At 73.9% G+C, this 55,040-nt stretch carries 58 protein-coding genes (1 of these 58 only partly in view); 21 read left to right on the top strand and 37 right to left on the bottom strand.

Annotated features, from left to right (window positions below):
- The 7 genes from AB0M79_RS03640 to pgsA all read right to left on the bottom strand — a co-directional run.
- Positions 1-544, bottom strand: partial view of a YebC/PmpR family DNA-binding transcriptional regulator gene (locus AB0M79_RS03640; RefSeq protein WP_357539946.1) — the 5' portion only. The gene continues 206 nt to the left of window position 1, outside the view; only the first 544 of its 750 coding nucleotides appear in the window; it begins with the start codon at positions 542-544; its stop codon lies beyond the left edge, outside the window.
- Positions 545-730: 186 nt separating this feature from the next.
- Positions 731-1,339 (bottom strand): pyridoxal 5'-phosphate synthase glutaminase subunit PdxT, encoded by a 609-nt coding sequence (gene pdxT, locus AB0M79_RS03635; RefSeq protein ID WP_364207423.1) that lies wholly within the window; start codon positions 1,337-1,339, stop codon positions 731-733.
- On the bottom strand, positions 1,336-2,253 hold the full coding sequence (gene pdxS, locus AB0M79_RS03630; protein WP_364207421.1) for a pyridoxal 5'-phosphate synthase lyase subunit PdxS: 918 nt from the start codon (positions 2,251-2,253) through the stop codon (positions 1,336-1,338). The genes pdxT and pdxS overlap by 4 nt, the downstream gene beginning before the upstream one ends.
- Before the next feature lie 171 nt (positions 2,254-2,424).
- Positions 2,425-2,919 carry a hypothetical protein gene (locus AB0M79_RS03625; protein WP_357539941.1) on the bottom strand — a complete coding sequence of 165 codons (495 nt, stop codon included), beginning with the start codon at positions 2,917-2,919 and terminating at the stop codon, positions 2,425-2,427.
- A gap of 54 nt (positions 2,920-2,973) precedes the next feature.
- Entirely contained in the window at positions 2,974-4,128 is a 1,155-nt protein-coding gene (locus tag AB0M79_RS03620; RefSeq protein ID WP_364207624.1) for a glycosyltransferase family 4 protein, read from the bottom strand.
- Between the two features lie 43 nt (positions 4,129-4,171).
- The gene (locus AB0M79_RS03615) at positions 4,172-5,140 is read right to left on the bottom strand and encodes a phosphatidylinositol mannoside acyltransferase (RefSeq protein WP_364207419.1); all 969 of its coding nucleotides are present in this window, start codon (positions 5,138-5,140) and stop codon (positions 4,172-4,174) included.
- On the bottom strand, positions 5,137-5,772 hold the full coding sequence (gene pgsA, locus AB0M79_RS03610; protein WP_364207417.1) for a phosphatidylinositol phosphate synthase: 636 nt from the start codon (positions 5,770-5,772) through the stop codon (positions 5,137-5,139). Before pgsA ends, AB0M79_RS03615 begins: the two co-directional genes overlap by 4 nt.
- Positions 5,773-5,914: 142 nt before the next feature.
- Between pgsA and AB0M79_RS03605 the strand changes: the two genes are divergently transcribed.
- A complete protein-coding gene (locus tag AB0M79_RS03605; protein WP_357539935.1) occupies positions 5,915-8,077 on the top strand; it encodes an elongation factor G-like protein EF-G2 in 2,163 nt (720 codons plus the stop codon).
- Between the two features lie 616 nt (positions 8,078-8,693).
- Here AB0M79_RS03605 and AB0M79_RS03600 read toward each other — a convergent pair.
- Both AB0M79_RS03600 and thrS read right to left on the bottom strand, forming a co-directional pair.
- Entirely contained in the window at positions 8,694-9,176 is a 483-nt protein-coding gene (locus tag AB0M79_RS03600; RefSeq protein WP_364207622.1) for an HIT domain-containing protein, read from the bottom strand.
- Between the two features lie 110 nt (positions 9,177-9,286).
- Entirely contained in the window at positions 9,287-11,353 is a 2,067-nt protein-coding gene (thrS, locus tag AB0M79_RS03595) for a threonine--tRNA ligase (RefSeq protein ID WP_364207415.1), read from the bottom strand.
- Between the two features lie 159 nt (positions 11,354-11,512).
- Between thrS and AB0M79_RS03590 the strand changes: the two genes are divergently transcribed.
- Positions 11,513-12,661, top strand: a complete 1,149-nt coding sequence (locus AB0M79_RS03590) for a class I SAM-dependent methyltransferase (RefSeq protein ID WP_364207413.1) — start codon at positions 11,513-11,515, stop codon at positions 12,659-12,661.
- Here AB0M79_RS03590 and AB0M79_RS03585 read toward each other — a convergent pair.
- Positions 12,658-13,578, bottom strand: a complete 921-nt coding sequence (locus tag AB0M79_RS03585; RefSeq protein WP_364207411.1) for an ADP-ribosylglycohydrolase family protein — start codon at positions 13,576-13,578, stop codon at positions 12,658-12,660. The genes AB0M79_RS03590 and AB0M79_RS03585 overlap by 4 nt on opposite strands.
- A 161-nt stretch (positions 13,579-13,739) precedes the next feature.
- Here AB0M79_RS03585 and AB0M79_RS03580 point away from each other — a divergent pair, with 161 nt between their 5' ends.
- From AB0M79_RS03580 to AB0M79_RS03570, 3 genes are all read left to right on the top strand, one after another.
- Entirely contained in the window at positions 13,740-14,429 is a 690-nt protein-coding gene (locus tag AB0M79_RS03580) for a response regulator transcription factor (RefSeq protein ID WP_357517063.1), read from the top strand.
- A 50-nt stretch (positions 14,430-14,479) separates the two neighbouring features.
- Positions 14,480-15,847, top strand: a complete 1,368-nt coding sequence (locus AB0M79_RS03575) for a HAMP domain-containing sensor histidine kinase (RefSeq protein WP_357539927.1) — start codon at positions 14,480-14,482, stop codon at positions 15,845-15,847.
- 360 nt (positions 15,848-16,207) lie between these two features.
- Entirely contained in the window at positions 16,208-16,780 is a 573-nt protein-coding gene (locus tag AB0M79_RS03570) for a hypothetical protein (protein WP_364207408.1), read from the top strand.
- Positions 16,781-16,830: 50 nt separating this feature from the next.
- Here AB0M79_RS03570 and AB0M79_RS03565 read toward each other — a convergent pair whose 3' ends face one another.
- Together AB0M79_RS03565 and AB0M79_RS03560 are read right to left on the bottom strand one after the other, a co-directional pair.
- Positions 16,831-17,850, bottom strand: coding sequence for an adenosine deaminase (locus tag AB0M79_RS03565; RefSeq protein WP_364207406.1), 1,020 nt, complete (start codon positions 17,848-17,850; stop codon positions 16,831-16,833).
- Between the two features lie 31 nt (positions 17,851-17,881).
- Positions 17,882-18,667, bottom strand: a complete 786-nt coding sequence (locus AB0M79_RS03560) for a trans-aconitate 2-methyltransferase (RefSeq protein ID WP_364207404.1) — start codon at positions 18,665-18,667, stop codon at positions 17,882-17,884.
- A gap of 125 nt (positions 18,668-18,792) precedes the next feature.
- On the opposite strand from AB0M79_RS03560, the gene AB0M79_RS03555 reads away from it, so the two are divergent.
- On the top strand, positions 18,793-18,993 hold the full coding sequence (locus tag AB0M79_RS03555) for a hypothetical protein (protein ID WP_357539919.1): 201 nt from the start codon (positions 18,793-18,795) through the stop codon (positions 18,991-18,993).
- A gap of 359 nt (positions 18,994-19,352) precedes the next feature.
- On the opposite strand, the gene AB0M79_RS03550 is transcribed toward AB0M79_RS03555, so the two are convergent.
- The 8 genes from AB0M79_RS03550 to AB0M79_RS03515 all read right to left on the bottom strand — a co-directional run bounded on the left by AB0M79_RS03550 (position 19,353) and on the right by AB0M79_RS03515 (position 24,780).
- Positions 19,353-19,556: a cold-shock protein gene (locus AB0M79_RS03550; protein WP_007075740.1), complete on the bottom strand. Its 204-nt coding sequence runs from the start codon at positions 19,554-19,556 to the stop codon at positions 19,353-19,355.
- Positions 19,557-19,853: 297 nt separating this feature from the next.
- On the bottom strand, positions 19,854-20,126 hold the full coding sequence (locus AB0M79_RS03545; RefSeq protein ID WP_357544178.1) for a DUF4235 domain-containing protein: 273 nt from the start codon (positions 20,124-20,126) through the stop codon (positions 19,854-19,856).
- Entirely contained in the window at positions 20,123-20,434 is a 312-nt protein-coding gene (locus AB0M79_RS03540; protein WP_357544177.1) for a DUF3618 domain-containing protein, read from the bottom strand. The genes AB0M79_RS03545 and AB0M79_RS03540 overlap by 4 nt, the downstream gene beginning before the upstream one ends.
- A 13-nt stretch (positions 20,435-20,447) precedes the next feature.
- A complete protein-coding gene (locus tag AB0M79_RS03535; RefSeq protein WP_364207400.1) occupies positions 20,448-20,894 on the bottom strand; it encodes a phage holin family protein in 447 nt (148 codons plus the stop codon).
- Positions 20,895-20,979: 85 nt separating this feature from the next.
- Entirely contained in the window at positions 20,980-22,068 is a 1,089-nt protein-coding gene (locus AB0M79_RS03530) for an S-(hydroxymethyl)mycothiol dehydrogenase (protein WP_364207399.1), read from the bottom strand.
- A 92-nt stretch (positions 22,069-22,160) separates the two neighbouring features.
- Positions 22,161-23,348, bottom strand: coding sequence for a mechanosensitive ion channel domain-containing protein (locus AB0M79_RS03525; protein ID WP_364207620.1), 1,188 nt, complete (start codon positions 23,346-23,348; stop codon positions 22,161-22,163).
- Between the two features lie 181 nt (positions 23,349-23,529).
- Complete coding sequence (locus AB0M79_RS03520) at positions 23,530-24,351, bottom strand: DUF1206 domain-containing protein (protein ID WP_364207397.1); 822 nt, start codon at positions 24,349-24,351, stop codon at positions 23,530-23,532.
- Between the two features lie 78 nt (positions 24,352-24,429).
- Complete coding sequence (locus AB0M79_RS03515) at positions 24,430-24,780, bottom strand: hypothetical protein (RefSeq protein WP_364207395.1); 351 nt, start codon at positions 24,778-24,780, stop codon at positions 24,430-24,432.
- 79 nt (positions 24,781-24,859) lie between these two features.
- Here AB0M79_RS03515 and AB0M79_RS03510 point away from each other — a divergent pair, with 79 nt between their 5' ends.
- The gene (locus AB0M79_RS03510) at positions 24,860-25,156 is read left to right on the top strand and encodes a GNAT family N-acetyltransferase (protein ID WP_364207393.1); all 297 of its coding nucleotides are present in this window, start codon (positions 24,860-24,862) and stop codon (positions 25,154-25,156) included.
- A gap of 47 nt (positions 25,157-25,203) precedes the next feature.
- Complete coding sequence (locus AB0M79_RS03505) at positions 25,204-26,280, top strand: PQQ-dependent sugar dehydrogenase (protein ID WP_364207391.1); 1,077 nt, start codon at positions 25,204-25,206, stop codon at positions 26,278-26,280.
- Positions 26,281-26,692: 412 nt separating this feature from the next.
- Here AB0M79_RS03505 and AB0M79_RS03500 read toward each other — a convergent pair whose 3' ends face one another.
- Positions 26,693-27,466 (bottom strand): hypothetical protein, encoded by a 774-nt coding sequence (locus tag AB0M79_RS03500; RefSeq protein WP_364207390.1) that lies wholly within the window; start codon positions 27,464-27,466, stop codon positions 26,693-26,695.
- A gap of 64 nt (positions 27,467-27,530) precedes the next feature.
- On the bottom strand, positions 27,531-29,045 hold the full coding sequence (locus tag AB0M79_RS03495) for a glycoside hydrolase family 3 protein (RefSeq protein ID WP_357544168.1): 1,515 nt from the start codon (positions 29,043-29,045) through the stop codon (positions 27,531-27,533).
- Positions 29,046-29,261: 216 nt separating this feature from the next.
- Here AB0M79_RS03495 and AB0M79_RS03490 point away from each other — a divergent pair, with 216 nt between their 5' ends.
- The 4 genes from AB0M79_RS03490 (at position 29,262) to AB0M79_RS03475 (ending at position 32,955) form a co-directional block, all read left to right on the top strand.
- The gene (locus AB0M79_RS03490) at positions 29,262-29,390 is read left to right on the top strand and encodes a hypothetical protein (protein ID WP_364207388.1); all 129 of its coding nucleotides are present in this window, start codon (positions 29,262-29,264) and stop codon (positions 29,388-29,390) included.
- Between the two features lie 168 nt (positions 29,391-29,558).
- Positions 29,559-30,509: a TIGR03557 family F420-dependent LLM class oxidoreductase gene (locus tag AB0M79_RS03485; protein WP_364207386.1), complete on the top strand. Its 951-nt coding sequence runs from the start codon at positions 29,559-29,561 to the stop codon at positions 30,507-30,509.
- A gap of 75 nt (positions 30,510-30,584) precedes the next feature.
- Positions 30,585-32,222 (top strand): ATP-dependent DNA helicase RecQ, encoded by a 1,638-nt coding sequence (locus AB0M79_RS03480; RefSeq protein WP_364207384.1) that lies wholly within the window; start codon positions 30,585-30,587, stop codon positions 32,220-32,222.
- A 229-nt stretch (positions 32,223-32,451) separates the two neighbouring features.
- The gene (locus AB0M79_RS03475) at positions 32,452-32,955 is read left to right on the top strand and encodes a hypothetical protein (RefSeq protein ID WP_364207382.1); all 504 of its coding nucleotides are present in this window, start codon (positions 32,452-32,454) and stop codon (positions 32,953-32,955) included.
- Here AB0M79_RS03475 and AB0M79_RS03470 read toward each other — a convergent pair.
- The 8 genes from AB0M79_RS03470 to AB0M79_RS03435 are packed head-to-tail and all read right to left on the bottom strand — an operon-like array spanning position 32,945 to position 41,687.
- Positions 32,945-33,928, bottom strand: a complete 984-nt coding sequence (locus tag AB0M79_RS03470; protein ID WP_364207380.1) for a DNA topoisomerase IB — start codon at positions 33,926-33,928, stop codon at positions 32,945-32,947. The two genes, AB0M79_RS03475 and AB0M79_RS03470, sit on opposite strands and share 11 nt — an antisense overlap.
- Entirely contained in the window at positions 33,909-34,958 is a 1,050-nt protein-coding gene (locus tag AB0M79_RS03465) for a glycosyltransferase family 9 protein (protein WP_364207618.1), read from the bottom strand. The genes AB0M79_RS03470 and AB0M79_RS03465 overlap by 20 nt, the downstream gene beginning before the upstream one ends.
- Positions 34,955-35,656 carry an SDR family oxidoreductase gene (locus AB0M79_RS03460; protein WP_364207378.1) on the bottom strand — a complete coding sequence of 234 codons (702 nt, stop codon included), beginning with the start codon at positions 35,654-35,656 and terminating at the stop codon, positions 34,955-34,957. Before AB0M79_RS03460 ends, AB0M79_RS03465 begins: the two co-directional genes overlap by 4 nt.
- Positions 35,653-37,173, bottom strand: coding sequence for a PfkB family carbohydrate kinase (locus AB0M79_RS03455; RefSeq protein ID WP_364207376.1), 1,521 nt, complete (start codon positions 37,171-37,173; stop codon positions 35,653-35,655). Before AB0M79_RS03455 ends, AB0M79_RS03460 begins: the two co-directional genes overlap by 4 nt.
- Positions 37,170-37,850: an SIS domain-containing protein gene (locus AB0M79_RS03450; RefSeq protein WP_364207616.1), complete on the bottom strand. Its 681-nt coding sequence runs from the start codon at positions 37,848-37,850 to the stop codon at positions 37,170-37,172. The genes AB0M79_RS03455 and AB0M79_RS03450 overlap by 4 nt, the downstream gene beginning before the upstream one ends.
- Positions 37,847-39,064 (bottom strand): glycosyltransferase, encoded by a 1,218-nt coding sequence (locus AB0M79_RS03445; protein WP_364207374.1) that lies wholly within the window; start codon positions 39,062-39,064, stop codon positions 37,847-37,849. The genes AB0M79_RS03450 and AB0M79_RS03445 overlap by 4 nt, the downstream gene beginning before the upstream one ends.
- On the bottom strand, positions 39,049-40,023 hold the full coding sequence (locus AB0M79_RS03440; protein ID WP_364207372.1) for a glycosyltransferase: 975 nt from the start codon (positions 40,021-40,023) through the stop codon (positions 39,049-39,051). The genes AB0M79_RS03445 and AB0M79_RS03440 overlap by 16 nt, the downstream gene beginning before the upstream one ends.
- The gene (locus AB0M79_RS03435) at positions 40,020-41,687 is read right to left on the bottom strand and encodes an HAD-IIIA family hydrolase (protein WP_364207370.1); all 1,668 of its coding nucleotides are present in this window, start codon (positions 41,685-41,687) and stop codon (positions 40,020-40,022) included. Before AB0M79_RS03435 ends, AB0M79_RS03440 begins: the two co-directional genes overlap by 4 nt.
- 145 nt (positions 41,688-41,832) lie before the next feature.
- Between AB0M79_RS03435 and AB0M79_RS03430 the strand changes: the two genes are divergently transcribed.
- On the top strand, positions 41,833-42,603 hold the full coding sequence (locus AB0M79_RS03430) for a polyprenol monophosphomannose synthase (RefSeq protein ID WP_364207368.1): 771 nt from the start codon (positions 41,833-41,835) through the stop codon (positions 42,601-42,603).
- An 89-nt stretch (positions 42,604-42,692) separates the two neighbouring features.
- Here the strand turns inward: AB0M79_RS03430 and AB0M79_RS03425 are convergent, their stop codons facing one another.
- From AB0M79_RS03425 to AB0M79_RS03415, 3 genes are all read right to left on the bottom strand, one after another.
- Positions 42,693-43,406, bottom strand: coding sequence for a maleylpyruvate isomerase N-terminal domain-containing protein (locus AB0M79_RS03425; protein ID WP_364207366.1), 714 nt, complete (start codon positions 43,404-43,406; stop codon positions 42,693-42,695).
- Positions 43,407-43,511: 105 nt separating this feature from the next.
- Entirely contained in the window at positions 43,512-44,012 is a 501-nt protein-coding gene (locus AB0M79_RS03420) for a hypothetical protein (protein ID WP_364207365.1), read from the bottom strand.
- A 131-nt stretch (positions 44,013-44,143) separates the two neighbouring features.
- Entirely contained in the window at positions 44,144-45,748 is a 1,605-nt protein-coding gene (locus AB0M79_RS03415) for an NAD(P)/FAD-dependent oxidoreductase (protein ID WP_364207363.1), read from the bottom strand.
- A 141-nt stretch (positions 45,749-45,889) separates the two neighbouring features.
- On the opposite strand from AB0M79_RS03415, the gene AB0M79_RS03410 reads away from it, so the two are divergent.
- Positions 45,890-47,329, top strand: a complete 1,440-nt coding sequence (locus AB0M79_RS03410) for an aldehyde dehydrogenase family protein (protein ID WP_364207361.1) — start codon at positions 45,890-45,892, stop codon at positions 47,327-47,329.
- 49 nt (positions 47,330-47,378) lie between these two features.
- On the opposite strand, the gene AB0M79_RS03405 is transcribed toward AB0M79_RS03410, so the two are convergent.
- The gene (locus AB0M79_RS03405; protein ID WP_364207359.1) at positions 47,379-47,792 is read right to left on the bottom strand and encodes a ChaB family protein; all 414 of its coding nucleotides are present in this window, start codon (positions 47,790-47,792) and stop codon (positions 47,379-47,381) included.
- 154 nt (positions 47,793-47,946) lie between these two features.
- Between AB0M79_RS03405 and AB0M79_RS03400 the strand changes: the two genes are divergently transcribed.
- The 4 genes from AB0M79_RS03400 (at position 47,947) to AB0M79_RS03385 (ending at position 50,445) form a co-directional block, all read left to right on the top strand.
- Positions 47,947-48,960, top strand: coding sequence for a YihY/virulence factor BrkB family protein (locus AB0M79_RS03400; protein ID WP_364207357.1), 1,014 nt, complete (start codon positions 47,947-47,949; stop codon positions 48,958-48,960).
- A gap of 47 nt (positions 48,961-49,007) precedes the next feature.
- Positions 49,008-49,418 (top strand): DUF2795 domain-containing protein, encoded by a 411-nt coding sequence (locus AB0M79_RS03395; RefSeq protein ID WP_364207355.1) that lies wholly within the window; start codon positions 49,008-49,010, stop codon positions 49,416-49,418.
- 115 nt (positions 49,419-49,533) lie between these two features.
- A complete protein-coding gene (locus AB0M79_RS03390; protein WP_364207353.1) occupies positions 49,534-49,998 on the top strand; it encodes an SRPBCC family protein in 465 nt (154 codons plus the stop codon).
- A gap of 201 nt (positions 49,999-50,199) precedes the next feature.
- The gene (locus AB0M79_RS03385; protein WP_357537855.1) at positions 50,200-50,445 is read left to right on the top strand and encodes a hypothetical protein; all 246 of its coding nucleotides are present in this window, start codon (positions 50,200-50,202) and stop codon (positions 50,443-50,445) included.
- A gap of 129 nt (positions 50,446-50,574) precedes the next feature.
- On the opposite strand, the gene AB0M79_RS03380 is transcribed toward AB0M79_RS03385, so the two are convergent.
- The gene (locus AB0M79_RS03380) at positions 50,575-51,792 is read right to left on the bottom strand and encodes an MFS transporter (RefSeq protein ID WP_357537857.1); all 1,218 of its coding nucleotides are present in this window, start codon (positions 51,790-51,792) and stop codon (positions 50,575-50,577) included.
- A 155-nt stretch (positions 51,793-51,947) separates the two neighbouring features.
- Between AB0M79_RS03380 and AB0M79_RS03375 the strand changes: the two genes are divergently transcribed.
- Complete coding sequence (locus AB0M79_RS03375; protein ID WP_364207350.1) at positions 51,948-52,205, top strand: hypothetical protein; 258 nt, start codon at positions 51,948-51,950, stop codon at positions 52,203-52,205.
- A 122-nt stretch (positions 52,206-52,327) separates the two neighbouring features.
- Complete coding sequence (locus AB0M79_RS03370) at positions 52,328-52,546, top strand: hypothetical protein (RefSeq protein WP_357537860.1); 219 nt, start codon at positions 52,328-52,330, stop codon at positions 52,544-52,546.
- 6 nt (positions 52,547-52,552) lie between these two features.
- On the opposite strand, the gene AB0M79_RS03365 is transcribed toward AB0M79_RS03370, so the two are convergent.
- On the bottom strand, positions 52,553-52,993 hold the full coding sequence (locus AB0M79_RS03365; RefSeq protein WP_364207615.1) for a hypothetical protein: 441 nt from the start codon (positions 52,991-52,993) through the stop codon (positions 52,553-52,555).
- Positions 52,994-53,149: 156 nt separating this feature from the next.
- Between AB0M79_RS03365 and AB0M79_RS03360 the strand changes: the two genes are divergently transcribed.
- Entirely contained in the window at positions 53,150-53,527 is a 378-nt protein-coding gene (locus AB0M79_RS03360) for a DUF6401 family natural product biosynthesis protein (RefSeq protein WP_364207348.1), read from the top strand.
- Between the two features lie 302 nt (positions 53,528-53,829).
- Here AB0M79_RS03360 and AB0M79_RS03355 read toward each other — a convergent pair whose 3' ends face one another.
- Entirely contained in the window at positions 53,830-54,879 is a 1,050-nt protein-coding gene (locus AB0M79_RS03355; protein WP_364207346.1) for a hypothetical protein, read from the bottom strand.
- Positions 54,880-55,040: the final 161 nt, after the last annotated feature.

The following is a 55,040-nucleotide window of genomic DNA, read 5'->3' as shown; positions in this document are numbered from 1 at the left end:
CCAGGTCACCCGGCTCGGAGATCACCTCGTATGCCTCGCCGAGGTTGTTGACCTCTTCGGCACCGGCGTCGAGGACGGCCATCAGCACGTCGTCCTCGGACCGCCCCTCGCTCGGCACGATCACCACGCCCTTGCGGTTGAACAGGTAGGACACCGAGCCGGCGTCGGCGAACGAGCCGCCGTTGCGGGTCAGCGCGGTGCGGACCTCGGTGGCGGCCCGGTTGCGGTTGTCGGTCAGGCACTCGATCAGCAGGGCGACGCCGTTCGGGCCGTAGCCCTCGTACATGATGGTCTGCCAGTCGGCGCCGCCGGCCTCCAGGCCGGAGCCGCGCTTGACGGCGCGCTCGATGTTGTCGTTGGGTACGGAGTTCTTCTTGGCCTTCTGGATGGCGTCGAACAGGGTGGGGTTACCGGCCGGGTCGCCGCCGCCGGTCCGCGCCGCGACCTCGACGTTCTTGATGAGCTTGGCGAACATCTTGCCGCGCTTGGCGTCGATGACCGCCTTCTTGTGCTTGGTCGTCGCCCACTTTGAGTGACCGGACATACGTGACCTCCGTCGATACCCCAACCCACCGCGCCAGCCACCGTCGCGCGCCATCCCCGGGCGAACCGCCGCGGGCGAACCCCCTGGGGTCGGGGTCGCCAACCGCTGCGAGCGGCCTGCCGCTACCGAATCGCGCCAATCCTACCGGCGCCGCACCCGGCGGGCGTGTCACGGGGCGGCGGGCGGTCAGGCGCCGACCCGGACCAGATCGACGAAGAAGCGGTGTACGCGCAGGTCACCGGTCAGCTCGGGGTGGAACGAGGTGGCGAGCAGGGAACCCTGCCGGACCGCCACGATCCGCCCCCGCGGGCTGCCGTCGGCGACCCGGCCCAGCACCTCGACCCCGGCGCCGACCGACTCGACCCACGGAGCGCGGATGAACACCGCGTGGAACGGGCCGCCGTCGATGCCGGCGATCTCGACCGGCCCCTCGAAGGAGTCGACCTGCCGGCCGAACGCGTTGCGCCGTACGGTCATCTCGATGCCGTCGAAGCCGCGCTGGTCGGGCCGGCCGTCGAGCACCGTGGTCGCCAGCATGATCATGCCGGCGCAGGAGCCGTAGACGGGCATGCCGTCCGCGACCCGCTTGCGGACCGGGTCGAGCAGGCCGAACTCGATCGCCAGCTTGCTCATCGTGGTCGACTCGCCGCCGGGAACCACCAGCGCGTCGACCGCGTCGAGTTCATGCGGGCGGCGAACCGGGCCGGCGGTGGCGCCGGCCTCGGTCAGCGCCCGGACGTGCTCGCGTACGTCGCCCTGCAGCGCCAGTACGCCGATCCTCGGACCGCCGGTCACCAGCCGCGCTCCGCGAGCCGGTGCGGCACCGGGATGTCGTCGACGTTGATGCCGACCATCGCCTCGCCGAGCCCGCGCGACACCTTGGCGAGCACGTCGGGGTCGTCGTGGAACGTGGTGGCCTTGACGATGGCGGCGGCCCGCTGCGCCGGGTTGCCGGACTTGAAGATGCCGGAGCCGACGAAGACGCCCTCGGCGCCGAGCTGCATCATCATCGCCGCGTCGGCGGGGGTCGCGATGCCGCCCGCGGTGAACAGCACCACCGGCAGCTTGCCGGCCTCGGCGACCTCCTTGACCAGGTCGTACGGTGCCTGCAGCTCCTTGGCGGCGACGTACAGCTCGTCGGGCGACAGCGAGGTCAGCCGGCGGATCTCGCCACCGATCCCGCGCATGTGGGTGGTGGCGTTGGAGACGTCGCCGGTGCCGGCCTCACCCTTGGAGCGGATCATCGCCGCGCCCTCGGTGATCCGGCGCAGCGCCTCGCCCAGGTTGGTGGCACCGCAGACGAACGGCACGGTGAACGCCCACTTGTCGATGTGGTTGGCGTAGTCGGCCGGGGTGAGCACCTCGGACTCGTCGACGTAGTCGACGCCGAGCGCCTGCAACACCTGCGCCTCGACGAAGTGGCCGATGCGGGCCTTGGCCATCACCGGGATCGAGACGGCGTTGATGATGCCGTCGATCATGTCCGGGTCGCTCATCCGGGACACGCCGCCCTGGGCGCGGATGTCGGCCGGTACGCGCTCCAGCGCCATGACCGCGACCGCGCCGGCATCCTCGGCGATCTTCGCCTGTTCGGGGGTGACCACATCCATGATCACGCCACCCTTGAGCATCTCGGCCATGCCGCGCTTGACGCGGGCGGTGCCGGTGACTGCGGGGGCGGTGCTGGTGGGGACAGCGGACTCGGACACGGCGTTCGACTCCTCGCACGGCGGTGGCGGATTGTTACCCAAAAGTGAACTGGCTGCGATGCTACGCCGCGCGCGGGTGCCGGCCGACAGCCAATCGACCCACCGGTGGCCTGCCCTGTGGCCCGCCTCACCGTTCCAGCCCGAACACGAAGATCAGGCCGGACCGGGGGTTCAGGGCACCGGAAGGTCGGTGTGGGCGTTGATGGTCGGATCGTCGATGTCGAAGTACGCCGGCTGCGGGTGCCGCCGCGCCATCCGCAGCAACCGGACGATCGGCCGGCGGCGCGCCGCCAGCGCGTCGCGTACGAGGTCGGTGTGCACCTGGCGGGCCACCGCGAGCCGCCGGCTCGCGACGATCACGGCCTGGGCCTGCGGATCGTCGTCCGGCAGCGTCGTGGCCCGCAACTGGCGGGTCAGGTCGTTCTCGGCCACCTCACGGTCCTCGTCGGAGGCGTCCAGCGCGATCCGCGCCGCCGCGTACACCTCGAACGGGTAGCGCTCGTCGTCGAGCACCGCCGCCGCCGCGGCCCGGCGCAGCAGATGCGCCTCCAGGGCCCGGGTCGCCGCCACCACCCGCAGGTGCAGTCGCTCGACGCGGGCCGCCGTCCAGGTCAGGTAAGCCGAGACCAGCACCAGGGCGACGACGCCACCGATCACCCACCGCATCCCGGCATCGTACGACCGACCGGGTACCCGGCGACGGCCCGTCCGCCGGCAGAGTCAGCCGGCCCACTCCTCGTGCATCACCCGGCCGTCCGTCGCCTCGATCGCGGTCGCGTAGACCTCCAGCACCCGCCGCGCGACGACCGGCCAGTCGAAGGTCGCCGCGACCTGCTGCGCGCACGCCGCCAGCGCGGCCCGGCGGTCCGGGTCGTCGAGCAGTTCGGCCATCGCGTCGGCGAGCGCGTCCGCGTCACCGGTCGGGAACAGCCGCCCGGCCCGACCGCCGTCGAGCACCCGCCGGAACGCGTCCAGATCGCTGGCCACCACCGCCGCGCCGGCCGCCATCGCCTCGGTCAGGATCATGCCGAACGACTCGCCGCCGATGTTCGGCGCCACGTACAGGTCGACGCTGCGCAGCATCCGGGCCTTGTCCGGCTCGGAGACCAGCCCCAGGAAAACCACCTGGTCACGCAGGTCGGCCGGGATCTCGCCGAGCAGTTCGTCGGCGTCACCCGGGCCGGCGACCAGCAGCCGCAGGCCGGGCCGGCGGCGGGCCAGCGACACGAACGCGTCCCGCAGCACCGGGAAGCCCTTGCGGGGCTCGGTGAACCGGCCCAGGAACCCCAGGGTGCCGCCGGACCCGACGGCGCACGGGCCGGGCCAGCCGGGCAGCGGCTCCACCCCGGCGAACTTCGCCACCGCCACCCCGTTCGGGATCTCGACCGCGCCGCCGCCGAGATGCTCGACCTGGACCTTGCGGGCCAGCTCGCTGACCGCGATCCGGGCGGTGATCCGCTCCAGCACCAGTTGCAGCATCCCCTGCGCCGCGGCCAGCGCCCGGGACCGGGTCATCGCGGTGTGGAACGTCGCCACCACCGGCCCGCGCGCCGACAACACCGCCAGCAGCGACACACTCAGCACGAACGGCTCGTGCACGTGCAGGATGTCGAACTCGCCCCGGGCCAGCCAACGCCGTACCCGGGCGGTGGAAACCGGGCCGAACGTGATCCGGGCCACCGAACCGTTGTACGGGAACGGCACCGACCGGCCGGCCGGCACCACGTACGGCGGCAACGGCGAATCGTCGTCGGCCGGGGCGAGCACGCTCACCTCGTGCCCCAGCCCGATCAGCGCCTCGGCGAGGTCCATGACGTGGTTCTGCACGCCGCCCGGCACGTCGAACGAGTACGGGCAGACGATGCCGATGCGCAGCCTGCCGCCCCCGGATCCCGCCAGCCGCACGCTCCCACTCCCCTTACGGTGTCGTCGTCGCCGCGGGGCCGCTGCCACCCCTGCGACTGGCTGCGGATGACGCGTCCGTCGCCGTGGGCGCGGGTCGCGCCGGCTGGTCCAGCCACATCCTCTGGAGCATGTGCCAGTCCCGCGGATGGCGGGCGATGCCGGCCGCCAGGCGGTCGGCGACCTGCTGGGTCAGCGCCCGCACCCGCTGGTCGAGCGGTGCGCCGTCCGGGTCCGGGATCTCCAGCGGGCCGTCCAGCGCCGCCCGCGCGATCCCGTCCTCGAACCACATCGAGGCCACGTAGAGCGGCGCCCCGGTACGCAGCGCCAGCAGCGCCGGCCCGGCCGGCATCCGGGTGCGGCCGTCGAAGAAGTCGACCTCGACGCCACGCGCCGACATGTCCCGGTCGGCCAGCAGCGGCACCACGTGCCCCTGCCCGATCTTCTCCTCGAGAACGCCGAACGGCGGCTTCTGCCCGCCGGTGAGCGGGATGATCCCCATCCCGATCCCCTGCCGGAAGGCGACGAACCGCTCGAAGACCCCCTCCGGCTTCAGGCGCTCCATCACCGTCGTCATCGGCCAGCCCTTCGCCGCGACCCAGGCCCCGGCCAGATCCCAGTTGCCGGCGTGCGGCAGCGCCACCACGGCGCCCCGCCCGGCCGCCACGTCGGCGGCGAGCAGTTCCTCGCCGTCGAGCCGGAACCCGGCCAGCACCGCCTCGCGCGACAGCGAGGGCAGACGGAACATCTCCACCCAGTAGCGGGCGTAGGACCGCAGCCCGTCGCGGACCAGCTCGTCCAGTTCCGCCTCCGGCATCGCCGGGCCGACCACCCGGCGCAGGTTGGCCCTCAACCGGACCGTACCCCGCCCGCCCCTCCGGTGGGCGCGGTCCGCGCCGGCCCGGGACAGGCCGGCCGCGACCGGCGCCGGCAGCATCCGCACCAGACGCCAGGCGGCGGCGTAGCCGAACTCGACGAGGTTCACCCGGTCACGTCCGCGCCCTCGTCGGCCAGCCTCGCCTGCCGGTACACGTGGACGATCCGCTGGCCGGCGGTGAACAGCGACAGCGCGGCGAGGAACCACAGCGCCGCGGTCAGCCCCCACGGCACGACCAGCCCGCTGAGCAGGCCGCCGACACCGACGATGATCAGGCGTTCGGTGCGCTCGGCGATCCCGACGTTGGCGGTCAGGCCCAGCCCCTCGGCGCGGGCCTTGACGTACGACACCAGGCCGCCGCCGACCAGGCAGATCAGCGCCGCCACCACGCCCCAGTGGTCGCCCTGCGTCGCCAGCCAGTAGGCGACCGCGCCGAAGACCGCGCCGTCGGCGACGCGGTCCATGCTCGAGTCGAGGAACGCGCCGAACCGGGTCGACCCGCCACGCATCCGGGCCATCGTCCCGTCGAGGAGGTCGGTCAACGCGAAGACGGTCACGATCAGGGCACCGGCCACCAGGTGGCCGCGGGCCCCGAACCCGAGCGCGCCGACCAGCACGCCGGCTGTGCCGGTCACCGTCACCGCGTTCGGGGTCACCCCCCAGCGCAGCAGGGTGCGGGCGATCGGCTCGATGACACGGGTCATGCCCGCACGCGCGGTCACTTGGAAGATCTTCGCCATGGCGGTCCCACAGTAACGGTCCGCGGTTGCTCCGTGGTGCGGCCGGGGGCGTCCACTTCGCGCGTCGGGGTTGATTACACCCCGTCGCGGGTGTGGGATCAGAATGCGTCCTGCATCCACCACGTCCCTGGGAGGTGCGCCGATGGCGCAGAAGAACCACGACAAGGCAGGCACCGGCGGTGCGCCGATGGTGGACGAACCCGGCAAAATACGCAACGTGGTGCTGGTAGGCCATTCCGGAGCGGGGAAGACCACCCTGGTCGAGGCGCTGCTCGAGGCGACCGGCACGGTCGGCCGGGCCGGCAGCGTCGCCGACGGCACCACGGTCTGCGACCACGACCCCGCCGCCGTACGCCAGCAGCGCTCCGTCACCCTCGCCTGCGCCCCGCTCACCCACGACGGCGTCAAGGTGAACCTGCTCGACACGCCGGGCTACGCCGACTTCGTCGGCGAGCTGCGCGCCGGCCTGCGGGCCGCCGACGCCGCGCTGTTCGTGGTGTCCGCCGTCGACGGCATGGACGCCGCCACCGCCACCCTGTGGGAGGAGTGCGCCGCCGTCGGCATGCCCCGCGCCGTCGCCGTCACCCGCCTCGACCACGCCCGCGCCGACTTCGACGAGACCGTCGCCCTGTGCCAGCGGGTGTTCGGCGACAACGTGCTGCCGCTCCACCTGCCGATGCTCGGCGACGACGGCGTCTCCACCGTCGGGTTGATGGGCCTGATCAGCCAGCGGGTCTTCGACTACACGCAGGGCCATCCGGCGCAGGTCCGCGACCCCGACCCCGAGCACCTGCCGGCCATCGCCGAGGCCCGCGCCGAACTCATCGAGGGGATCATCGCCGAGAGCGAGGACGAAACCCTCATGGACCGCTACCTGGGCGGCGAGACGATCGAGTCCGGCATCCTCGTCGAAGACCTGGAGAAGGCGGTCGCCCGCGGCCACTTCTACCCGGTCGTACCGGTCTGCGCCCCGACCGGGGTCGGCCTCGACGTACTGCTCGAACTTCTCACCGCGGCGTTCCCGACCCCGCTCGAACACGACCTGCCGGTGGTCACCGGGATCGACGGCTCACCCCGGCCGCCGCTGACCTGCGACCCGGACGGACCGCTGGTCGCCGAGGTGGTCCGTACCGCGATCGACCGGCACGTCGGCCGGGTGTCGCTGGTCCGGGTCTTCTCCGGCACCCTGCGGCCCGAACAGACCGTGCACGTCTCCGGGCACGGCCTCGCCAGCCGCGGCCACCCCGACCACGACGCCGACGAGCGCGTCGCGCACGTCTACTCGCCGCTCGGCGCCACCCTGCGCGAGGTGCCGTACTGCGTCGCCGGCGACATCTGCGCGCTCACCAAGTCGGGCAGCGCCGAGACCGGCGACACCGTCTCCGCCCGCGAGGAACCGCTGCTGATCGCCCCCTGGGAGATGCCCGAGCCGCAGCTCCCGATCGCGGTCGTGGCCCGGTCCCGCTCCGACGAGGACGCGCTGGCCCGCAACCTGGCCCGGCTCGTCACCGGCGACCCGACGATGCGGCTGGAACGCAACCCCGAAACCCACCAGCTCGTGCTGTGGTGCATGGGCGAGGCGCACGCCGAGGTGGTCCTCGACCGGCTGCGCGCCGGCGGCGTCGAACTGGACACCGAACCGGTCCGGGTCGCGCTGCGCGAGACGTTCGCCGCCGCCTCGAAGGGCCACGGCCGGCACGTCAAGCAGTCCGGCGGCCACGGCCAGTACGCCGTCTGCGACATCGAGGTCGAGCCGCTGCCGACCGGTGCCGGCTTCGAGTTCCACGAACGCGTCGTCGGCGGCGCCGTACCGCACAACTACATCCCGTCGGTGGAGAAGGGCGTACGTGCCCAGCTCGAACGCGGCCTGCTCAGCGGCCACCCGGTCGTCGACGTACGGGTGACCCTGACCGACGGCAAGGCGCACAGCGTCGACTCGTCGGACGCGGCGTTCCAGGCGGCGGGCGCGCTGGCCCTGCGGGAGGCCGCCGAGAAGGGTCAGATCAACCTGCTGGAGCCGGTCGACGAGGTGACGGTCCGGGTGCCGGACGGCTACGTCGGCTCGGTCATGAGCGACATGTCGGGGCGGCGCGGCCGGGTGCTGGGCACCGAGCCGGACAGTGCCGGCGGCGCCACCCTGGTACGCGCCGAGGTCCCGGCGACCGAACTGGTCCGGTACGCCGTCGAGCTGCGCTCGATGACGTCGGGCGCGGGCACGTTCCGGCGCGCGTTCGCCCGCTACGAGCCCGTCCCGTCCCACCTGACCGACGGGCTACGCACCGCCCACCCCGGCCCGACGTCCTGACCCGTCCCCCACCCCGCCCCGGGGCGGTGGAGGGCACCGCGCCACGGTCCCCGGGGCCGTGGCGGGCGCCACGCCCGCCGCCCCGGCGCCGGCGTGGGCGCCCACCCGCGTGGGTGCGCGCTGATCAAGGAGAAGTTGCGCGACAAAAGCGGCAGGACGGGCACACGTACTCCATGATCGCGGCGGCAAGCCGCGCCGACACCGCCGCGCGCACCGATCTGGCGCTCGCGGAGGGCTGTCGGGGCGGCTACGGGCTTCGACGGCCGAACCGCACAGCGTGGTCGACGCCCCTCGTCGACCGACGCCCCTCTACGGCGGCGAACCGTCGCGACCGACGGCCCTCGTCGACCGACAGCCCTCCTCGACCGACGGCCCCTCCGCGGCGGCGAACCGTCGCGATCGAGGAGAAAGTCGCCCTCACCCCGCGATCGAGGAGAAGGCGTGCCCGTTCCGCGACATTTGTCGCGCAACTTCTCCTTGATCAGCGCTCCGGCGGGGGTTTGTCCTTGATCAGCGCGTCGGCATGAGCCCCGATCGGCGCGGCGGTGCGAGCGCCGATCAGCACGCTGGCGTGGGCACCAGCGCGCCCACGCGAGTCGCTTCACCCACGGCGCGGTCAGCGGGGGTTGGTGGGCCAGGCGGCGGCGAGCAGGCCGCGGGTGTCGGTCAGCAGCTGCGGCAGGACCTTGGTGCGGGCGACCACCGGCATGAAGTTGGCGTCGCCGCCCCACCTCGGCACCACGTGCTGGTGCAGGTGGGCGGCGATGCCGGCACCGGCCACGCCGCCCTGGTTCATCCCGAGGTTGAACCCGTGTGCGCTGCTCACCTGCCGGATCACCCGCATCGCCGTCTGGGTGTAGACCGCCAGTTCGCCGGTCTCGGCGGGATCCAGGTCGGTGTAGTCCGCGACGTGCCGGTAGGGGCAGACGAGCAGGTGCCCCGGGTTGTACGGGTAGAGGTTGAGGACCACGTACACCGTCTCGCCGCGGGCGACGACGAGGCTGTCGTCGCCGGTCTGCGCCGGTGCCCGGCAGAACGGGCAGCCGGACGGCTTCTCATAGCCGCCCTCCGGCCGGTCCTGGCCGGAGATGTACGTCATCCGGTGCGGGGTCCAGAGCCGGTCCAGCCCGTCCGGCGTGCCGGTGGTCGCCGGCTCGACGGGCGGGCCGGCCGGGAGGTCGGGCGGGCCGATCTCGTCGCCGGCCACGCTCACGGCGCGGCCGGCGCGGCCGGTGCGGCCGGGTCCACCGCGGCCGCCGGGACGGCGGGGGCGCTCGGACCGGTGTTCGTACGGGACCGGACCACCTCGACGACGTGGGCGACCGCCTCGGCGAGCGGTACGCCGTTGCGCTGCGACCCGTCCCGGTAGCGGAACGACACGGTGCCCCCGGCCACGTCGTCGTCGCCGGCGATGGCCATGAACGGGATCTTCTGCTGCTGCGCGGTACGGATCTTCTTCTGCATCCGGTCGGTGGAGCTGTCGACCTCGGCGCGGATGCCCTCGGCGCGCAGCGCGGCGACGAATCCGGCCAGGTATTCGGCGTGGTCGTCGCGGATCGGGATGCCGACCACCTGCACCGGGGCGAGCCAGGCCGGGAACGCGCCGGCGTAGTGCTCGGTGAGCACACCGAAGAACCGCTCGATCGACCCGAACAGCGCCCGGTGGATCATGATCGGCCGCTGCCGGCTGCCGTCACCGGCCTGGTATTCCAGGTCGAAGCGCTGCGGCAACTGGAAGTCGACCTGGATCGTCGACATCTGCCAGGTGCGACCGATGGCGTCCTTGGCCTGCACCGAGATCTTCGGCCCGTAGAAGGCGGCACCGCCCGGGTCGGGCACCAGGTCGAGGCCGGACTCCTCGGCCGCCGACCGCAACGCCTCGGTCGCCTCGGCCCAGTCCTCGTCGGAGCCGACCGACTTCTCGGGGTTGCGGGTCGACAGTTCGAGGTAGAAGTCGTCGAGGCCGTAGTCGCGCAGCAGGTCGAGGACGAACCGCAGCAGCGACTTCAGCTCGCCGCCCATCTGCTCCCGGGTGCAGTAGATGTGCGCGTCGTCCTGGGTCATGCCGCGGACCCGGGTCAGGCCGTGCACGACGCCGGACTTCTCGAAGCGGTAGACGGTGCCGAACTCGAACAGCCGCAGCGGCAGCTCGCGGTAGGACCGGCCGCGGGCCCGGTAGATCAGGTTGTGGAACGGGCAGTTCATCGGCTTGAGGTAGTAGTCGGCGCCCTCGACCTGCATGGGCGGGTACATGCCGTCGGCGTACCACTGCAGGTGGCCGGAGGTCTCGAAGAGGTGGCCCTTGGTCACGTGCGGGGTGTTGACGAACTCGTAGCCGGCCTGCTCGTGCCGCTGCCGCGAGTAGTTCTCCAGCTCGCGCCGGATGATGCCGCCCTTGGGGTGGAAGACGGCCAGTCCGGAGCCGATCTCCTCGGGGAAGCTGAACAGGTCCAGGTCGGCGCCGAGCTTGCGGTGGTCGCGGCGGGCCGCCTCCTCCAGCAGCTTCAGGTACGCCTTCAGCGCGTCCCGGGTCGGCCAGGCGGTGCCGTAGACCCGCTGGAGCTGCGGGTTCTTCTCCGAGCCGCGCCAGTAGGCGGCGGCCGAACGCATCAGCCGGAACGCGCCGATCAGCCGGGTGTTCGGCAGGTGCGGGCCCCGGCACAGGTCGGACCAGCAGACCTTGCCACTGTCGGCGTCGAGGTTGTCGTAGATGGTCAGCTCGCCGGCGCCGACCTCCATCACCTCGCCCGCGTCGTAGCCGGCGTCGCCGGCCTGGCCCTTGACGTCGACCAGTTCCAGCTTGAACGGCTCGTCGGCGAGTTCGGCGCGGGCCTCGTCGAGGCTGTCGAAGCGCCGCCGCCGGAACCGCTGCCCCGACTTGACGATCTCCTGCATCCGCTTCTCGAGCTTGGCGAGGTCGTCGGGCTGGAACGGCTTGGCGACGCTGAAGTCGTAGTAGAAGCCGTTGTCGATCGGCGGGCCGATGCCGAGCTTCGCCTCGGGGAAGATGTCCTGCACCGCCTGGGCCAGCACGTGCGCGGTCGAGTGCCGCAGCACGTTCAGGCCGTCGGGCTCGTCGATCGCGACCGGGGTGACGGTGGCGTCGGCGGGCGGGGTCCAGTCGAGGTCGCGGAGCTGGCCGTCGGCGTCGCGGACCACGACGACCGCCTTCGGGCCGGCTGTCGGCAGGCCGGCCGCGGCCACCGCGTCGGCCGCCGTCGTACCGGCCGGGACGACGACGGGGTCGGCCACGACAGGGGTACGGGATGCGGACACGGACGGCTCCTTCGGTCGTACGCGGGGCGCCGCGTCGGTGGGGCTGCGGCACGTTCGGCGTGTGCGGGTCGGCTGACCCGGTGGCCCGGGCCGACTAGATGTTATCGGTCCCGGTGTCTTCGCCCGCCGGGGACGCGGTGCCGGCGTTACATTGGCGCCGTGACACCCGCGGACGTGCTCACCGCGCTCGGGCGCAGGTACCAGACGTTCTTCGCCACGCGACCGGCGGTGCCGTTCGCCGTGGCTCCGGCCGGCGGGCCGGCGCACACCTTCGGCGCCGGCGACCCGCTCTTCACCATCGTCGTCACCGACGACCGGGGCGCGAGGGCGCTCGCCGGTCTCGACCAGTTCGGCGTCGCCGTCGCCTACCTCCAGGGCTGGCTCGACGTCGAGGGCGACCTCGCGGCGGCGCTGCGGATGCGCGCCTTCTTCAGCGACTTCCACCCGCTGGCGTATCTGTCCCGGTTCACCCCGGGGGCGCTGCTGCGCGGCCGGCGCGAGGACGACCGGCGGGCCATCTCCGCCCACTACGACGAGGACAGCGAGTTCTTCCTGACCTTCCTCGACCGCCGGCACCGCTGCTACACCGAGGGGGTCTTCGCCGCCGACGACGAGCCGCTCGAGGACGCGATGACCCGCAAGATGGACCTCGCCCTGGACGTGATCGGGGTCAAGCCCGGCGACCGGGTGCTGGAGGTCGGCGGCGGCTGGGGGGCGTTCGCCGAGCATGCCGCCCGGCACGGCGTCGACGTGACCACCACCACCCTGTCGCGCGAGTCGGAGCGCTTCCTGACCGGGTTCTTCGAGCGGGAGCGGCTGCCGGTACGGGTCGTCCGCCAGCACATCTACGCCTTCCGCGACGAGCGGCCGTACGACGCGATCGTCAACATGGGGGTCACCGAGCACCTGCCGGACTACCGGGCCACGCTGCGCAAGTACGCCGAACTGCTGCGTCCCGGCGGCCGGGTCTACCTCGACGCGCTGGCGATGCGCCGCAAGCACGTCGCGTCGACGTTCATGAAGCGCTACATCTATCCGGGCAACTCGGCGCCGCTGCTGCTGCACCAGTACCTGCGGCACGTGGCACGTTCGCCGTTCGAGCTGCTGCGGGTCGAGGACGACCGGCACAACTACTACCTGACCTGCCGGGAGTGGGGCCGGCGGCTCGACGCCGCCCGCGACGAGATCGTGGCCCGCTGGGGCGAGCCGCTCTACCGCCGGTTCCGGCTGTTCCTGTGGGGTTCGGCGGCCGGCTTCGACACCGGCATGGTGCAGGCGTACCGGTGGGTGCTGCGGCTGCCCGGCTAGCCGACCCAGTCCGGCAGCGGTTCGCGGGCGGCGAGCCAGGCGTCGGGCACCCCGCCGGGCGTACCGACCCCGGTGTGCGCGGCGACGATCCCGCCGGCGATCGCGGCCGTGGTGTCGACGTCGCCGCCGGCCTCGACGCAGGCGCGCACGGCCGCCGGATAGTCGTCGAGGTGGCGGGCCGCCACCCACACCGTGAACGGCACCGTGTCGCCGGCGGTCACCCGCGACCCGTTGCCCAGCTCGTACGCGGCCTCGGCGACCGGCCGGCCGACCAGCGTGCCGGCCCGGTCGAGGCCCTGCCGGACCGGGCTGGCCCGGTCGACGGCGGCGGCGACGGCGGCGACGAGGTCCGTGGCGGACGGCCGCCGGCCGTCCAGCCGGGCCCGCGCGGCCAGCGCCGCGGCGACCGCCACCGCGACCGCGCCGGCGATGCCGTCGGGGTGGGCGTGGGTCACCTCGGCCGACGCGGCCGCCTGGGCCGCCGTCTCGGTCACCGAGTCGGCGAAGTACGCCCCGAGCGGCGCGACCCGCATCGCGGCGCCGTTGCCGAGCGAGCCCTGCCCGTCGAAGGCGGTGGCGGCGGCGACCGGCCACGGCGTGCCGCCGCGGATCAGCCGCAGGACGGTGAACGCGCCGGGTCCGTACCCGCGGTTGGGCTCGCAGCGGTCGGCGAACGCGGCGGCCAGCGCGTCCCGGTCGACCCGGCCGGCGCGGACCAGTTCGGCGAAGACCGAGCAGGCCATCTCGGTGTCGTCGGTCCACTCCCAGACCGGATCGGGCAGCCGGCCGGCGGCGAGGTCGGCCGGCCGCCGGCCGGGTACGTAGAACTGCGCGCCCAGGGCGTCGCCGACCGACAGCCCGGCCAGGCTGTCGCGGGCCAGCGCGGTGCGGGCCTGCGCGTAGAGGGTGAATGGCATGGCCCGCGCATCATGCCGCCCGGCGACCGCCGGCGCAACGCCCTGTTTCACCGCGGCGGTAGCGTCGGCGCAACGCGCGGACCGCGCCGACTTGCCACGGGCAGCACCGTCGGCGCAACGCGCGGACCGCGCCGACTTGCCACGGGCAGTACCGTCATCTCGTGGCCACGGTCCTGCTGGTTGAAGACGACCACGTCATTCGCGGCGCGATGCTGCGCTCCCTGGCCGACCGGGGGCACGCGGTGCACGCGGTCGGCACGGCGCTCGACGCCCTGCGCCGGGTCGCCGCCGAGACCCCGGACCTGGTCGTCCTCGATCTCGGCCTGCCCGACCTGGACGGCTCCGACGCGCTGCGGATGCTGCGCGGCATCACCGACGTGCCGATCATCATCGCCACCGCCCGTGACGACGAGCAGGCGATCGTCCGGTTGCTGCGGGCCGGCGCCGACGACTACATGATCAAGCCGTTCACCGGGGCGCACCTCGACGCCCGGATCACCACCGTGCTGCGCCGGGCCGGCCGGGCCAGCCGCACGGTGCAGCCGGCCGTGCACGAGGTCGGCGGGTTGCGGGTCGACGTCGGCGAGCGCAGCGCGTCCCTCGACGGGGTGCCGCTCGCGCTCACCCGCAAGGAGTTCGACCTGCTGGCCTATCTCGCCGCCCGCCCGGGACGGGTAGTCTCCCGCCGGGAACTGTTGGAGGAGGTATGGCGGCAGCCGTCGGTCGGCGAGGACCAGACAATCGACGTTCACCTGTACTGGCTCCGTCGCAAACTGGGCGAGTCCGCGGCGAAGCCGCGTTACCTGCGCACCGTGCGGGGGGTCGGCTTCCGGCTGGTTCCACCGGACTGAGGCTGGCGCTGGCCTACCTCACGGCGGCCACCACCGGCATCGTCGCGCTGGTGTTCCTCATCCCGCTCGGGCTCACCCTGCAGGCGGAGACCCGCGACGAGGCGCTCGCCGAGGCGGCCCGGCGCAGCGCGGTGGTCGCCGGGGCGCTCGCGGTCACCACCGACCCCGACACGGTCCGGCAGGCGATCGCCTCGACCGGTGGTGACCCGGCCGACCAGCCGGTCGTGCACGGCCTCGACACCGGTGGCACCCCGCGGGCCGGCGCGCCGGACGTGGCGCGGGCCGGCGAGGGCGGGCCGGTCGTCGTCGACGTACCCGGCGGGGTGGTGCGGCTGGAGCGGGCCACCGCCGGCGACCAGATCATGGTCGTCGAGGTCTTCGTCGCGGAGTCGGCGCTCTCGGCGGGCTCGACCGGCACCTGGCTGACGCTGGCGGCGCTGGCCGTCGGGCTGGTGGTCGCCTCGGTCGTCGTCGTCGACCGGATCGCCGCCCGGGCCGTCGGGTCGGCGCGCGGCCTGGTCCAGGCCGCGCTCGCCGTCGGCGGCGGCGACCTCGGCGTACGCGTCGAGCCGAGCGGGCCGCGCGAGCTGGCCGAGGCCGGCTACGCCTTCAACCGGATGGCCGACCGGCTGGTCGCCTCCCGCACCGACGAACGCGAACTCGTCGCCGACCTGTCGCACCGGCTGCGTACGCCGCTGACCGTGCTGCGCCTGGACGCCGACGCGCTGGACTCCGACGACACCAGCGTCGGCTCGTTCAGCGACGCCGAACTCGACCGGCGGCGCACCATCCGCCGGATCCGGCAGGCGATCGTCACCCTGGAGGGCGAGATCGACGTACTGATCAACACGGCCCGCAAGACGGTGCAGCAGGAGACCGAGCCGGACCTGTGCGACATCAGCGAGGTGGTCCGCGACCGGATGGTCTTCTGGGCGGCCCTGGCCGGCGACCAGAACCGCCCGCACCGGGTCACCGGCGCGCAGTTGCGGATCCCGGTCGCGGTGCCCCGGGCCGAGTTCGCCGCGGCGCTCGACGCGGTCCTCGGCAACGTCTTCCGCTACACCCCGCAGGGGACCGCGTTCGAGGTCGCGGTGTCGCGCCGGGACGGCTACGTCGCGGTACGCGTCGACGACGCCGGCCCCGGCATCGCCGACCCGGACAAGGCGTTGCGGCGCGGCACCAGCGGGCGCGGCTCCACCGGGCTCGGCCTCGACATCGCCCGCCGGGTGGCGCAGCAGGCCGGCGGTTCGGTGAGCCTGGACCGGGCCCGGCTGGGCGGGGCCAGTGTCGTGATGCTGCTGGCCGACGCCGAGGCGAAGCCCCGGCAGGTCAACCGGTTCGGGCTGGTCGGCCGGCTGGCCCGGGAACGCGACCAGTCGGGGCGCCGGTGGCCGCGCCAGCGTCGCGGCGACGGTTGACCGGCCGGGACCGACCGCACGGCAGGCGGAACCGACGCCGGAAACCTGTCGGCCGACGCAAGTCTTCCTTAGGTCTGTTTTAACGGTGTTCCATCGTGGCCACTCCCGGTGCCAGCATCGGAGTCGATCCACTCCAGATGTTCCCCGGACCACCCCACCCGCATCCGGGTCCGTTGGAACGTCGCGCGCGGCGGGCCGGTCCCCCCAACTCCGGACCCGCCGCGCGCACACCAACTCTGGGTTGACGAGGCGGATGTCATGCCGGCAGAGCGACCGGTTCCCGGGAACCACCCCACACATCGACCGGGCGGGATACCCTCGACCTGTCCGACGTCGGCGCCACCCGTTCGAGGTGAGTCCATGCCCGACACGCGCAGCCTCTCACCGGCCCGGCTGGCCCGCTGGATCACGATCGTCACCGCCTCGATCATCGCGACGCTGGCCTGTTGGCAGGACCCCGGATATGCCCGCGACGAGCTACGGCTGACGATCGCCCATGACGGCCGGGGCACCGTACGGCTCGATGTCGCCCGGGCCGGCGGCGGCTTGCCCGACGGCGAGGTCGCCGCGACCGTACGGGCCCGCGGGTTCGCCGGCGGCACCGTCGACCCGCGGCCGATGCGGGCCACCTCGGCGGGCTCGCTGGTGCTCGACGGCACCCTGCCGCCGGGGCGGTGGACCGTCGACATCGACGTCACGGTGGACGGTGCCCCGTCCCCGGACGGCTCGTGCGCCGCCACGCTGACCGTCGGCCCGGACGAGCCGGCGGAGTCGGTCGTCTGCGCGCCGCTGGTCACCACGCCGGCCGGGGTGCCCGACGGGCGCGGCCTGGCGGACAGCCGACCGCTGGCGATCACCGCCGGGGCGGTCGGCCTGCTGTTCGCCGCGGTGATGGGTGGCGCGCTGCTGCGCCGCCGGGCCGCCGGCCACTGAGCCGCGGCCGGCCCGTCGGGGCCGGCGGCACCGGGCAGGCGCCACCGGTGTCAGTTCGCGGCGGCGTACGCGTCGATCTCGGCGATCAGCCGGGCCTGGGCGGGTGCCGGCAGGAACGACGCCGTGACGGCGGCACGGGCCAGGTCCGCGACGCCGTCGGGGCCGTAGCCGAGCAGCCGCGCCGCGACCGCGTACTCGTCGTTGAGGGTGGTGCCGAACATCGGCGGGTCGTCGGAGTTGATGGTCACCGGCACCCCGGCGTCGACCAGCGCCCGCAGCGGGTGCTCGTCGAGCGAGGCGACGGCCCGGGTCCGCAGGTTGGAGGTCGGGCAGACCTCCAACGGGATCCGGTGCTCGGCCAGGTGGGCGAGCAGGGCGGGGTCGCCGGCGGCCGAGATGCCGTGCCCGATCCGTTCCGCGCCCAGCTCGCGCAGGGCGTCCCAGATCGTCTCCGGTCCGGTGGTCTCGCCGGCGTGCGGCACCGACCGCAGCCCGGCCGCCCGCGCCCGGTCGAAGTACGGCTTGAACTGCGGCCGGGGTACACCGATCTCGGGACCGCCCAGCCCGAAGCTGATCAGCCCGTCCGGCCGCTCCTCGAGGGCGATCCGCAGGGTCTCCTCCGCCGCCGGCAGGCCCGCCTCGCCGGGGATGTCGAAGCACCAGCGCAGCACGATGTCGAGTTCGGCCTCGGCGTGCCTGCGGGCGTCCTCGATCGCCTCGCAGAACGCCGGGGCGGGGATGCCACGGCTCACGTGCGAGTACGGCGTGATCGTCAGCTCGGCGTAGCGGACCTGCTGGCGGGCCAGTTCCCGGGCCACCTCGTAGGTCAGGATGCGGACGTCCTCCGGGTCGCGGATGAGATCGACGACGTTCAGGTAGATCTCGATGAAGTGGGCGAAGTCGCGGAAGACGAAGTATTCGGCGAGCGCCGCCGGATCGGCCGGCACCGGGGTGCGGCCCTCGTGCCGGGCGGCCAGCTCGGCCACGATCCGCGGTGACGCCGAACCGACGTGGTGCACGTGCAGTTCGGCCTTCGGCAGTCCGGCGATGAAGGTGGCCAGGTCGGTCACGGTGCTCCTCGTTTCAGGGGGACGCCGGCGGTCAGCCGCCGACGCCGGTACGGGCGACGACGAAGATCCGGTGGAACGGGAAGTAGACGAGGCTATCGCGGGCCGGGTAGGCGGCTTCGAGGCGTACGGCCAGTTGCCGCCGGAAGGCGGCGAACGCCTCGTCGTCGAGCGCGGCCCGGACCGGCCGCAGCGCCGTACCGTCCATCCAGCGCAGGACCGGATGGTCGGCGCCCGGCTCGGCCGGCAGCAGGTGCACGTACGTGGTCTCCCAGGCGTCGACGGCACACCCGGCCGCGGTCAGCAGCGTGGCGTAGCCGGCCGCGTCACGTACCGGCGACTCGCGCAGCAGGCCGGCCAGCGGCGCCCACGCCGGCTCGGCGGCCAGCTCGCGCAGCGCCCGGTGGGACGGCGCGCCGAAGTTGCCGGGCACCTGCACGGCGATGACGGCACCGGCCGGCAGCTCGCCGGCCCAGCGGGTCAGCAGTTCCTCGTGGCCGGGCACCCACTGCAGGGCGGCGTTGGAGACCAGTACGTCGACGTCGGGGGCCGGTCGCCAGTCCCGTACGTCGCCGAGCCCGAAGTCGACGCCCGGAACCTCGCGGCGGGCCCGCTCCACCATCTCCGGCGCCGAGTCGATCCCCTCGACCCGGGCGTTCGGCCACCGGGCGGCCAGCGTCGCGGTCAGGTTGCCGGGTCCGCAGCCGAGGTCGACGACCGCCCTCGGCCGGTCGGCGTCGATCCGGGCGACCAGGTCGAGGAACGGCCTGGCCCGCTCGTCGCCGTAGCGGAGGTACGTCGTCGGATCCCAGGTGGTCATTCCCGAACCGTACGCCGGCCCCGCGACCGGGCCGGGTACCGCCACCCGGTCGCGCCGGCCGGCCGGCCCGCCGGTCATCTAGGCTGGGGCGGCCGGTCACCGTGGCCGGAAGATGGAGGCGTGACGTGAAGGGCTGGCTACCCCTGGCGCTCGGTCTGTTCGGGGTCGCCGTCGGCATCCTGTGGACACTCGAGGGCCTGGGCGAGATCAGCGGCAGCGTGATGTCCGGCAGCGCGGTGTGGGCGGTCGTCGGCCCGGTCGTCGCCGTGGCCGGTCTCGCCGCGATCGTCCTCGGTCTGCGCGCCCGCGGCAACCGCCCCTCCTGATCGAGGCCGGGTCGGCGCCTCCCCCACGGTTCCGGCCGGGCATCCGCGGGGCACGTCCGCGAACCGGCCCGTACCGCTTCCGGACATAGACGTTCCGGATCACGCGGCCGTGGTGGTCGGGGCCGGCGGCGACGGATCACAAGCGATCATGCACTAACACCCGGATCAATCCGATAAGACTGATTTACGGGGCATCGCCGACAAGAACGGGTGTCCGCCGGCACGGTTGACGCGTGCCCATCGCGGGGCGGTACGCCGGACGACGAGAAGCCCCGCACGCCGGAACGGCGATGCGGGGCTCGACGCTGATCCCATCAGGGATCGAGTTCGTGGCCGGTGCGACCGCCGGCCACAGCTGATCAGATGGGACGGACCTGCTCAGCCTGCGGGCCCTTCTGGCCCTGGGCGATCTCGAACTCCACCCGCTGGTTCTCCTCCAGCGTGCGGTAGCCGCTGGTCTGGATCGCCGAGAAGTGGACGAACACGTCAGCACCCCCGCCGTCGACGGTGATGAAGCCGAAGCCCTTGTCTGCGTTGAACCACTTCACGGTTCCCTGCGCCATGTGTATCTCCTTCTGAAACTGCGGCCGAGCACGCCGTGCGGCCGGTTGGCCGTTTTCGAGCAGCGGCGCTTGAGTCGGCCCCCACGAAGGAGGACTTCTCACCCCCGCCGTCTTCCAACAGCGGGGAACAGCAAACCACGTACGCAAAAACTTCGCACAGCCTACCTGACGATTTTCTCCGAGATGAGCCCTGCGGTGGCCCGATTTTCCGTCTCGTCGCGGCGTGTCGCGACACGCCACGACGGGCGACTCCGGTCGCGCAGGCAGACCGGCCGACGCCCGTCGACAACCACCCCGTCAGCCCGGCCAGTGGCCGGTCAGCCTCCGTACGCCGGTCGCCCCGCCGCGGTCGACGGCGGCCTTCACGACCGCGAAGATGGCTCCCTGGATGGCCGCGGCGATCAGGATCTCACCCCAGCCACGGTCCTCGTCGGTCGCGCTCGGTGCGTCGTCCTCGCTGTCGATGAGCTTCCACACCTGCCGGAACGCGGCACCGGCGAGCATGCCGGCCGCCGCGCCGAGCACGAGCCCCACCGGCCGGTAGGCCAGCTTGTTCACGCCCTTGCTCACCGGCGCCTCCCCTGGACCACGATGAGCACGACGACCGCCGCCAGGGCGCCTACGGCGACCGCCGCCCAGGGCACCGGGTGGCGCCGGGCCGACTCGCCCGCGTCGTGCACCGAGCCGCGGACCACCTCGGCGGTGTGCGCGGCCTGTTCACGTACCTTCTGCTTGGTCTGGTTCGCGGAGTCCCTGAGCCGGGCCTTCACGTCGGCCCGGGCCGCCAGGGCCTGGACCGTCTCGCCCAGTTCGGCCCGCGTCTGCTGGATCTCGGCCCGCAGCGCCTGCACGTCGCCGGAGCCGTTGCCTGCTGTCATGCGTCCACCCTCGTCATGCCTGCTTCACACCATTTCCATGTGATTTGACCGCCATGGTGACCGTGTCGACATCGGCACGGACACTGTCGACCGCCCGCTCCGGCACGGGTGGCACCGCCTGCTGGACCTGCTTCTTGCCTACCATCGCCAGGACCCCGGCGGCCGCGAACAGGACCACCGCGACGATGAGCGCCGCCAGCCAGCCGGGCATCACCAGCGCCAGCAGCAGCCCGAACGCGACGAACAGGGCACCCAGGCCGTACAGCGCCAGGGCTCCACCACCGCCGAACAGGCCCGCGCCGACACCGGCGTGCCTGCCCTTCTCGGTGAGTTCGGCGCGGGCCAGCGCCAGCTCGTCGCGGACGAGCCGGGACACCTGCTCGCTCGCGTGCTGGACCAGCTCCGCGGTGGACTGCTCTGAGACCGGTCGCGCGGAGGCGCCGTTCAGGACATCGGCCATGATGCCTCCCGAATGCGGGTTTCGAACCACGTCTTGTCCCGTGGTATGCCCCTCACCCGAGGTGGCCAATCCTTATTCCGGCGGATCAGTCAAACAGCACGACGCTGCGCAGTACGCCACCCTGTTCCATCCGGCCGAACGCCGCCTCCACGTCGTCGATGCCGATCGTCTCGGAGACGAACCGGTCCAGTGGCAGCCGCCCCTGCAGGAACAGGTCGATCAGGGTCGGAAAGTCGCGTTCCGGCAGGCAGTCGCCGTACCAGGAGGACTTGACCGCGCCGCCGCGCCCGAAGACCTCCAGCATCGGCAGTTCCAGCGTCATGTCCGGGGTCGGCACCCCGACGAGTACGACGGTGCCGGCGTGGTCGCGGGCGTAGAACGCCTGGGTGAAGACCTCGGGGCGGCCGACGGCGTCGATCGTGACGTCGGCGCCGTTGCCGCCGGTGAGCGCCCGGATCGCCTCGACCGGGTCCTGTTCACGGGAGTTGACGGTGTGGGTGGCGCCGAACTGGCGGGCCAGCTCCAGCTTGCCGTCGTTGATGTCGACCGCGACGACCGTGGTCGCCCCGGCGAGCACCGCGCCCGCGATCGCCGCGTCGCCGACCCCGCCGCAGCCGAACACCGCGACCGAGTCGCCCCGGCCGACCCCGCCGGTGTTGACCGCGGCGCCGATGCCGGCCATCACCCCGCAGCCGAGCAGGCCGGCGACCGCCGGTGGCGCCGCCGGGTCGACCTTCGTGCACTGGCCGGCCGCGACCAGTGTCTTCTCGGCGAACGCGCCGATGCCCAGGGCCGGCGACAGGGTGGTGCCGTCGGTCAGCGTCATGGGCTGCCGGGCGTTGTGGGTGGCGAAGCAGTACCAGGGCCGGCCGCGCCGGCACGACCGGCACTCGCCGCAGACCGCCCGCCAGTTCAGTACGACGTAGTCGCCGGGGGCGATCCGGGTCACGCCGTCGCCGACGGCCTCGACGATCCCGGCCGCCTCGTGCCCGAGCAGGTACGGGTAGTCGTCGCCGATCCCGCCCTCGCGGTAGTGCAGGTCGGTGTGACACACCCCGCACGCCTGCACCTTCACCAGTGCCTCACCCGGCCCCGGGTCGGGCACGACGACGGTCTCGACGGTCACGGGCGCACCCTTGGCGCGGGCTACTACCCCGCGTACCTCACTCGGCATCGTGGAACCCCTCCGGTCGGCGTTGACGCAGGCTGCCTCCGGTTTACCAGAGTTCCCACCCGCGCGGACAGCCCCGGGCCGCAGGGTCCGGGTCAGCGGGTCGCGTCGACCGGCTCCTCCGGCCCGACGAAGGCGTTGCCGCGCGCGTCGCCGTCGTCGCTGCCGCCGAACACCCGGGCGTCGTCGGGCGCCTCCGCGTCGACCGGCCGCCGCGCCGGCCGGCGCGGCCCGACCCACTGCCAGGGCAGGTCGCCCCCGGCGTCGCCGACCTCGGTACGCATCCGCGGCAGGGCGGTCGGCTGCCGGTCGCGCAGCCAGTTGACCAGCTGCTCGCGGACCAGGCAGCGCAGGTCCCACAGGCTCGGCGCGTCGGCGGCGCTGACCAGGGCGCGCAGCTTGACCACGCCGCCGACGGCGTCGGTCACCTGCAACACGCAGACCCGGCCGTCCCACAGTTCGGTGCCCTCGCAGACGGTGCGCAGTTCCTCGCGCATCGCCTGCACCGGCACCGACCAGTCGACCTCGAACTCGGCGGTGCCGAGCACCGCGGCGCGGGTGCGGGTCCAGTTCTGGAACGGCTTGGTGGTGAAGTACGACGTCGGCAGGATCAGCCGCCGGTCGTCCCAGACCTGCACCACCACGTAGCTCAGGGTCAGCTCCTCGATCCGGCCCCACTCCCCCTCGACCACGACCACGTCGTCGAGGCGTACGGCGTCGCTGAACGCCAGTTGCAGGCCGGCGAACACGTTGCCGAGCAGGCTCTGGGCGGCCAGCGCCGCCACGACGCCGATGACGCCGGCCGACGCCAGCACGCTCGCCCCGACACCGCGCACGCTCGGGAACGTCATCAGGCCGGCACCGACGGCCAGCACCACGATGACCGCGATGGTGACCCGGCGCAGCATGACGATCTGCGTCTTGATCCGGCGGGCCTGGCGGTTGTCGGGCACGTCGACGCGGAACCGGGCCAGCGCGGTGTCCTCGCTGACCAGCAGCAGCGACGCGACGAGCCAGGCGACGGTGCCGATGATGGCCAGGGTGAGCAGGTGCAGGACCGTCTGCCGCCAGGGTTCGCCGGTGGCGTACCCGGTCGAGAACCGCACCCCGAGCGCGACCGCGAGGGTGGTCGCGGCCACCAGGAACGGCCGGTGCGCGTGGTCGGACAACTCGGTCAGCAGCGTGGACCGCCGGCCGAGCCGGCGGACGGCCAGATGGGTCACCTGTACGACGGCGAACGCGACGGTCGCGGCACCGAGCGTGGCCACGACCGTCCAGAACATGGGATGCACTGCGAAGATCCCCCGGAATGTCTCGTCGGGTCCGTGCGATGGGGCGGGGTCCGGGCCTGTGCCCGGATACCGCGCAAAGCGACAAGAATGCCCGATGTGGGCGTACGTCACCAACGTTCGGGACCCGCTCCGGGTGTGAAGCGGGTCCCGATCTGGATCGGCCGGCGCGGGATCAGACCTTGCGGTACCTCGCCTGCACGAAGCAGAAGACACCGAACGCCGCGATGCCGAGCGCCATCAGGGCGAGCAGCACGGTGCCGAACGGCTGCTCCCGCAGCGCGTGCAGGGCGCCGTCCAGGCCGCGCGACCTGTCCGGGTCGTACGTCACCGCGGCGGTGACGATCAGCACACCGGCGACCGCGTACACGGCGCCCTTGGCCGAGTAGCCGGCGACGCCGAGCCGCTGGGTGAGCTTGCGGACCCGGGCACTCATCCGCCCGGTGTTCAGGTGCTTCTCGAAGCGCTTGATGACGCCGTAGACGACCAGCCCGACGCCGACGCCGGCCAGGACCAGCCCGGCGAGACCGACCAGCCACTGACCGCCGGTCGACTCCATCAGCTTGCCGGTCAGCACCTCCTGGCTGTCGGCGCTGGAGGAGTTGGCGTTGCTGAACACCTTGTAGGCCGTCCAGGCGAAGTAGGCGTAGACGACGGTGCGGACCGCGGAGGCGACCCGCTCGACCGTACGCTCGTTGCCGCGGTCCTCGCGGTGCCCGACCGCCGCCTCAAGGGCCTGCCACAGCGCCATCGCGGCCAGCCCGACACAGACGGCGATCACCAGGAACTTGCCCAGCGGCTGCTGGGCCAGCGTACGCAGCGCGCCGGACTGGTCACCGTCGTCGGCCGGACGGCCGAACGCGATCTGGAGAGCCAGCCAGGCGAAGAGAAGATGGACGATCCCGTAGCCGATGAAACCGGCCCGGGCGAGGGCCTCCAGCGCCTTGCTGTTCCTGGCTCTGGAGGCGGTGGCTTCGGCATCGCGGGTCAACGTCATGGGCCTGACATTGACCCGTCCGCATGGTTTCCAAACGTGCCGGGCGGGGCCACCGGAGCGGCCCGCCCGGGAGCGGGGTCAGCGGGAGATCTTGACCGCGATCTCGCTGTCGGTGACCCGGTCCAGGGTGACCTGGAAGCCGGCGACATCGGCCGCCTGCTGCTCGGTGGTCAGCGAGAGCTGCTGACCGGCGACCTCGATGGTCACCAGGTTGCCGTCGACACCGACCAGCTTGGCCTCGACGCCGAAAATGCTGGCGTTGGCCTCCACGCCACGCTGGAACGTGACCGTGCACTGGTCGATACCGCACTGGGTGGAGGCGCCCTCGGAGCTGGAGCTGCAACCGGCGATCACGGCGCCGGCGAGGGCGAGACCGGCGGCGACGGCGGCGATACGGCGGGGACGGAGCGGGGGCATCCTCGAGATCATGACTCAAGCGTACGGGGGCGGCGCTCGCGAACCGCGCGACCGCCGGCCGGCCGGCACCGGGCGGAGATAGGGTCGACGGATGGCGTACCTGATCGAGGACAATCCGGCCCGGCGACGGTTCGAGATCCTGGTCGACGACAACCTCGCCGGCACCGCCCACTACCGGCTGGCACCGGGCCTGGTCGTCTTCACCCACACCGAGATCGACCCCGCCCACCAGGGCAAGGGGGTCGGGAGCGCACTCGCCCGCGGCGCGCTGGACCAGGTACGCCAACGCGGCGAGCGGGTCCAGGCCCCATGCCCGTTCATCGCGTCGTTCATCAGCTCCCACCCCGAATACGCCGACCTCGTCGCCCCGGAGTCCGCCCCGTACTGACCGGGCGCGCCGATCATCGGCGGGCCGGGCGACGTAGGGTCGTACCCGTGGCGAAGCCTGACCGTCCCGGCCGGAGCCGGACCAAACTCGTCGTCGCCGGCGTCGCGGCCGTCGCGCTGCTCGCCGCCCTCGGCGCCGTCGCGGTCTGGCGGGGATGGTTCGCCGACCCGTCTATCGACGACGCGCCCCGCGCCGACCACGGTCCGGTGTCGACGGTCGCCAGCGACCTCGAAGCCCCGTGGGGGCTCGCGTTCCGGCCCGACGGCTCGGCCCTGGTGACCGAACGCGACAGTCGCCGCATCGTCTCCGTCACCCCCGACGGCACGGTGACCGAGGTGGCCCGTGTCGACGAGGCCGTACCGCGCGGCGAAGGCGGCCTGCTCGGCATCGCCCTCGCCGCCGACGGCTGGATCTACGTCTACTACACGGCGCGCGACGACAACCGGATCGCCCGGCTGCGGCCCGGCGGGGAGCCCGAGGCGATCTTCACCGGCATCCCGAAGGCCAACACCCACAACGGCGGCCGGATCGCGTTCGGTCCGGACGGCATGCTCTACGCCACCACCGGCGACGCCGGCGACCGCGGCGCGGCACAGGACCGGGACAGCCTCGCCGGCAAGATCCTGCGGCTGACCCCCGACGGGCAGCCCGCGCCCGGCAACCCGTTCGGCGACTCCCCCGTCTACAGCTACGGCCACCGCAACCCGCAAGGGCTGGGCTGGGACTCCGCCGGCACGCTCTTCGCCGCCGAGTTCGGCCAGAACACGTACGACGAACTCAACCGGATCGAGCCGGGCGGCAACTACGGCTGGCCGGAGGCCGAGGGTGTCTCCGGCGACAGCCGCTTCGTCGACCCGGTCGCCACCTGGGCCACCAACGACGCCTCACCGAGCGGCATCGCCGTGGTCGGTGACGAGGTCTGGGTCGCCTGCCTGCGCGGCCAGCGGCTCTACCGGCTGCGCACCGACGGTTCCGGCGCGCAGACCCTGTTGCAGGGCGAGTACGGCCGGCTGCGCCACGTCGCGGCCGCGCCGGACGGCTCGATGTGGGTGCTGACGTCCAACCGCGACGGTCGCGGCCGCCCCAGCGACACCGACGACCGAATCCTCCGCCTGACCCCGTAACCCGCCCCGCCCACCCGGCTCCGCGCCACCGCCCGGCCTCGTTGATCAAGGGGATGTTCACGCCAAAGTGGACAGGATTCCCGCAACTTCTCCTCGATCGGCGGACGCCACCACCACCGTCGCGCCGATCGAGGGGATGTGGCACGCAAAACGGACGCGTTCGCCCACGATTGCTCCTTGATCAGCGCGGAGGCGACCGGCGCCACGTGCCCCGCCCGCCAACCTCCCGGCCACGCGCCCCGGCCTGCCACGCGCCCCCGGCCTGCCACGCGCCTCCCCCGCTCGCCACGCGCCTCCCCGGTCGCCGATCGAGGGGAGGTTCACGCCAAACCACGACACGAATCGCGCAACAAGTCCTTGATCAACGCGAACGGGGGCGGCGCGCACAGGGACGGCGTGGACGGTAACGGGGTCAGATGGCGTGTTCCGGGGCGGGGAGTTCGGAGAAGGGGAAGCGTTGACCGAACTCGGGCCATGGCACGGTGATGCGCACGGTGTCGGCCCGATCACCGGGGTCGGCGCGCAGCCCGGCCAGCCCGGCGAGGTCGTCGAGCGCCTGCCGGGTCTCCTGCGGCGTCACCCCGGCCAGTCCGGCGACCGCGCCGAAGGTGGTGCCGACCGTACGCCGCCTGGGCCAGCGCCGGCGGGTGCGGACCGCGAGCCGACGTACGGCGATCGCGACCTGGACGGCCCGGTCGTCGCGCTGGGCGAGCCGCTCGAGGTCGGATTCGGGCGGCGACAGCGGCAGCACGTCGAGCGGGTCGCGGTCGAGGTGGGGGCGTACCCAGGGGTCACCGGTGGCGCCGTCGAGGTCGAACAGCCCGAGTCCGGCGAGGCAGGTCAGTAGTTCGGTGACGGTGTGCGGTACGGGAAGGTCCCGGCGCCGGCACATGTCGGCGAAGACGTCGATCCGCGTTTCGCGCAGTGCGAGCACCTGCGCATACCGGGCACGGATCTGGCGTTCGGCGGGCTCGGCGCGGCGTCCGGGACGCCGCGCCGCCCGCCCGATCCAGTCCTCGATGTCGCCGGGGTCGCACCACACCGGATCATCCCAGGGCACCACGGAGTCCCAGGTCGAGCGCGGGAACCGGCCCGGATCGGGGACGACGGTGAGGTAGGCGTGGGCGCAGGGAAGCCACCGGATCCACGAGGGGTTCATCGTGGCCCGCTGCCAGCGGGGGGTCACCGGAGGACCATACTGCGACCGACCGTGCCTGTGGGGGCACCGATGGTGAGCCGAAAACGGCTGCTCAGGAGGTGCCGGCGAGCAGTTCGGCGGCCGCCCGCGCGCCGGCCCGGGTGGCGCCGTACGTCGCGAGATGCGCCTGCCCGGCGACGGTGACCGGTACGCCCATCTCGACCACGATCGCGTCGGGGCGGGCCGCGAGGGCGCGGTCGACGGCGGCGGCCATCCAGGGGTGCCGGTGCAGGTCGCGTACGACGAGCACGAGCGAGCGGCCGGCGGCGTCGGCGAGCAGTGCGGCGGGCGGCTCGGCGCCGGCCGGCAGGTCGGTCTCGTCCAGGCGGGCGGTGGTGGTGCCGGGCAGCAGGTCGGCCAGGGGTGCGCCGACGCCCCACGGGGTCTCGGCGCCGATGGCGATGTTGCGCGGCGGGGCGAACTCGACCACGTGGGCGGGGCCGGCCAGCGGCAGCGGGACGGTGCCGTTGGGCACGGTGACCCGTACGGCCCGGCGGGCGGCGGCCAGGCCGATCGGCGAGCCGTCGGGGCCGTGGGCGGCCCAGGGGGCGAGCCCGGCGCGGCTCTGGACGGTCCAGGCGGCGAGTTCGTCGACCCGCTTGGCGGCCTCGACGAGCCGTTCCTCGGGCAGGGTGCCGTCGACGACGGCGGCGACGATGGCCCGCCGCAGCCGGTCGGCACTGTCCTCGTCGGACAGTTCTCCGCCGATGCAGATGGCGTCGGCGCCGGCGGCGAGGGCGCGTACGGTGCCGGCCTCGAAGCCGTACCGGTCGGTGATGGCCTTCATCTCGATGGCGTCGGTGACGATCACGCCGTGGAAGCCGAGTTCGCCGCGGAGCAGGTCGCTCAGGACGAGGCGGCTGAGGGTGGCCGGGTGCAGCGGGTCGACGGCCGGGACGAGCAGGTGGCCGGTCATGATGGCCTGTACGCCGGCGGCGATGGCGGCCCGGAACGGCGGCAGTTCGCAGGCGTCGAGCCGCTCCCGGGTGGAGCCGATCCGGGGCACGTCGACGTGCGAGTCGACGCTGGTGTCGCCGTGGCCGGGGAAGTGCTTGGCGCAGGCGGCGACCCCGCCGGACTGCAGGCCGGTGATCCAGGCGGCGGTGTGCCGGGCGACGAGTTCCGGTTCGGAGCCGAACGACCGTACGCCGATCACCGGGTTGCCGGGGTTGGAGTTGACGTCGGCGTCCGGGGCGTAGTTGAGGGTGATGCCGGCGGCGGCGAGTTCGGCGCCGATGTCGCGGGCGACGGCCTCGGTCAGGGCCGGGTCGTCGATCGTGCCGAGCGCCAGGTTGCCCGGGCGCGAGCTGCCCCGGCGGGACTCGAACCGGGTGACGTCGCCGGCCTCCTCGTCGATGGCGACGACGACGTCGGGGCGTTCGGCGCGCAGCGCGGCGGTGAGCCGGGCGACCTGCTCGGGGTCCTCGACGTTGCGGGCGAAGAGCGCCACGCCGCCGAGTCCCTCGGCCAGCCAGCGGCGGATCCACGCCGGCGGGGTGGTGCCTTCGAAGCCGGGTTGCAGCACCCGGGCCGCGAGGCGCGGCAGTTCTCCGCTCCGGTCGGTCATCAGGCCCCCGTAGTTCCACAGTAGACGGTCCGCCGGCCCCCACGGCTGCGCGGTAGCTGCCATGTTCACACCCGCTCGGTCTAATAGTCAATAAACCTTTCTATTAATTGGGCCGCCGGCCGACCAGTTTCGGCGCCCCACGCTGGGAGCGCTTCCGTGATCTGCGTCACGACGACGGGGTGGGCGCCGGCCCGGCCGTTGTGCGAAGGTGCGGGGATGACGCGCATCCTCTCCGCCGAGGAGACCCCGTGGTCGGAGATCCCCGGCGTCCAGTTGATCGGCGCGATCCTCGGCATCCTGCTGCTCGTGGCGGCCATCCGCGCCCTCTTCGGCAAGGGCCGCTGACCCCGGGCCGCCGGACCGTCCCGACCCGGCCACTCTGACCCGGCCGCCCGGCACCCGCACCAGCCCGCCCCGGCCGCCCGGACCCGGCCGGCCCGGCGCTTCGGCATGAGGTGAACGCGCCGGGGTACCTCCCGACCGAGGCAATCCCCCGGATCGAGGAGGCTCGTCATGCGAATCGGCTACTTCCTGTCCAGCGAGGAGTACACCCCCGCGGAACTGCTCGACCAGGCCCGGGGCGCCGAACGGGCCGGCTTCGAGGCGCTGTGGATCTCCGACCACTTCCATCCCTGGGTCGACGCGCAGGGGCAGAGCCCGTTCGTCTGGTCGATGATCGGCGCGCTGAGCCAGGTCTGCCGGCTACCGGTGACCACGGCGGTCACCTGCCCGACCGTACGCATCCATCCGGCGGTGATCGCCCAGGCCGCGGCCACCAGCGCGGTGCTCCTGGAAGGCCGCTTCGTGCTCGGCGTCGGCACCGGCGAGGCGCTCAACGAGCACATCTTCGGCGACCCGTGGCCGAGCGCCGGCACCCGGCTGGAGATGCTGGAGGAGGCGGTCGACATCATGCGCCGGATGTGGAAGGGCGGCTTCACCCACCACGACGGCAACCACTACACGGTGGACAACGCCCGGATCTACACGCTGCCCGACCAGCCGCCCCCGGTCTACGTCTCCGCCTTCGGCCCGAAGGCCATCGACCTCGCCGCCCGCATCGGCGACGGGTACGTCAGCACGATGCCGGACGCCGACCTGGTCCGCCGGTTCCGCGACAACGGGGGCGGCGACAAGCCGTGCCAGGGCGGCTTCAAGGCGGCGTACGCGCGGACCGCCGACGAGGGCGCCCAACTGGCGTACGAGCGGTGGCCGAACGCCGGCGTGCCCGGCGAGCTGTCCCAGGTGCTGCCGTCGCCCCGGCACTTCGAGCAGGCCGCCGAACTCGTCACGCCGGACATGGTCCGCGAGGCGTTCGTCTGCGGCGACGACGCGCGCGAACACCTGGAGATGATCGACCGGTACGCCAAGGCCGGCTTCGACGAGGTCTACGTCGCCAACACCGGGCCGCACTACCAGGGCCTGTTCGACCTGTACGCCGAGCGGGTGTTCCCCGCGCTGCGCTGACCGGCGGCGACCGTGCCGGGGTACGGGTGCGGGCGTTGTTTCGCCCGCCCCGGCCCCGGGTACCCACGCTCTCCGATGAAGCTGCCACTGCACTCGACCCGGCTGCGCCGCGTCGCCCGACAGCACTTCGGCTGGCGGTCGCTGCGTCCCGGTCAACTGTCCGCCATGCGGGCCCTCATGAAACGGCGCGACGCCCTCGTCGTGCTCCCCACCGGGGCCGGCAAGTCGGCGGTCTACCAGGTCCCGGCCACCCTGATGGCCGGTCCGACGGTGGTGGTCTCGCCGCTGCTCGCCCTGCAACAGGACCAGATCATCGCGCTGAACGAGCGCGGCGACCCACGGCTGCGGGCGGTACGGGTCAGCTCGGCCGAGACGTCCGGCCAACAGGCCGCCGCGCTGGAGGACCTGCGCGCCGGCCGGGCCCGGTTCCTTTTCATCACGCCCGAACAGCTCAGCCAGCCGGATCGGCTGGCGCAGGTCAAGGCGCTGCGGCCGGCACTGGTCGCGGTCGACGAGGCGCACTGCATCTCGGCGTGGGGGCACGACTTCCGCCCCGACTACCTGGCGCTCGGGCACCTGATCCGCGGGCTCGGCCGACCGCCGGTCGTCGCACTGACCGCGACCGCCTCCCCGCCCGTACGCGACGACATCGTCGACCGGCTCGGCCTGTCCGACCCGCGGACCGTGGTGTCCGGGCTGGACCGGCCCAACTTGTTCCTGGAGGTCGGGCACTGCCCCACCGAGGACTACCGGTGGCGGCGGCTGCTCGCGCTGCTCGACGCCGAGGAGCGGCCCGGTGTGGTCTACATCGCCACCCGGCGGGCGGCCGAGGAACTGGCCGCCCGACTGACGTCGGCCGGTCACCCGGCCGAGCACTACCACGGCGGGATGGCCGCGGGGCCACGTGAGCGGCTGCACGAGGACTTCCTCGCCGACCGGGTGCCGATCATGGTGGCGACGTCGGCGTTCGGCATGGGCATCGACAAGCCCAACATCCGCTGGGTGGCGCACGTGGCCCTGCCCGACTCGCCGGACAGCTACCTGCAGGAGATCGGTCGGGCCGGTCGGGACGGCCGGCCCGCGCGGGCGTTGCTGCTGTGGCGGGCCGAGGACGTCGGCATCCAGCGGTACTTCACCGGCGGCAGCCCGGACGAGGGTGACCTGCGCGACCTGGCGGCGCTGCTGCGCGACGGGCCGGCGACCCGGGCCGAGCTGCGCGAGCGCAGCGGGCTGAGCGCCCGCAAGCTGGGCCAGTTGCTGGCCCTGCTGGAACAGGTCGGGGCGGCCGAGAACCGGGCCGGCAACCGGTTCGCCCGCCCCCGGTACGCCGCCGAACCGGCGCGGGCGGCCCGGGCCGCGCTCGCCGAGGCGGAGCGGCAGCAGACGGTGCAGCGCTCGCGTACGGACATGATGCGCGCCTTCGCCGAGCACCGCGGCTGCCGGGGGCAGACGCTGCTGGCGTACTTCGGCGAGCACATGAAGAAGGTCTGCGGGCACTGCGACAACTGCCACGCCGGCGCCAGCACCGCCGACGACGGCGCGAGCGGGCCGTTCCCGGTGCACAGCACGGTGCGGCACGCCGAGTGGGGCAGCGGCATGGTGCTCGGCTACGAGGACGACCGGATGACGGTGCTGTTCGACGACGTCGGCTACAAGACGCTGTCGGTGCCGGTCGTCAGCGAGCAGGGCCTGCTGGCCCGCGAGGCGGGCTGATCCTGACACCTGCCGGCCCGCCAGGCGGGCTGATCCCGACACCTGCCGGCCCGCCAGGCGGGCTGATCCCGACATACGGGTTGAACTAATCTCACGCAAGGTCCGTCCGCCGTCCGGAAGGGCGGTCCGGTGACCAGACGAATTGGGAGAGCATCGTGACCGAGCGAAGCGAGGGAACCATCAGGCCCGGTGCAAGGCACGGCGGCGCCGAGCGGAGCGAGGTGACGCCGTGACCGAGCAGCCGGTGTTCAGCACCTTCGGCTTCAGCGACGAGGAGTGGGGGCTGCTGGTCGGCCTGCCGCACGCGGTGCTGACCGCGGCGACGGCGGCGGAGACCGACAGCACCCGCCGGACCATGGCCGAGAACGCGGCCGGGCTGGAGGCGATCTCGACCGGACGGGAGGCGCCGAGCCCGCTGGTGTCGGCCATCGCGGTCGAACTCGTGTCCCGGGTCGGTGACCCGGAGACCGGTGAGGAACTGCCGCTCATCGCCCCGCCGGACCCGCGGGCGATGCTCGCCGACGTACTCGGGCGGGCCAAGGAGGCGGCGGCGCTGCTCGCCGCGAAGGCCGACGAGGGCGACGCCGGGGCGTACAAGCACTGGTTGCTGACCATCGCCGACGAGGTGGTGTCGGCGGCCCGAAGCGGCGGGGTGTTCGGCATCGGCGGCGAGGTCGTCACCGAGTCGGAGCGCCGGTTCCGCGACGAACTGTCGCACGTGCTCACCGATTGACCAGCAGCTCCAGCACGGCCCGCTCGGCGTCGTCGCGACTGTCCGGGTCGGCCACCTCGGCGACCACCCCGTCGTGGTAGAGGTCGACGATCCGGGGGTCCACGTAGGACGCCCGGGCCACGGTGGGGGTGTTGCCGAGCAGGCCGCCCACCTCGCGCATGACGGCCGTCACGGTCCGCCGCCGGGCGGTCGCCGAGGTCGCCGGGGCGGCGCCGGCCAGCCCGGTCGCGGCCCGGACGGTGGCGTGCCAGGTACGGAAGTCCTTGGCGGTCATCGCGCCGCCGCTGGCCTGCCGCAGGTAGCCGTTGATCTCGTCGCTGCGCACGTCGTACCAGTGCCGGCCGGCCCGGTAGCCGAACAGCCGGTCACCGGCGGCCCGACCGCGTCGCAGGTGGCGCAGCACGGCGCAGACGTCCCGGTCGGCCACCTCGCGGACCTGGGCGACGCCGCCCTTGGCCGGGAACTCCAGGACCATCCGGCCGGCCCGTGGCCGGGCGTGTTCGGCGCGCAGGGTCGCCACCCCGAACGTGGGATCGGCACCGGCGGCGTACTGGTCCCCGCCGACCCGGAACATGCCCATGTCGAGCAGCCGGGTGACGGCGGCCAGCACCCGTTCGCGGCGCAGGCCACGGCCGGCCAGGTCGACGGCGACCCGCTCGCGCAGCACCGGCAGCCGGGCGGCGACCTCGAGCACGCGGTCGAACTTGGCCTCGTCCCGCCGCACCCGCCACAGCGGGTGGTAGAGGTACTGCTTGCGGCCGGCGGCGTCGACGCCGGTGGCCTGGATGTGGCCGCACGGGTCGGGTGAGATCCAGACCTGCCGCCAGGCCGGCGGGATGGCCAGAGCGCGGAGCCGGTCGAGTTCGTCCGGCGCGGTGATCGGCCGGCCGTCGGGGTCGAGGAAGCTGACGCCACGGCCGCGTCGGCGCCGGCCGTACCCGGGGCGGCTCAGGTCAGTGCGCCGTAACCGCATCCCGCACCTGGCCGATCCGGTCCACCTCGGACACCGCCGCCACCACCTCGTCGGGGCCGACGGCCAGCAGCGCCGGGTGCGGCCGGTCCGCCGGTGCGGGCTCGCCGGCCAGGTCGGACCGCCACAGCACCCGGTGCCAGGGCCGGTCCGGCGGCGGCGCCCACCGCCGCGGCGGGACCGGGCCGAACAACACCACCGACGGGGTCCGGTACGCGGTGGCGAGGTGCGCGACGCCGGTGTCGCCGCTGATCAGCATCCGGCCGTACGCGACGAGGGTGGCCAGTTCGGCCAGGTCGGTGTGGCCGGCGAGTACGGCGTTCATCGGCAGCCCGGCGCCGCCGGCGACCTCCTCGGCGAGGTCGTGCTCGTCGGCCGACCCGGTGACCACGATGTGGTGGCCGAGCCCGTCCAGGGTCCGGGCCAGGGCGGCCCAGCGGTCGGCGGGCCAGCGCCGGGCGGGGTCCTTGCCGCCGGGGTGCACGATCGTCAGGCCGACCGGCAGCCAGGCCGGCGGGGGCCGGCGCAGCCCCAGGTCGCCGGGGTCGGTGTCGATGCCGTACCAGCGCAGCAGGCGGCACCAGCGCTGCACCTCGTGCTCGTCGTCGTTCCAGCGTGGACCGTCGAGGTGCCCGGCGGCGGGGCAGGCGAAGGCGAGCAGCCGCCCCGGGTTCGCGGCCAGCAGCAGCTCGTGCGACCGCGGGCCGTGCCCGTGCAGGTTGACCGCCACCTCCGGGGTCACCCCGTCCAGCGCCGCCCACTCCCCCGGCTCCGGGCCGGCGCCGGGTTCCGGGCCGCCGCCACCGCCGGGTTCCGGGCCGGCGCCGCCAGCGGGCTCCGGTTGCTCCGCCGGTCCCAGCCCTTCCACGGGAACCAGCCGGTCCACCACGCCGACCAGGTCGACCAGCGGCACCAGCCAGCGCGGCGCGGCCAGCACCAGGTCCTGGTCCGGGTAGGCGGCCTTCAGGCCGCGCAGCGCCGGCACCACCGTCGCGAGATCTCCGACCCCGAGGGCCCGCAGCACCAGGATCATGGGTACGACGTCTCCCGGTCGGCGCACAGCACCATCTCACGTACCGCGCTGCCGGGCGGCTGGCGCAGGGCGAAGACGACGGCGGCGGCCACCGCGGCCGGGTCGTTGAGCACCGCGTCGGCGCCCGGCCGGTACTGCTCCTCGCGGCCGGCGAAGAACGCGGTCCGCATCCCGCCCGGCACCAGCAGGGTGACCCCGACCGAGCCGGCGAGTTCGGCGGCCAGCGCGCGGGTGAACCCGACGACACCGAACTTGGCGGCGCAGTAGGCGGTGGCGTCGGCGACGGCCTTCAGGCCGAGTGTGGAGGCGACGGTGACCACGTGGCCGCGACGCTCGATCAGGGACGGCAGCGCGGCCCGGATGACGGCGGCGGTGCCGAGCAGGTCGACGGCCACCACCCGGTCCCAGTCGGCCGGGGGCACGTCGACCAGCGCGCCCGGCCGGTCCACCCCGGCCGCGGTGACCACCCCGTCGAACCCGCCGGCCGTCTCGGCCAGCCGCCGGGTGGCCTCCTCCGCGGCCCGGGTGTCGGCGAGGTCGCAGGCCAGCCACGGCACGCCCGGGGCCGGCTCCATCAGGTCCAGCACGCAGGGGCGGCCGCCGGCGTCGGCGATCGCGGCGACGACCGCCGCGCCGAGACCGCTCGACCCGCCGGTGACCAGTACGGAAGGGCCGCCGCCCGGTGCGGTCGCGGTCATCCGGCCGCCTCCCCGGCGCCGGCACGGGCCGCGGCGATCATCCGCGTGGTGGAACGGCCGTCGAGGTACGGCACGACGACGGTCTGCCCGCCCCAGCGCCGGACCAGGGCCGCCTCGGGCAGGTCGGGCTCGTCCCCGCCACCGCCGGCGTAGTCGCCGCCCTTGACCCACACGTCCGGACGCAGCCAGGACAGCACCGCGTGCGGGGTGGCCTCGTCGAAGATGACGACCGCGTCGACGCAGCCGAGCGCGGCCAGCAACCGGCTGCGGTCGCCCTGCGGCACGACCGGCCGGTCCGGCCCCTTCAGCCCGGCGACGCTGGCGTCGGAGTTGAGGCAGACCACGAGGCAGTCGCCGAGCCGGCGGGCCGCCTGGAGGGTGGCGACGTGGCCGGCGTGCAGTAGGTCGAAGCAGCCGCCGGTGGCCACCACCGTGCCGCCCCGGGCCCGTACGTCGGCGACCAGCGCCCCGGCCGCCACCGAGTCGCCGTCGGCGCCGTGGTGCCGTACCCCGGCGCCGTCGCCGCCGGGACCGTCCGGTGCGGCGGTGGCCGGCCGGTCACCGCACACGCCGGTCCCGGTCGGGCGCCGGTACGCGGCCTTCACCGCCGCGCCGCTGCCCGGTCCGGGCACCAGCACGGCACCGACGCCGCCCGCCGCGACGTACTCGCTCGCCTCGCGGACCGCCTCCTGCACGGCCTCGGAGACCAGCGCCCCCTGGGCCAGCGCACCGGTGGCGGTGGCGGCGAATAGGTCGCCGGCACCGCAGGTGTCGCCGTCGGCGTTGGCCGGCGCCGGCACCACCAGCGGTGTCGGGCCGGAGTGGCACAGCAGCGCGCCGTCGCCGCCCATCGTCACCGCGACCGCGCCGGCCCGCCAGCGCCGGCGCAGTTCCTCGGCGCCCCGGGAGGCGGTCGCCAGCCGGGAGCCGTCCGGGTCGTCGCCGGTGAGCTGCCGTACCTCGGTCTCGTTCGGCGTGAGCAGGCGGACGCCGGGCGCGGCGCGCGGGCCGCGCGGGTGCGGGTCCCAGACGACCGGGGCGGCGGTACGCGCCAGCGCGGCCCGCACCGCCGGTGCGGCGGCGACCCCGCGCCCGTAGTCGCTGACGAGGATCGCGGCGGCGCCGGCGAGCGCGGCCCGGGCGGCGGGCGGCGGCTCGCCGGGCCGGCCGGCGGCACCGCCGCGGTCGAGCCGCAGCAGCACCTGGCCGCGGGCCCGCAGCCGGATCTTCTCGGCGGTGGCGCCGGGCAGTGGCAGGACGTGCACCTCGATCCCGGCGTCGGCGAGCAGTTCGCGCAGCCGGGCCCCGCCGTCGTCGTCGGCGAACGCGGTGACCAGGGCGACGTCGAAGCCCTGCCGGGCGGCGAACAGCGCGGCCAGCCCGGCGCCACCGGGCCGGTCCAGCGTGGTCGCCTCCTCCAGCACCGGCACCGGCACGTCGGGGCAGAGCCGGGTGACCATCCCGTCCACGTCGCGGTCGAGCAGGGTGTCGCCGACGACGACCAGGCGGTGCGTCATGTGCTCACCTCGCTTGCCTCGGTTGGGGCACCGAGGCTGCGGATTCCCCCATTCCGGCCGGTCATGTGCTCCACCGTCGGCACGGTGCCGGAGAGGCCGCGCACGGCCGGCAGGTCACGGTCGACGTACTCGCACAGCACATGGGCCGACAGCAGGTGCAGTTCCTGCACGACCTGCGGTTCCGGCGACGGCACCGCGAGGACCTCGGTGCACAGTTCGGCGAGCGGGTTCGGGGCCGGGCCGGTCAGCGCCCAGCAGCGCAGGCCCTGTTCGTGGCCGGCCCGCGCGGCGGCGAGCAGGTTGGCGCTGCGGCCGCTGGTCGACAGCAGCAGCAGTACGTCGTCGGCCCGGCCGTGGGCGCGTACCTGGCGGGCGAAGACCTCCTCGTAGCCGTAGTCGTTGCCGATCGCGGTCAGCGACGACGTCTCGGCGCACAGCGCGATCGCCGACAGCGGGGTGCGGTCGTCGCGTAGCTTGCCGACGAGTTCGGCGGCCAGGTGCTGGGCCTCGGCCGCGCTGCCGCCGTTGCCGGCGACCAGCAGCCGGCCGCCGGTGCCCAGGGTCCAGGCCAGTTCGCCGCCCCACCGGCCGAGCAGGTCGGCGGCCTGCCGGAACGGCCGCAGCGCGGCGGCGAGCGCGGCGAGGTGGGCGTCGAGCACCGAGGGGGCCGCCATCAGGCGACCGCCCCGCTGGTGCGGCGCACGCCGACGACCGCCGAGTAGACGGTGCCGAGCTGGGCGGCGGCGCGCCGCCAGGTGTACGACTGCCGGGCGCGGTCGACGGCGGCGGAGGCGTACGCGAACCGGCGTACCCGGTCTTCGAGCAGGGCGTGGATCGCGGCACCGAGGGCGCGCGGGTCGCGGGGCGGCACCAGGTCACCGGTCAGGCCGTGGACGACGGTGTCGGTGAGCCCGCCGACGGCGGTGGCGACCACCGGTACGCCGCACGCCATCGCCTCCAGCGGGGTGAGGCCGAACGGCTCGTACCAGGGTGCGGCGACCAGCACGTCCGCCGAGCGGTACCAGTGCGGCATCTGGTCCGGGGGCACCGCGCCGACCAGGCGTACCCGGTCGGCGACGCCGAGCGCGACGGCGAACGCCCGCAGCCGGCGGGCGTGCGGGTCGTCGTCGAGCCGGGCGCCCGGCGGCCCGCCGACGACGACGCACTCGGCGTCGGGGATCAGCCGCAGCGCGGCGATCACGTCCTGGAAGCCCTTGCGTTCGACCAGCCGGCCGACGGTGAGGATGCGCGGCCGGCCCGGCTCGCGCGGGGCGACCGGCCCGGTCGGCGCGAAGACCTCGTCGTCGACGCCGGAGGGCACCACCACGATCCGGTTGCGGGGCACCCCCATCCGGACCAGTTCGCGCACCTCGTCGGCGCACTGCGCGACGACCCGGTCGACGGCCCGGCCGAGGGTGCGTTCGTAGCCGATCCGGCGCGGCGGGCTGGTGTCCATCGTGCCCTGGTGGCGGCGTTTGACGGTGCCGAGCGCGTGGTACGTCTGCACGACCGGCACCCCGGTCCGCCGGGCGGCGGTGACCGCGGCGAGCCCGCTCATCCAGAAGTGCGCGTGGACGACGTCGGGCAGCGGCTCGGCGCCGCCCCACCGCTCGCCCAGCCAGCGGCCGAAGTCGCCCATGTGCGGCAGCAGGGCGTCCTTGGGCAGCGGCTCGGCCGGGCCGGCGGGTACGTGCACGACGTACCCGCCGCCGGGCAGCGGCACGGCCGCCGGCAGGTCTGGCGAGTCCCGCCGGGTGTAGACGCGTACCTCGTGGCCGTCGCGGGCCAGTGCCGTCGACAGTTGCGCCACGTGCGTGTTCTGCCCGCCGGCGTCCTCGCCGCCGGGCACCGCGAGCGGGCTGGCGTGCTCGGAGATCATCGCGATACGCATACTTCCTCCTCCAGCAACCGGTCCCAGTCCGCCAGGAACCGGTCCAGGCCGTAGCGGGTGCGGGCGACCTCGCGGGCGCGCGCCCCGAGCCGGCCGGCCGCCTCCGGTTCGTCGATCAGCCACCGGGCGGCGTCGACGAGGGTGTCGACCCGGGTCGACAGCACGCCGGCCTGGGCCGGGACCGCCTCGACCGCCTCGGTGCTGGCCAGGGCGAGCACCGGCATGCCCATCGCCATCGCCTCGACCAGGCTGAGCCCGAGCGACGTCCACCGGCACAGGTGCAGGTAGGCCCGGCGCTTCGCCACCTGGGCGTGCATCCGGTCCTGCGGTACGTCGTCGTGGACGGTGAGCCGGTCGACGGGCAGCCCGAGCCTGCCCGGCAGCCCGGCCACCCCGAGCCCGTAGACGTCGAGCGGGGCGACCGCCGCGAAGCGGGGCATCAGGTCGGTGCCGGTGACCCGCCAGCGGCGTACCGGCTCGTTGGTGACCACGGCGAGCCGGTCGAGTTCGCCGGTCCAGCGCGGGACCGGTTCGACCACCCCGTGCTCGATGACGGCGGTCCGGGTCGCCCCGGTGTCCCAGAACAGCTCGTTGAAGTGGGTGACGTGGGCGACGAGCAGGTCGTCGCGGTCGGCGAACGGGTGCCGGCTCTGCGGCACCTCGCCCTTGGGGGTGTTGTGCTCGACGTAGACCGCCGGCAGGTCGCGGCCGATCCGGCGGCCGAGCCAGGTGTGGACGAGGTCGACCTCCTCGGGGCGTTGCAGGAGGACGACGTCGATGTCCTCGCGGGCCAGCCGCTCGGCGGTGACCTCCCGTACGGTGTCCGGCCAGTCGTAGGTGCGGGCCCGGCCGAGCCCGTACGTGTCCCGGGCGGCGTTGACCGGCACGAGGTAGCGGTGTCCGCCGTGCACGAGCGCGGTGGTCCAGGAGCCGTGCACGTGCCAGAGGAGGATGTTCACCCGGCACCCGCCACGGGGGCGCCGGCCGGTACGCCGATCAGCCGGACCGCGTCGACGACGCTGTCCGGCTCCACCTTCGACAGGCAGGGGTGGCCGGTGACCGGGCAGGTCGTGGCGCGGGTGTGCCGGCAGGGGGCGGCGGCGTCGCCGAGCCGGACCCACGGCACCCGGTACGGCCCCCACTGTCCGAAGGAGACGGTCGGGGCGAACAGGCTGACCACCGGGGTGCCGACGGCGGCGGCGATGTGCGCCGGCCCGGTGTTGCCGACGACGAGGGCACCGGCGCCGGCGATGATCCGGACCAGGTCGGGCAGTGCGGTCCGGCCGCCGAGGTCGATCCCGGCGGTGCCGGCGACCCGGGCGCACAGTTCGCGCTCGCCCGGACCACCGGTGACCACGACCCGGTGACCGGCACCGGCGAGCGCCCGGACGATCTGTTCGCAGCGGGCCGGCGGGCAGGCCCGGGCCGGCACCGACGAGCCGGGGTGCACGACGACGTACGGCCGGGCGGCGGGGCCGGGGCCGATCCGCAGCCGCAGCACGGGTTCGTCGCCGTCGGGCAGCGCGAAGCCGGCGGCGGCCGCCAGCGACAGGGCCCGTTCCGGTTCGGGGATGCCGAGCGGCACCCGGTGCCGTACGTCGAGCAGCGAACCGGGGTAGTCGTCGCTGATCGCCGCGATCCGCCGTACGCCGGCCATCCGCAGCACCAGGGCCAGCGGCAGCGCCGACTGGTGGAAGGAGGTGAACAGCACCGCCTCCTGGACGCCGGTCGCGGCGAGCCGGTCCGTCAGCCGGCCGACCTGCTCGCGGTCGACGGCCGCCGGGTCGGGGTCGATCCACGGCAGCGACCACTCGACGATCTCGTCGACGCCGGGCAGCAGTTCCGCGGCGGCCCGGCCGCGCGGGCCGCACAACATCACCACCCGGTCGGCGCCGGCCGCCACCGCCCGGATCGCCGGACCGGTGACCAGCACGTCGCCGGCCGAGTCGGGGCGGGCGACCAGCACCCGGCGCGGGCGGGTCCGCCCGCCGGCCCGCGCCCCGCCGACCAGGCGCTGGCGGCGCAGGATCAGGTCGGCCGCGCCGCGCAGGTCCCCGGCGACGGCCGGGGCGGCGGCGATCTCCTCCGGCCGGGTCACCGGGGTCGGCACCAGTACGCCCGCCGCTCCGGCGGCCCCGGCCGCGGTCATGTCGCGGCCGATGTCGCCGACGACGACGCACCGGCCCGGTACGGTCCCGAGTGCCCGGGCGGCGTCGATCACCAGCCCGGGCGCCGGTTTGCGGCACCGGCAGCCGGCCGGCACTTCAGCGTCGGCGGCGGGTTCGTCGTGCGGGCAGACCTGCCAGGTGTCGAACGGGCCGAGCAACTCCTCGATCCGGGCGTTGACCCGGGCGAGGTCGGCCGCGGTGAAGTGGCCGCGGGCCAGCCCGGACTGGTTGGTGACCACACCGAGCCGCAGCCCGGCGGCGCGCAGCCGGTCGAGCGCCTCCCGGGCGCCGTCGAACGGGCGTACCCGGTCCGGGTCGCCGTTGTACGGCACGTCGTGCACGAGCGTGCCGTCGCGGTCGAACAGCACCGCGTCGAACAGGACGGCGCCCGTACGCGGGTGTCCGGCGCGTCGCGCGCCGGATCCACCTCCGGGATCGACCTGCTGAGCTGGCACTTCGGCCGGGTTCCCGGGGCCGGGGCGAGTAAACCTGGCGTCGCGCGGGTCGGCCGCGCCACCGCGCCGGGGTGGCGGACTGCGGCACCGGCGTGGGGTGACTACCCTCTGCGGAGGAAATGTCAGCCTATAGAGGATGCCTTTCATGATCGAGCCCGTGCAGTTACCCACGCCGTGGTGTGACGCGCGCGTCACCGTGGTCGTGCCGACCTACAACGAGGCGGGCAACCTGCCCGTCCTGGTCGAGCGGCTGCTCACACTGCCGTTGCCGGGGTTGCACATCCTGGTGGCCGACGACAACTCCCCGGACGGCACCGGCGAGGTGGCCGACAAGCTGGCCAGCGACCATCCGGAGCGGATCACGGTGGTGCACCGGCCGGGCAAGGAGGGGCTGGGCCGGGCGTACGTCGACGGGATCGGTCGGGCGCTCGAGGCCGGTGCCGACTACGTGGCGCAGATGGACGCCGACCTGTCGCACCCGCCGGAGGCGCTGCCCGGGATGCTGGGCACCCTGCTGTCCACCAGGGCCGGCGTGGTGATCGGTTCGCGCTACGTGCCGGGCGGCCAGCTCGACGAGGCGTGGCCGCTCTACCGCCGCGCGCTGAGCGGCTGGGCCAACTTCTACGTGCACTCGCTGCTGCGGGTCCGCATCCGGGACCTGACCGCCGGGTTCAAGATCTGGCGCGCCGACGTGCTGCGCGACATCGACCTCGGCCGGGTGCAGTCCAACGGCTACAGCTTCCAGGTGGAGATGCACTACCTGGCCACCCGGCTCGGGCACACCGTGCTGGAGGTGCCGATCCGGTTCGCCGACCGCCTCGACGGCATCTCGAAGATGACGACCGCGACCAAGGTGGAGAGCGCGTTGATGCCGTTCCGCCTGCGCCGCAAGCACCGCGGCGTCGGCCGCGCCTGACCCGCCCCGGTCCGCCCGCCGGCCGGCATCCGCGCCGCCCGTCGCCGGTACGCCGGTGGCGCCGCGGGCCCGACCGGGTCGCGTCCCGTTCAGGCCAGCACCACCAGTGCCTCGCGGATGTCGTCGGGTAGCGCGCCGTCGCCCAGGCGGTCGGCGACCGCCTCGACGAAGTCGCTCTCGGAGAGCCGGGCCCGCTGCCCGGCGAGCCGGATCACCTCGATCCCGCCGTCCGGGGTGACGACCACCCCCTGGCCGGCCTCGGCCACCGCGAGCCGGGCGAACCGTACCCGCCACTGGAGCCGCTCCTCGCGTTCGGTGGGCGACTGCGGCACCCCGGCGTCGTCGGCGTGCGTGGCGAGTTCACTGGCCAGGTAGAACACCTGACGGCCGACCGGATAGTCGCCGGCGGCCGTCTGGAGCGTGCCGCGCTCGCCGCGCTCGCGCAGCCGGCGGCGGTTGTCGGCCGAGGCGGCCCGCCATTCGGCGAGCAGCGTCTCCGGCGGCAGGCCGGCCCGCCGGGCGATCCCACGGGCGTTGCGGTCGTCCAGGTCGGCCCCGCCGAGGTCGTCCTCGAACTCCTCGACCCTGCCGTTGAGCCCGGCGTGCGTGTAGTCCTCGGTGGTGGTCAGATGGGCGAGCAGGTCGCGCCGGTCCCAGCCCGGGCACCGGGTGGGGGCCGACCAGCCGGTGTCGGACAGCCCGCGGTAGAAGGCGTCCACCCGGGCCGCCTCGGTGTCGAGGACGTCGAACGGGTCGATGCCGGCCATCTCCGTCAGGTCGGCCGGGTCGGTCGCAGGGGTCATGGCGCCACCTCCATGACCCGGGTATGCCCCGGCCGGGCCGGTCTCATTCCCCGGCCGCACCGGCGGCGTGGCGCCGCCGCTGCGGCGGCGCCACGCGCGGGCCGGTCAGCAGCCGCAGGTGTAGTAGAGGATGTCCCAGTGGCTGCCTTCCTTGGTGTAGAGGTTGCCGGAGGCCGCCCGGTACTGGTGTCCCCAGCCGGAGATGTAGCCGACGTAGGTGTAGGACCGGGTGATGTAGTTCTCCACGCAGGTGCTCAGCCGGATGTCCACCTTGTAGCCGTTCCAGTGGCTGTAGGTGCCGCTGGCGTGTCCGGTCTCGGTGCCGGCGGTGATGGTGACCGCGCAGCCGCTGGCCCGCTTGAAGGTGATGATCCCGGTGATCGTCGCCTGGCGGATGCCGTCGAACGACGTACACGTGGGGACGTTGCGGTTGCTGCATCCGCCGCTGGACGTCCAGCTGATGCCGGCGGCGCTCAGCTGCGACGTCGCGCTGGAGTGGGTGATGGCATGGGCGGGGGTGGAGAAGCCGAGGGCGGTGACGGTGGCGGCGAACACCGCGACCAGCAGGGTGAGCACGCGTCGGGTCGCGCGGCGGGTGGGTGTCATGGGAACTCCGGTTCTCGGGTGGGGGTTTTCTACATGACATGGGTCAACCCTGCAACTTTCCTACCAGAGATCGACGATCTTGCATAGATGGGATCGCCGGTCATCGCCGCGCGATCCGCACATTCCGACTTTCAGCGGTAGATCGCCCGGTGGGCGGCCGAGACCGCCGCCGCGTACAGGCCGCCGCCGACCGCCCGGTCCCGGGCCAGCGCCGCCCGCGCCGCGTTCGCGCCCGGGCCGCCGTGCACCCCGCCGCCCGGATGCGCCGACGCGCTCGCCAGGAAGAGCCGGTCGACCGGGGTGTCCGCCCGCCCCAGCCCGGGCACCGGCCGCAGCACGAACTGCTGGTACGCCGCCGACGTACCGCCGCCCAGCGCCCCGCCGACCAGACTCGGGTCGGCCCGCTCCAGATCCCCGGGGCCGGCCACGTGCCGGCCGACGACGAGCCGGCCGAACCCCGGCGCGTACCGTTCGAGCACCGCCTCCATCCGGGCCACGTGCGCGACCACCTCCGCGCCGTCCCACGCCCGCCGGAACGGCAGGTGGGTGTACGCCCACAGCGCCTGGGTACCCGCCGGTGACCGGGTCGGGTCCGCCGTGGACATCTGCCCGACCAGCAGGAACGGTTCCGCCGGCAGCACACCGCGGGCCAGGTCGGCGGCGAACCCGGTCAGCCCGTCGAGGTCGCCGCCGAGGTGGACGGTGCCGGCGCCGGCCGCCGCCGGATCGGTCCACGGCACCGGCCCGGACAGCGCCCAGTCGACCTTCACCGTCGAGCCGTCCCACCGGAAGTGGGCCAGGTCGTCCACCAGCCGCGGCGGCAGCCACCGCCGCCCCACCAGGTCCAGGAACAGGGCCGGCGCCGACACGTCGGCCACCACCGCCCGCCGGGCCCGGCACATCGTGCCGCCCCGGGTCCGTACGCCGACCGCCCGCCCCCGCGCCACCAGCACCCGGTCGACCGGCATGCCGTACGCGATCCGGCCGCCCCGGGCCCGCAGCCGGGTCACCAGCGCGTCGGTGAGCCGCTGCGCCCCGCCGACCGGCACCGGCCAGCCGACCTGCTGGCCCAGCATGGTCAGCAGCCAGCCGTACACGCCGCTGCCGACGTCGAGCGGGGACAGGTCGGTGTGCAGGGCGCAGCCGGCCATCAGCAGCGGGCCGCCCTCGCCCCGGAACAGTTCCGCGCCCAGCGTCCGCGCCGGCAGCGCCAGCCGGCGGGCCAGCCGCAGCGCGCCGGCCGTACGCAGCCGGGCCAGCAGGGCCAGCCCGCCCCGCACCGGCGGGATCGGAGTGAACAGCGCCGACAGCAGCGGCCCGGACAGCGCCCGCCACTCGTCGTACGCGGCGAGCCAGCGGTCGCCGTCGCCCGGCGCGAACCGCTCCAGCGACGCCGCGGTGCGCGCCGGGTCCCGGTTCAGCACCGCGCCCCGGCCGTCGGGCAGCAGGTGGGCCAGCACGTCCGGGGCGTGCGTCCAGCGCAGCCCGGACGCCTCCAGGTCGAGCCGGCGGATCACCGGCGAGGCGTACGCGAGCGGGTAGAACGAGCTGAACAGGTCGTTGAGGTAGCCGGGTGCGGTGATCTCGGCCGACCGCACGGCGCCACCGGCCGCAGCGGTCGCCTCCAGCACCAGCACGTCCCAGCCGGCGTCGGCCAGCAGGTTCGCGGCGACCAGCCCGTTGGGGCCCGCCCCGATCACCAGAGCGTCGGCGCCCTGCGCATCCACGCTTCCCATGCCCGATGATTCTGCCGGCTCTGCCGGCCTGGCCGATGATTCTGCCGGCTCTGCCGGCCTGGCCGATGATTCTGCCGGCTCTGCCGGCCCGCCCGATGATTCTGCCGGTTTGCCGGCGCCTTCTGCGGGGACTACGGGCGGATGTACGAGGTGGAACAGCTCATCGGCGCGCAGTGGAAGCCGGCCGGGGACAACGGCCGGTTCGAGGTGGTGGACCCGGCCGACGGCAGCCCGGTCAGCTCCGCGCCGTCCGCCGTCGGCGCCGACCTGGACGCCGCGGTGAAGGCGGCGCGGGGCGCCGCGCCCGGCTGGGCGGCGAGCACCCCCGCCGTACGGGCCGCCGCGCTGCACCTGGCGGCCGACGCGATCGAGGACGCGGCCGACCGGATCGCCGACGCGCAGACCGCCGAGATGGGCAAGCCCCTCGCCGGTGCCCGGGCCGGCATCCAGGCGGGCGTCGCCACCCTGCGGCAGTACGCCGAACTCGGGCCGTTGCACGGCGGCCGGACGCTGGCCGGGGCGGCGGAGGCGATCGACCTGGTGACGTACCAGCCGAGGGGTGTCGTCGCGGTGATCACGCCGTGGAACGACCCGGTCGCGGTCTCCTGCGGGCTGCTCGGCGCGGCCCTGGTCACCGGCAACACGGTGGTCCACAAGCCGAGCGAGCGCACCCCGGCGACCGGCTGGCTCCTCGTCAAGCTGCTGGCGGAGCACCTGCCGCCCGGCGTGCTCTCGCTCGTCACCGGCGACGGCGCGGTCGGTGCCGCGCTGGCCGGCCGGCAGGTCGACCTCGTCGCGCACGTCGGCTCGACCGCCGCCGGGCGGTCGATCGCCGCCAGTTGCGCCGGCACCGGCGCCAAGGCGCTGCTGGAGAACGGCGGCAGCGACCCGCTGATCGTCGACGCGGACGTGGACCCGCGCTGGGCCGCCGACCAGGCCGCGATCGGCGCGTTCGCCAACTCGGGGCAGCTCTGCGTCGCCGTCGAGCGCATCTACGTGCACCGTACGGTCGCCGACCGCTTCCTGGCCGCGCTGGTGGGCCGTTGCCGCGAGATGCGGGTCGGCCCGGGCCGCGACCCGCGCTCCGAACTCGGGCCGCTGGTCGACCGCCGGCACCGCGAGCACGTGCACGCCCAGGTGACCGCCGCGGTCGCGGACGGCGCCGACGTGCTGTGCGGCGGGACCGTGCCCGACGGGCCGGGCGCCTTCTACCCGCTGACGGTCCTCGCCGGCTGCGCCGACGACATGGCGGTGATGCGGGAGGAGACGTTCGGCCCGATCGCACCGGTGCTGGTCGTCGACTCGTACGACGAGGCGCTGTCGCGGGCCGGGCGGTCGCCGTACGGGCTGGCCGCCACCGTGCTGACCGGCTCGATGGCGAACGCGCAGCGGGCCTGGCGGGAACTGCCGGTCGGCACCGTCAAGGTCAACGCCGTCTTCGGCGGGGCACCGGGCGGGGCCGCGCACCCGCGCCGCGCCAGCGGGGAGGGATTCGGCTACGGCCCGGAACTGCTCGACGAGATGACGGTCGCCAAGGCCGTCCACATCGAACCGCCCGGCGGCCCGGCGGTGCGCTGGTGACGTACCGGACGGAGCCGGCGGCCGGGCGGACGCCCGGCCACCGGACCGGTCAGGATCTCTTCTTCTTCTCGCGGGCCTGCCGGGTGCTGCGGTCGTTGGCCTTCTGCAACGCCTTGACCAGCTCCGGCTTCGTCATGCTGGACCGGCCCCGGACGTCGGCCCGGGCGGCCAGGTCCATGAGGTGTTCCTTGGACGCGTTGGCGTCCACCCCGCCGGCGGTCGGCGTCCGCCGTTGCGGGCCACCACCGGCCGCCTGCTCGTCGCTCGGGCCCTTGCCCGACTTGGGCTCCCAGTGGTCGCCGACCTTCTCGAACGAGTGCTTCAGCGCGGCGAACGCGACCCGGTGCGACCGCTCACCCTCGCCGTACGTCTCGACGGCCGAGTCGTGCGTCTTCGACCAGGTGCGCTGGGCCTTGTCCGGCGAACGCTGGAGCGTGCTCGGCAGCTCGTCACGCGCGGGCATGTCGGACCTCCTCGCCTAGAAGATGCTCGACTGGCTGCGTTCCCCGCCGCCGAGCGGCCAAACCATGACGGGTTTGTCCAGGTCCGCCCGGGGGTACGGCCACCGCAACCAGCGGCGGGGGGTCGCCGCTGCCGAAGCAGCAGGGAGTTGGGCGATGGCCACGACGACGCACCCGCCGGCCCGACCGCGCGACCGGCAGCGCAAACTGCCCCGCCAGCTGCGCCAGTTGCGCTGGTCGACGTGGAAGGGTGTGCTGGTCCGCAGCGCCAAGGAGTTCGGCAAGGACAACTGCACCGACTGGGCGGCCAGCCTGACGTACTACTCGGTCCTGGCGATCTTCCCGTCGCTGGTCGTGGTGGTGGCCCTGGTCGGCCTCGTCGCCCGGGGCGGCGACGCGGTCGACACCATCCTCGGCATCGCCGAGGACCTCGGCGCCGGCTCGGTGGTGGCCAGCGGCGGCGTACGCGACGCCATCGACGGTGTCGTCAACCAGCAGAGCTCCGCCGGGGTGCTGCTGAGCTTCGGTCTGCTCGGTGCCCTCTGGTCGGCGTCGGGCTACGTCGGCGGCTTCACCCGGGCGGCGAACGCGATCTACGGCGTCAAGGAGGGCCGGCCCTTCTACAAGCTGCGCCCGCTGCAGCTCGGCGTCACCGTCGTCACCCTGGTGCTGCTGGCCGCGAGCGTCGTCATGCTCATCGTCAGCGGCCCGGTCGTCGACGCCGTCGGCGACGCGCTCAACCTCGGCGGCGCCGCCCGGACCGCGTGGGCGATCGCCAAGTGGCCGGCCCTGGTGCTGATCGCACTGCTGCTCCTGGCGTTGCTCGGCTGGGTGGCGCCCAACGTGAAGCAGCCCAGGTTCCGCTGGCTCACCCCCGGCGGCCTGGTGACGCTGCTGGCGGCGGCGGTGATCTCGTTCGGCTTCGGGCTCTACGTCGCCAACTTCGCGTCGTACGACGCCACGTACGGCAGCCTCGGCGCGGTCATCGCCTTCCTGATCTGGATCTACCTGATCAACATGGCGGTGCTGTTCGGGGTCGAGGTCAACGCGGAGATCCAGCGGGGCCGGGCGATCCAGGGCGGGGTCGAGGACGCCGAGAAGGACCCGGTGCTACCGGAACGCGCCCCGGCCGACGACCGGTCGCGGACGTCCTCTTCACGCGGCTCCTGATCGGCGGAAATCGTTTAGCGCGGACGCGGCCGGGTAGCGACTAGGTCATGGAACGTGGCAACAGCAAACACGGACCACGACTGGACGACCAGATGAACCGGGAGGTCGCCGGCACCGTCGCCGGGAAGGCCGGCGCCCGCGCGGAACCGTGGCGCGAGGCCGAGCCGTCCGGTGAGGACCAGCCGCCGGTCAGCCGGGTCCCCGGCGGCGAGAACCAGACCGGCGTCCCGCAGGGCATGACGCCCGCCGAGGTCGAGCAGCGCAGCCGGCTGGGCCGCTACATCAGCCTGTCGGCGCTGCCCGGCGACCGGGAGACGCTGCGGCACAGCGCGCGGGACAACGAGGCGCCCGACGACGTGCTCGCCGAGCTGGACCGGCTGCCGTCGGACACCGAGTTCCGCACGGTATCCGAGGTCTGGGCCGCGTTGGGTCACGCGAACGAGTCGACGCGCTGGTAGCCGCGGTCCCGTACCCGACGGTCGTTCCTTCCGGCCCCGGCCGGTCCACGTCCACGCCCGTCCAGTCCCGTCCCGTCTAGGGCCGTCCAGGACTGTCGATCAAGGAGGAAGTCACATGGGTTCGGTCACCAAGTCCGTTGACGTCGCGGTACCGGTTCGTACCGCGTACGACCAGTGGACCCAGTTCGAGGAGTTCCCCCACTTCATGGAAGGGGTGAAGGAGGTCCGCCAGCTCACCGACACCAAGACGCACTGGAAGACCGAGATCGCCGGTGTGAAACGCGAGTTCGACGCGGAGATCACCGAACAGTTGCCGGACGAGCGCGTGGCCTGGAAGTCGACCGGCGGCATGAAGCAGGCGGGGGTCATCACCTTCCACCGCCTCGACGCCAACCACACCAGGGTCACCGCGCAGATGGACCTCGAGCCGCACGGCATGGCCGAACAGGCCGCCGACAAGCTCGGCATGATCGACATGCGGGTCAAGGGTGACCTGGACCGCTTCAAGAAGTTCATCGAGGGCCGCGGCGGCGTGGAGACCGGCGCCTGGCGCGGCGAGGTGAACCGGTCCGAGCCGTAGCGGGGCGGGATCAGCGGCGGCCGCCGGCGGGTTCGACCCGCCGGCGGCCGCCGCGTCGCGTGCCGGCGGCGCCGTTACGTTCTTCCCCCCGGGTGCGACCAAGGGCTTCGGCCCCGACCCCCGGGTACGACCAGGGCTTCGGTGCCCGGCCCCCGGGTGCGACCAGGGTTTCGGCCCCCGGCCCCCGGGTACGACCGGTGAATGACCGACGAGACCTGGCGTGACGAGCAGCGACTGCCGCTTAAGGACCTCACCGAGGCGATGGCGACCTGGGACACCGACGGCCAACTCGACGACGTCACCGGCAACGACGCGGGTGCCGAGGCGGCCTTCGGCCACGGCGCGGAGGCCGAGGAGCTGGAGAGCACCCCGGCCGGCCGCGAGAAGCTGACCGACAACCAACGCGCCGACCGCCCGTCCACCACCGGCCGCTCCGGCCCGCACTGACCCGTACGTTAAACGGCGCGCGCCTTTCTGCGCGTTGAGCCGCGCGCCGAACCGCGGCGTCGAACCGCGCGTTGAATTGCGCGTCGATCAAGGAGAAGGCGTGCCCGGGCTGCGGCCCTTGTCGCGTGACTAGTCCTTGATCAGCGCTGCCGGGTGGGGACGGCGGCGAGGGCGGCGGCTGGCTGCGGAGTAGAGGGCGAGCAGGGCCGCCGAGAGCACGACCAGGGCCGGGCCGAGCAGTTCCACGTCGACCCGGCCCAGCAGCACGCCCACGCCGGCCGGAATCGCCGCCCCGCCCAGCCCCGCCGCACCGATCTGCAACCCGATCGTGCGGTCGGCGTGCCCGGCCCCGACCCGCTCGGCGGTGGTCAGGGTGAGCAGCGGGAACACCGGCGCGGCGCCGAACCCGATTATCGCCAGCCCGGCGACGGCGACCCAGCCGGAGGCGGGCAGGGCCACCAGCACCGCGCCGGCCACCATCGCGACCAGGCTGCCGGTGAGCACGGTCGACGTACCGAGGCGCTCGGCGACCACTCCCTGTACCACCCGGCCGACGAAGAGGCTGGCCCAGTAGCCGGACACGCAGACGCCGGCCACCGTCGCGCTCAGGCCGCGCCCCTCGGTCAGCAGCAGGTACGCCCACAGCCCCGCCGTCACCTCGACGGCGACGTACACCGCGAACGCCAGCACGCCGAACCACACCGCCGGCAGGGCCAGCGTCTCCCGTACGGGCACCCGCGCGGGCCGGGCGGAGGGCTCCTCGCCCGGGCCGGTGGCCGGCTGCCGGCGGCTCCAGGCCCGCACCGTCAGCACGAAGGCCACTGCCAGTACGGCCTGCGCCGCCGCCACGACGCCGTACCCCCATCGCCAGGAGGATCCGGTGGCCAGCACGGTCGTCATGATCAGCGGGCCGAGGGCGACGCCGAGGCCGAAGAACGCGTGCATCCAGTTCATATGCCGTGGACCGAACGCCCCCGCGGCGTAGGCGTTGAGGCCGGAATCGATCGCACCGCCGCCGAACCCGAGCAGCAGTGCACAGCCGATCAGCAGGGCGTACGCCGGGGACGCCGCGTAGCCGACGAGGGCGAGGCAGGTCAGGCCGGTGCTGCCGGCCAGCAGCCAGCCGACGCCGAGCCGGCTGATGGTGAAGCCGGCGGCGACGCTCGAGGTCAGGTAGCCGGCGGTACTGGCGGTGAGCAGCAGGCCGACGGCCTCGGTGGGTACGGCGAAGCCCGCGCTGATCGACGGCCAGCCGACGCCGAGCAGGCCGTCGGGCAGGCCGAGGCTGACGAACGCGAAGTATGCGAGCAGGAGCAGGGACAGCCGGGGTGTGGTTGGGGCGGACACAGCCCCCGATCTTGCCGCAGGGAAAACGCTCTCGCACACCGCCCCGCCGAGCCGTCCCCACCCCTCGTTCCCCCTATGACGCCGGGGTCGCGCGCTGAAATACGCCGATACGCATAGGGGTTGGCCGGCCCGTACGCATGCCCGACAGTGATGGCATGACAGAGCTACTGCCCTTCCTGGGCCTGGGTCTCCTCATCCTGGTGGTCGCCCTCGTGGGGCGCTACATGTCGGTCTCCCGGGCCGGCCGCGGCTCGCCCGCCCCCGCCCGCCGGTCCCGCCGAGGCGGTGACGACGGTGGTGTCGGCGACAGCGGCGACAGCGACAGCGGTGGCGGCGGCTGGAGTTGGGGCGGCGACGGTGGTGGTGGTGGTGGTGGCGGCGGTGGGGACGGCGGTGGCGGCGGCGGAAGCTGACAACACGGACCAACTTTCGGCAACCACCAGATCACCGACAGTTGCTGGCAGACCGGACAGACAACCCCGACTTCGACCGAACGGCCGAGGGCAATCCGGTTTCTCCGGGGCAAACTTTTCGAATGCGTCAAGCCCCCGGATTCCTCTCTCCGCGTCAGCGCCGCTGGGCCTGGTTCGGTTTCGTGCTGACCGCGCTTCAGGCCCCCGTCGCCGCCCGCCTGGTCAGCGACGACTCGTGGCTGTTCAGCGTCGTCGTCGCGCTGATGGTCGCCACGGTCATCCTGGCCGACGACGCCATGCGGCGTCGGCCGGCCGACGCCGGTCCCAGCAGCTTCGAATAGCGGGAGTCACCCCGCCGGTCGCGCCTCGTGCCCGGCGAGCCCCTTCGTCCGGCGCCGCTCCTTCATCTCCGCCTCGAAGAGATGGCGCCGTCCACCCGCCAGGTCGTCGCGGGCCCACGCCTCCAGGTCACGAAACGTCGCATGGTAGCCGTCGTCGTAGTCCTCGACGATCTGGAAGGTCCATCGTCCGGCGATCACGTTGCGGCCGATCAGCTCCCGTTCGATCCGGTCGGCGACCCCGTGGTGCCCGGCCCGCCGGAAGAGCTCGACGGCCTCGTCGAGCTGCAGGTCGGCGTGCCCGGTGAGCTGGTGCATCGAATAGAGGTGCCCGCGGGCCCGCTCGGTCGTCTCGAGCGCCTCGCTGAGCTTGCCCAACGCGGCCACGGTCACGTCGTCCAGGTCGGCCGGGCGCCGGTGCGCCTGGTCGGGGCCGTCGTCAGCCACGATGTCTCCTTCCGGGTACGGGTGTCGGCTGTCCCCACACCACTACCCGGGCGGGGGTTGCGGTACGCGGATACGACCCACAGATTCAGCCGCCCGCCGGCCGGTCCCCACCGACCGACCGAGGTCGACGGACTGGCCGGTTGACTAGCCTCGGTCTCCATGACAGCCCTGTTCAACGGCGCTTCCGCACGCCGCGCGAATCGCTCCGCACGCTCCGTGCTGGCCGATTTGCAGGTAAGTGTCGGTGTCGCCGGCCTCGCCGCCGCCGCCGCGCACCCGAGGCTGCTCGCCAGCGTCGACCAGCACGCGGCGGCCGTACGGGACAGCCTTCTCGGTGACCGCCGGCCGCTGACCCCGGTCGCGCTCGCCGGCTACGCCGAAGGGGTACGCGACGCCGCACTCCAGCACGGCTGGCGCCTGCCGCAGGGCCCGGTCGACTGGTCCGCCGGCCCGGACTGGGTACTGACGAGGCTGCTCGCGGTGTGCGCCCTGGCCCGCGCCGCCGACCGCCCCGCCGTCACACCACCGGCCGGCTGAGCCACCCGACCGCCCCACCACGCCCCTCACCCGCAGAGACCGCACCGCATCCGGACGACGCCACGCCGTGCCGACACCGCACTCGGACCGCGCCGCACCGGGGCGCCGCACCGGGCCGGGCCGCCGCGTCGCATCAAGGGGCCGCGCCGATCAAGGGGATACATTCGACAATTCGCCCCGCACAGGCCACGACTATTCCTTGATCAGCCCCAGCCCCAGCTCGGCTGGGTGCAGCCCGGACCGGCCGCACCAGGCGGCCCGGCCGAACCGCAGGGTCCGGCCGGGCCGCCTTCGTGGCGCGGTTACCGGTCGCTACGGTCCGGCGGCATGATCCGCTGAGTGTCGTCGATGGCCGCCGGCCGTTCGGTGCCCGGCGGGGTGGCGCTACCGGACCGGTACACCGCCTGGGTCCGGGTCGCGTCACCGGACATCGGCTGCTCACCCGTCATCGGCTGACCACCGGCCATCGGCTGACCACCCGCCATCGGCTGACCACCGGGCTGGCTGCCCGCCATCGGCTGGGCCGGCCCGCCGGACATCGCGGGCGAGCCCGCCCCCTGCGGGATGACCTGGGTACGGTCGGCGTCCGCCGGGGCCGGCGTCCGGTCGGCCATCTGGCGCCGCATGTCCTCCTGACCGGCGGCGTACGCGGCGGCCTTGTCCCGGATCACCTGCGACTCGGCGGCGGCCCGGTCGAGCCAGCCCTCCCAGCGCTGCTGCATCGGCTTCACCAGTCCGCCGCCGACGCCGACGATGAGGATGCCGGCGACGGTGGCGAGCACCGCCACCAGGACCGGGGTGGTGACCGTGGTCGCGATGCCGATCTGGTTCAGCGCGGCGATCACGCCGAGCGCGACGATGAACGCCGAGGCCAGGTTGGCCAGCAGGCGGCCGTACGACAGTCCGCCGAGGGCGCCGGCGATCAGGTCGCGGACGGCGCTGGCGATGGCGGCGGCGACCACCACGATGACGATCGCGACGAAGGCACGGGGCAGCCAGGCGACCACGCCGGCGATCAGGTCGCTGATCGGGTTGGGTCCCCAGACCCCGAACGCCAGTTGCAGGGTCAGCAGCAGTACGGCGTAGTAGGCGAGCCGGGCGAGGATGTCGCTGGCGTCGTACCTGGTGCGCTCCAGTGCCCGACCGATGCCGCCGCGCTCCACCGCGCGGTCGAAGCCGACGCGTTCGAGCACCCGGTCGACGATCTTGAGAACGAAGCGCGCGATGATCCAACCGATCACCAGGATCGCGACGAAGGCGATGGCCTTCGGGATGAATAGCAGCACCGATCGCCACATGTCAGTCAGCGCGGCCCCGATGTCGACCTGCCGCGCGGCCATCGTCTCGGACATCTGGTCCCCTCCTGTCGCATGGCCTTCCGGCGTTCCCATACCCTGCCGATCATCGCGCCAATCACGATCAGTTACTGGCATTTCCGACAAAACGGATTCGGGTGTCAACGGCCGAACAGTCAGCGCAGACAGGTCTGGACCCACGATCGGGTGAATCCGCC

This window comes from Polymorphospora sp. NPDC051019, from assembly GCF_040683055.1.
Lineage (GTDB): Bacteria > Actinomycetota > Actinomycetes > Mycobacteriales > Micromonosporaceae > Polymorphospora > Polymorphospora lycopeni.
Note: the sequence above shows the minus strand (reverse complement) of the source record. Positions and strands in the feature narration are given on the sequence as shown.

Coding starts and splice junctions, on each gene's coding strand:
- AB0M79_RS03625 (WP_357539941.1), bottom strand. CDS start 2,919: ATGCGGTGGGTGATCGGTGGCGTCGTCGCCCTGGTGCTGGTCTCGGCT.
- pgsA (WP_364207417.1), bottom strand. CDS start 5,772: ATGGCGAAGATCTTCCAAGTGACCGCGCGTGCGGGCATGACCCGTGTC.
- AB0M79_RS03605 (WP_357539935.1), top strand. CDS start 5,915: ATGGCGCAGAAGAACCACGACAAGGCAGGCACCGGCGGTGCGCCGATG.
- AB0M79_RS03600 (WP_364207622.1), bottom strand. CDS start 9,176: ATGACGTACATCTCCGGCCAGGACCGGCCGGAGGGCGGCTATGAGAAG.
- AB0M79_RS03585 (WP_364207411.1), bottom strand. CDS start 13,578: ATGCCATTCACCCTCTACGCGCAGGCCCGCACCGCGCTGGCCCGCGAC.
- AB0M79_RS03570 (WP_364207408.1), top strand. CDS start 16,208: ATGCCCGACACGCGCAGCCTCTCACCGGCCCGGCTGGCCCGCTGGATC.
- AB0M79_RS03560 (WP_364207404.1), bottom strand. CDS start 18,667: ATGACCACCTGGGATCCGACGACGTACCTCCGCTACGGCGACGAGCGG.
- AB0M79_RS03550 (WP_007075740.1), bottom strand. CDS start 19,556: ATGGCGCAGGGAACCGTGAAGTGGTTCAACGCAGACAAGGGCTTCGGC.
- AB0M79_RS03540 (WP_357544177.1), bottom strand. CDS start 20,434: ATGACAGCAGGCAACGGCTCCGGCGACGTGCAGGCGCTGCGGGCCGAG.
- AB0M79_RS03535 (WP_364207400.1), bottom strand. CDS start 20,894: ATGGCCGATGTCCTGAACGGCGCCTCCGCGCGACCGGTCTCAGAGCAG.
- AB0M79_RS03530 (WP_364207399.1), bottom strand. CDS start 22,068: ATGCCGAGTGAGGTACGCGGGGTAGTAGCCCGCGCCAAGGGTGCGCCC.
- AB0M79_RS03525 (WP_364207620.1), bottom strand. CDS start 23,348: ATGTTCTGGACGGTCGTGGCCACGCTCGGTGCCGCGACCGTCGCGTTC.
- AB0M79_RS03520 (WP_364207397.1), bottom strand. CDS start 24,351: ATGACGTTGACCCGCGATGCCGAAGCCACCGCCTCCAGAGCCAGGAAC.
- AB0M79_RS03515 (WP_364207395.1), bottom strand. CDS start 24,780: ATGATCTCGAGGATGCCCCCGCTCCGTCCCCGCCGTATCGCCGCCGTC.
- AB0M79_RS03510 (WP_364207393.1), top strand. CDS start 24,860: ATGGCGTACCTGATCGAGGACAATCCGGCCCGGCGACGGTTCGAGATC.
- AB0M79_RS03495 (WP_357544168.1), bottom strand. CDS start 29,045: ATGACCGACCGGAGCGGAGAACTGCCGCGCCTCGCGGCCCGGGTGCTG.
- AB0M79_RS03490 (WP_364207388.1), top strand. CDS start 29,262: ATGACGCGCATCCTCTCCGCCGAGGAGACCCCGTGGTCGGAGATCCCC.
- AB0M79_RS03485 (WP_364207386.1), top strand. CDS start 29,559: ATGCGAATCGGCTACTTCCTGTCCAGCGAGGAGTACACCCCCGCGGAA.
- AB0M79_RS03480 (WP_364207384.1), top strand. CDS start 30,585: ATGAAGCTGCCACTGCACTCGACCCGGCTGCGCCGCGTCGCCCGACAG.
- AB0M79_RS03470 (WP_364207380.1), bottom strand. CDS start 33,928: ATGCGGTTACGGCGCACTGACCTGAGCCGCCCCGGGTACGGCCGGCGC.
- AB0M79_RS03465 (WP_364207618.1), bottom strand. CDS start 34,958: ATGATCCTGGTGCTGCGGGCCCTCGGGGTCGGAGATCTCGCGACGGTG.
- AB0M79_RS03460 (WP_364207378.1), bottom strand. CDS start 35,656: ATGACCGCGACCGCACCGGGCGGCGGCCCTTCCGTACTGGTCACCGGC.
- AB0M79_RS03455 (WP_364207376.1), bottom strand. CDS start 37,173: ATGACGCACCGCCTGGTCGTCGTCGGCGACACCCTGCTCGACCGCGAC.
- AB0M79_RS03445 (WP_364207374.1), bottom strand. CDS start 39,064: ATGCGTATCGCGATGATCTCCGAGCACGCCAGCCCGCTCGCGGTGCCC.
- AB0M79_RS03430 (WP_364207368.1), top strand. CDS start 41,833: ATGATCGAGCCCGTGCAGTTACCCACGCCGTGGTGTGACGCGCGCGTC.
- AB0M79_RS03425 (WP_364207366.1), bottom strand. CDS start 43,406: ATGACCCCTGCGACCGACCCGGCCGACCTGACGGAGATGGCCGGCATC.
- AB0M79_RS03420 (WP_364207365.1), bottom strand. CDS start 44,012: ATGACACCCACCCGCCGCGCGACCCGACGCGTGCTCACCCTGCTGGTC.
- AB0M79_RS03415 (WP_364207363.1), bottom strand. CDS start 45,748: ATGGGAAGCGTGGATGCGCAGGGCGCCGACGCTCTGGTGATCGGGGCG.
- AB0M79_RS03410 (WP_364207361.1), top strand. CDS start 45,890: ATGTACGAGGTGGAACAGCTCATCGGCGCGCAGTGGAAGCCGGCCGGG.
- AB0M79_RS03405 (WP_364207359.1), bottom strand. CDS start 47,792: ATGCCCGCGCGTGACGAGCTGCCGAGCACGCTCCAGCGTTCGCCGGAC.
- AB0M79_RS03400 (WP_364207357.1), top strand. CDS start 47,947: ATGGCCACGACGACGCACCCGCCGGCCCGACCGCGCGACCGGCAGCGC.
- AB0M79_RS03395 (WP_364207355.1), top strand. CDS start 49,008: ATGGAACGTGGCAACAGCAAACACGGACCACGACTGGACGACCAGATG.
- AB0M79_RS03390 (WP_364207353.1), top strand. CDS start 49,534: ATGGGTTCGGTCACCAAGTCCGTTGACGTCGCGGTACCGGTTCGTACC.
- AB0M79_RS03385 (WP_357537855.1), top strand. CDS start 50,200: ATGACCGACGAGACCTGGCGTGACGAGCAGCGACTGCCGCTTAAGGAC.
- AB0M79_RS03375 (WP_364207350.1), top strand. CDS start 51,948: ATGACAGAGCTACTGCCCTTCCTGGGCCTGGGTCTCCTCATCCTGGTG.
- AB0M79_RS03370 (WP_357537860.1), top strand. CDS start 52,328: ATGCGTCAAGCCCCCGGATTCCTCTCTCCGCGTCAGCGCCGCTGGGCC.
- AB0M79_RS03360 (WP_364207348.1), top strand. CDS start 53,150: ATGACAGCCCTGTTCAACGGCGCTTCCGCACGCCGCGCGAATCGCTCC.
- AB0M79_RS03355 (WP_364207346.1), bottom strand. CDS start 54,879: ATGTCCGAGACGATGGCCGCGCGGCAGGTCGACATCGGGGCCGCGCTG.